Annotated in this window: 44 protein-coding genes (2 of these 44 cut by a window edge); 20 read left to right on the top strand and 24 right to left on the bottom strand. The window is 44.0% G+C overall.

Annotated elements, in window-relative coordinates; all coding sequences use genetic code 11:
* Positions 1 to 729: the start of an AMP-binding protein gene (locus QL898_RS02280; protein ID WP_290175649.1), read on the bottom strand. The gene continues 936 nt to the left of window position 1, outside the view; 729 of the gene's 1,665 nt are visible here — the first part of the coding sequence; its start codon is at positions 727 to 729; its stop codon lies beyond the left edge, outside the window.
* 402 nt (positions 730 to 1,131) lie between these two features.
* Here QL898_RS02280 and QL898_RS02275 point away from each other — a divergent pair, with 402 nt between their 5' ends.
* On the top strand, positions 1,132 to 3,267 hold the full coding sequence (locus QL898_RS02275; RefSeq protein ID WP_290175648.1) for an NADPH-dependent 2,4-dienoyl-CoA reductase: 2,136 nt from the start codon (positions 1,132 to 1,134) through the stop codon (positions 3,265 to 3,267).
* Positions 3,268 to 3,412: 145 nt separating this feature from the next.
* On the opposite strand, the gene QL898_RS02270 is transcribed toward QL898_RS02275, so the two are convergent.
* The 4 genes from QL898_RS02270 to QL898_RS02255 all read right to left on the bottom strand — a co-directional run bounded on the left by QL898_RS02270 (position 3,413) and on the right by QL898_RS02255 (position 6,614).
* Entirely contained in the window at positions 3,413 to 4,180 is a 768-nt protein-coding gene (locus tag QL898_RS02270; RefSeq protein ID WP_290175647.1) for a lysozyme inhibitor LprI family protein, read from the bottom strand.
* 108 nt (positions 4,181 to 4,288) lie between these two features.
* Entirely contained in the window at positions 4,289 to 4,705 is a 417-nt protein-coding gene (locus QL898_RS02265; protein ID WP_290175646.1) for a VOC family protein, read from the bottom strand.
* Between the two features lie 210 nt (positions 4,706 to 4,915).
* Positions 4,916 to 5,920 (bottom strand): lipoate--protein ligase, encoded by a 1,005-nt coding sequence (locus tag QL898_RS02260; protein ID WP_290175645.1) that lies wholly within the window; start codon positions 5,918 to 5,920, stop codon positions 4,916 to 4,918.
* Between the two features lie 280 nt (positions 5,921 to 6,200).
* The gene (locus QL898_RS02255) at positions 6,201 to 6,614 is read right to left on the bottom strand and encodes a hypothetical protein (protein WP_101205128.1); all 414 of its coding nucleotides are present in this window, start codon (positions 6,612 to 6,614) and stop codon (positions 6,201 to 6,203) included.
* Between the two features lie 605 nt (positions 6,615 to 7,219).
* Between QL898_RS02255 and QL898_RS02250 the strand changes: the two genes are divergently transcribed.
* Positions 7,220 to 8,143 (top strand): DMT family transporter, encoded by a 924-nt coding sequence (locus QL898_RS02250; RefSeq protein WP_290175644.1) that lies wholly within the window; start codon positions 7,220 to 7,222, stop codon positions 8,141 to 8,143.
* Between the two features lie 250 nt (positions 8,144 to 8,393).
* On the top strand, positions 8,394 to 9,497 hold the full coding sequence (locus QL898_RS02245) for an alkene reductase (protein ID WP_201568238.1): 1,104 nt from the start codon (positions 8,394 to 8,396) through the stop codon (positions 9,495 to 9,497).
* Between the two features lie 87 nt (positions 9,498 to 9,584).
* Here the strand turns inward: QL898_RS02245 and QL898_RS02240 are convergent, their stop codons facing one another.
* On the bottom strand, positions 9,585 to 10,550 hold the full coding sequence (locus tag QL898_RS02240; RefSeq protein ID WP_290175643.1) for a pirin family protein: 966 nt from the start codon (positions 10,548 to 10,550) through the stop codon (positions 9,585 to 9,587).
* 240 nt (positions 10,551 to 10,790) lie between these two features.
* Complete coding sequence (locus QL898_RS02235) at positions 10,791 to 12,122, bottom strand: NAD(P)/FAD-dependent oxidoreductase (protein ID WP_290175642.1); 1,332 nt, start codon at positions 12,120 to 12,122, stop codon at positions 10,791 to 10,793.
* Positions 12,123 to 12,469: 347 nt separating this feature from the next.
* On the opposite strand from QL898_RS02235, the gene QL898_RS02230 reads away from it, so the two are divergent.
* From QL898_RS02230 to pgsA, 9 genes are all read left to right on the top strand, one after another.
* Positions 12,470 to 13,348, top strand: coding sequence for a branched-chain amino acid ABC transporter permease (locus tag QL898_RS02230; RefSeq protein ID WP_057758078.1), 879 nt, complete (start codon positions 12,470 to 12,472; stop codon positions 13,346 to 13,348).
* Positions 13,349 to 13,424: 76 nt separating this feature from the next.
* Positions 13,425 to 14,522, top strand: coding sequence for a branched-chain amino acid ABC transporter permease (locus QL898_RS02225; RefSeq protein ID WP_201548966.1), 1,098 nt, complete (start codon positions 13,425 to 13,427; stop codon positions 14,520 to 14,522).
* Complete coding sequence (locus QL898_RS02220) at positions 14,519 to 15,286, top strand: ABC transporter ATP-binding protein (protein WP_010196014.1); 768 nt, start codon at positions 14,519 to 14,521, stop codon at positions 15,284 to 15,286. The genes QL898_RS02225 and QL898_RS02220 overlap by 4 nt, the downstream gene beginning before the upstream one ends.
* Positions 15,287 to 15,333: 47 nt before the next feature.
* A complete protein-coding gene (locus tag QL898_RS02215; RefSeq protein WP_037032897.1) occupies positions 15,334 to 16,128 on the top strand; it encodes an ABC transporter ATP-binding protein in 795 nt (264 codons plus the stop codon).
* Between the two features lie 5 nt (positions 16,129 to 16,133).
* Entirely contained in the window at positions 16,134 to 18,116 is a 1,983-nt protein-coding gene (locus tag QL898_RS02210; RefSeq protein ID WP_290175641.1) for a long-chain fatty acid--CoA ligase, read from the top strand.
* A gap of 121 nt (positions 18,117 to 18,237) precedes the next feature.
* Positions 18,238 to 19,476 carry an ABC transporter substrate-binding protein gene (locus QL898_RS02205; RefSeq protein ID WP_057758082.1) on the top strand — a complete coding sequence of 413 codons (1,239 nt, stop codon included), beginning with the start codon at positions 18,238 to 18,240 and terminating at the stop codon, positions 19,474 to 19,476.
* 408 nt (positions 19,477 to 19,884) lie between these two features.
* Entirely contained in the window at positions 19,885 to 21,846 is a 1,962-nt protein-coding gene (acs, locus tag QL898_RS02200) for an acetate--CoA ligase (protein ID WP_290175640.1), read from the top strand.
* A gap of 274 nt (positions 21,847 to 22,120) precedes the next feature.
* Positions 22,121 to 23,314, top strand: coding sequence for an NAD(P)-binding protein (locus QL898_RS02195; protein WP_290175639.1), 1,194 nt, complete (start codon positions 22,121 to 22,123; stop codon positions 23,312 to 23,314).
* A 595-nt stretch (positions 23,315 to 23,909) separates the two neighbouring features.
* Positions 23,910 to 24,593 carry a CDP-diacylglycerol--glycerol-3-phosphate 3-phosphatidyltransferase gene (pgsA, locus tag QL898_RS02190; RefSeq protein ID WP_057758088.1) on the top strand — a complete coding sequence of 228 codons (684 nt, stop codon included), beginning with the start codon at positions 23,910 to 23,912 and terminating at the stop codon, positions 24,591 to 24,593.
* 102 nt (positions 24,594 to 24,695) lie between these two features.
* Here the strand turns inward: pgsA and QL898_RS02185 are convergent, their stop codons facing one another.
* Positions 24,696 to 25,190 carry a pyridoxamine 5'-phosphate oxidase family protein gene (locus QL898_RS02185; RefSeq protein WP_057758090.1) on the bottom strand — a complete coding sequence of 165 codons (495 nt, stop codon included), beginning with the start codon at positions 25,188 to 25,190 and terminating at the stop codon, positions 24,696 to 24,698.
* A 484-nt stretch (positions 25,191 to 25,674) separates the two neighbouring features.
* Here QL898_RS02185 and purL point away from each other — a divergent pair, with 484 nt between their 5' ends.
* Positions 25,675 to 29,706: a phosphoribosylformylglycinamidine synthase gene (purL, locus tag QL898_RS02180; RefSeq protein ID WP_290175638.1), complete on the top strand. Its 4,032-nt coding sequence runs from the start codon at positions 25,675 to 25,677 to the stop codon at positions 29,704 to 29,706.
* Positions 29,707 to 29,961: 255 nt separating this feature from the next.
* Here purL and QL898_RS02175 read toward each other — a convergent pair whose 3' ends face one another.
* The 11 genes from QL898_RS02175 to QL898_RS02125 all read right to left on the bottom strand — a co-directional run bounded on the left by QL898_RS02175 (position 29,962) and on the right by QL898_RS02125 (position 45,242).
* Positions 29,962 to 33,063: a histidine kinase gene (locus QL898_RS02175; RefSeq protein ID WP_290175637.1), complete on the bottom strand. Its 3,102-nt coding sequence runs from the start codon at positions 33,061 to 33,063 to the stop codon at positions 29,962 to 29,964.
* A gap of 243 nt (positions 33,064 to 33,306) precedes the next feature.
* Positions 33,307 to 34,332, bottom strand: a complete 1,026-nt coding sequence (tdh, locus tag QL898_RS02170) for an L-threonine 3-dehydrogenase (protein WP_290175635.1) — start codon at positions 34,330 to 34,332, stop codon at positions 33,307 to 33,309.
* A 235-nt stretch (positions 34,333 to 34,567) separates the two neighbouring features.
* Positions 34,568 to 35,758 (bottom strand): glycine C-acetyltransferase, encoded by a 1,191-nt coding sequence (kbl, locus tag QL898_RS02165; protein ID WP_290175634.1) that lies wholly within the window; start codon positions 35,756 to 35,758, stop codon positions 34,568 to 34,570.
* Between the two features lie 395 nt (positions 35,759 to 36,153).
* Positions 36,154 to 36,345, bottom strand: coding sequence for a hypothetical protein (locus QL898_RS02160; protein ID WP_134292352.1), 192 nt, complete (start codon positions 36,343 to 36,345; stop codon positions 36,154 to 36,156).
* Positions 36,346 to 36,374: 29 nt separating this feature from the next.
* Complete coding sequence (locus QL898_RS02155) at positions 36,375 to 37,256, bottom strand: N-acetylmuramoyl-L-alanine amidase (RefSeq protein ID WP_290175633.1); 882 nt, start codon at positions 37,254 to 37,256, stop codon at positions 36,375 to 36,377.
* A gap of 28 nt (positions 37,257 to 37,284) precedes the next feature.
* Positions 37,285 to 38,637 (bottom strand): APC family permease, encoded by a 1,353-nt coding sequence (locus tag QL898_RS02150; RefSeq protein WP_290175632.1) that lies wholly within the window; start codon positions 38,635 to 38,637, stop codon positions 37,285 to 37,287.
* Positions 38,638 to 38,794: 157 nt separating this feature from the next.
* Complete coding sequence (locus QL898_RS02145; protein ID WP_290175705.1) at positions 38,795 to 39,466, bottom strand: MOSC domain-containing protein; 672 nt, start codon at positions 39,464 to 39,466, stop codon at positions 38,795 to 38,797.
* A 360-nt stretch (positions 39,467 to 39,826) separates the two neighbouring features.
* Entirely contained in the window at positions 39,827 to 40,240 is a 414-nt protein-coding gene (rsfS, locus tag QL898_RS02140) for a ribosome silencing factor (protein ID WP_102094660.1), read from the bottom strand.
* Between the two features lie 131 nt (positions 40,241 to 40,371).
* Positions 40,372 to 41,340: a nicotinate-nicotinamide nucleotide adenylyltransferase gene (locus QL898_RS02135; RefSeq protein ID WP_290175631.1), complete on the bottom strand. Its 969-nt coding sequence runs from the start codon at positions 41,338 to 41,340 to the stop codon at positions 40,372 to 40,374.
* Positions 41,341 to 41,708: 368 nt separating this feature from the next.
* A complete protein-coding gene (gene pta, locus QL898_RS02130) occupies positions 41,709 to 43,856 on the bottom strand; it encodes a phosphate acetyltransferase (RefSeq protein WP_290175630.1) in 2,148 nt (715 codons plus the stop codon).
* 153 nt (positions 43,857 to 44,009) lie between these two features.
* A complete protein-coding gene (locus QL898_RS02125; RefSeq protein ID WP_057758117.1) occupies positions 44,010 to 45,242 on the bottom strand; it encodes an acetate kinase in 1,233 nt (410 codons plus the stop codon).
* Positions 45,243 to 46,047: 805 nt separating this feature from the next.
* Here QL898_RS02125 and QL898_RS02120 point away from each other — a divergent pair.
* The 4 genes from QL898_RS02120 to QL898_RS02105 all read left to right on the top strand — a co-directional run bounded on the left by QL898_RS02120 (position 46,048) and on the right by QL898_RS02105 (position 50,210).
* Positions 46,048 to 46,362: a lipoprotein gene (locus tag QL898_RS02120; RefSeq protein WP_290175629.1), complete on the top strand. Its 315-nt coding sequence runs from the start codon at positions 46,048 to 46,050 to the stop codon at positions 46,360 to 46,362.
* Between the two features lie 182 nt (positions 46,363 to 46,544).
* A complete protein-coding gene (gene lysA, locus QL898_RS02115; RefSeq protein ID WP_290175628.1) occupies positions 46,545 to 47,921 on the top strand; it encodes a diaminopimelate decarboxylase in 1,377 nt (458 codons plus the stop codon).
* A gap of 329 nt (positions 47,922 to 48,250) precedes the next feature.
* Positions 48,251 to 49,138: a diaminopimelate epimerase gene (dapF, locus tag QL898_RS02110; RefSeq protein ID WP_057758121.1), complete on the top strand. Its 888-nt coding sequence runs from the start codon at positions 48,251 to 48,253 to the stop codon at positions 49,136 to 49,138.
* A gap of 46 nt (positions 49,139 to 49,184) precedes the next feature.
* Complete coding sequence (locus QL898_RS02105; RefSeq protein WP_290175627.1) at positions 49,185 to 50,210, top strand: tyrosine recombinase XerC; 1,026 nt, start codon at positions 49,185 to 49,187, stop codon at positions 50,208 to 50,210.
* A gap of 33 nt (positions 50,211 to 50,243) precedes the next feature.
* Here QL898_RS02105 and QL898_RS02100 read toward each other — a convergent pair whose 3' ends face one another.
* Entirely contained in the window at positions 50,244 to 51,113 is an 870-nt protein-coding gene (locus tag QL898_RS02100; RefSeq protein ID WP_290175626.1) for a nitrilase-related carbon-nitrogen hydrolase, read from the bottom strand.
* 287 nt (positions 51,114 to 51,400) lie between these two features.
* Between QL898_RS02100 and rpoN the strand changes: the two genes are divergently transcribed.
* Together rpoN and raiA are read left to right on the top strand one after the other, a co-directional pair.
* Entirely contained in the window at positions 51,401 to 53,059 is a 1,659-nt protein-coding gene (gene rpoN / locus QL898_RS02095) for an RNA polymerase factor sigma-54 (RefSeq protein ID WP_290175625.1), read from the top strand.
* A gap of 359 nt (positions 53,060 to 53,418) precedes the next feature.
* Positions 53,419 to 53,799, top strand: a complete 381-nt coding sequence (raiA, locus tag QL898_RS02090; protein WP_057758130.1) for a ribosome-associated translation inhibitor RaiA — start codon at positions 53,419 to 53,421, stop codon at positions 53,797 to 53,799.
* A gap of 220 nt (positions 53,800 to 54,019) precedes the next feature.
* On the opposite strand, the gene thiS is transcribed toward raiA, so the two are convergent.
* From thiS to QL898_RS02070, 4 genes are all read right to left on the bottom strand, one after another.
* Positions 54,020 to 54,220 (bottom strand): sulfur carrier protein ThiS, encoded by a 201-nt coding sequence (gene thiS / locus QL898_RS02085; RefSeq protein WP_057758131.1) that lies wholly within the window; start codon positions 54,218 to 54,220, stop codon positions 54,020 to 54,022.
* A 127-nt stretch (positions 54,221 to 54,347) separates the two neighbouring features.
* Complete coding sequence (locus QL898_RS02080) at positions 54,348 to 54,722, bottom strand: DUF423 domain-containing protein (protein WP_290175624.1); 375 nt, start codon at positions 54,720 to 54,722, stop codon at positions 54,348 to 54,350.
* Between the two features lie 24 nt (positions 54,723 to 54,746).
* Positions 54,747 to 55,610 carry an RNA polymerase sigma factor RpoH gene (gene rpoH / locus QL898_RS02075; RefSeq protein WP_201549441.1) on the bottom strand — a complete coding sequence of 288 codons (864 nt, stop codon included), beginning with the start codon at positions 55,608 to 55,610 and terminating at the stop codon, positions 54,747 to 54,749.
* A gap of 240 nt (positions 55,611 to 55,850) precedes the next feature.
* Complete coding sequence (locus QL898_RS02070) at positions 55,851 to 56,306, bottom strand: sulfurtransferase TusA family protein (protein ID WP_290175623.1); 456 nt, start codon at positions 56,304 to 56,306, stop codon at positions 55,851 to 55,853.
* Positions 56,307 to 56,811: 505 nt separating this feature from the next.
* Between QL898_RS02070 and QL898_RS02065 the strand changes: the two genes are divergently transcribed.
* On the top strand, positions 56,812 to 57,671 hold the 5' portion of the coding sequence (locus QL898_RS02065) for a M48 family metalloprotease (RefSeq protein ID WP_290175622.1). 745 nt of this gene lie beyond the right edge of the window; the window shows 860 of its 1,605 coding nt (coding positions 1-860); it begins with the start codon at positions 56,812 to 56,814; its stop codon lies off the right edge, out of view.

Raw genomic sequence — 57,671 nt, 5'->3', positions numbered from 1 at the left:
CGGAAAGCACCAGCCGTTGCAGTGAAACAGTGGCAGCGTCCATAGATACATCGGGTGTTTGGGCATGTCCCAATCTAAAATATTAGAGACAGCATTGAGAGTTGCGCCGCGATGGTGATAGACCACGCCTTTGGGTTTGCCTGTCGTCCCAGAGGTATAGTTCAGCGCAATAGCATCCCACTCATCTGTCGGCATCTCCCAGTTATCCAAACTATCTGAACTGGTTACTAATGCTTCATAGCTCATGTGCCCAAAGTGCTCGACATCGACAGCTTTATCCGTTGAATGAATAACGATTAAATCTGGAAAAGTCTCATTGATGATTTCAGCATGCTCAGCAAATTCGCTGTCTAGAATTAAAACCTTTGCTTCGGAATGCTGCAAACAAAAGGTAAGTGCATTGATATCAAGACGGGTGTTCAAAGTACAAAGGACACCGCCTGACATCGGCACACCAAAGGCGCATTCGACCATCGCTGGCGTGTTTGGCAGCATCACGGCTACGGTATCGTTTTTATCGATACCTAATTTTCGCAAGCCGTCAGCCAGTTTGCGACAGCGGGTATAGGTCTGTTGCCATGTCTGAGTGAGGTTATTGTGTTCTAGGTCGTCATAAATGATGGCAGTCTTATTAGGATAAACTTGCGCGCTGCGAATGATAAAATCGATAGGGGTAAGTGGTTGATGATTGGCGGCGTTTTTGCCAAGACCTGTATGGAAATCTGTCATGATGATAGTCCTTTATCGTATTTCTATAATGCGTCAGTACATTAACGTCAGTATATTATTTAGTACAGTAATCTAGCATAGAAATTATAGGTATAAGTCGATATTTATCGATTTATATCTTAGTCTAATCTCTAAGTGACATTAAGCTAACGGTATATAGTCTACCTCAAAAGTTGACTGGGTTTTGTGATGTTTGCTTAACCATATGCCACAGTACAGCCTGATACACCGTCCCGCTCGTTATAGCAATTAATATAGTGCTCACTCATCAGTCGCTTGTCTGCATAGCTGACAATAATCGCGGTGTGTTACGATATCGAAGATGCTAAACCCTTAGCCCGATTAATTCTAAAAAGCCGTTTTTAAGAAGTAGCCTCATAAACTATTCATAAGGAAAATGATATGTCTGCCAGCCATAGTGCCAATACGATCCAAACCGCTAGCACCAATGAACACTATCCGCATTTATTTGAGCCACTAGATTTGGGCTTTACTACGCTAAAAAACCGTATGGTGATGGGCTCAATGCATACTGGGCTTGAAGACCGTTTCTATAATTACGGCAAGCTGGCGGCGTATTTTGCAGAACGTGCCAAGGGCGGCGTGGCAATGATGATTACTGGCGGTATCTCGCCCAATCGCGAAGGTTGGTTGTTGCCTGCTGGCGGAACGATGAATACTAAAGCTGATGTTATCAATCACCAGCGCGTTACCCGTGCTGTGCATAAGCACGACAGCAAAATCATCATGCAGATATTGCACAGTGGCCGCTATGGCTATCATCCATTTGCCGTATCCTCTAGCCCCATTAAGTCACCAATTTCACCGTTTAAACCACGCAAGATGAGCATCAAAAACATCGAGCAAACGGTAAAAGACTATGCTCGCTCAGCCAAACTTGCCAAGCAAGCAGGCTATGATGGCGTCGAAATCATGGGCTCTGAAGGTTATCTACTCAACCAGTTTTTATCAAGCCATGTGAATAAGCGTAAAGACATCTATGGTGGTGATATTCATGGACGTATGAAGTTCGCTGTCGACGTGGTCAAAGCGGTACGCGCGGCGACTGGCGAAGACTTTATTATTTTATTCCGCTTATCAGTGATTGATTTAGTCAAAGACGGTAACGTCATGGATGAAGTCATCACCGTGGCTAAGGCGCTAGAAGAAGCGGGCGTGACCATCATGAACACTGGTATCGGCTGGCATGAAGCGCGTGTTCCGACTATCGTGACTAGCGTGCCACGAGCCGCTTTCGTTGATTTCACCGCTGAAATCAAAAAGCATATCAGCATCCCGATGATGGCGGCCAACCGTATTAATATGCCAGAAACAGCAGAAGAAATCGTTGCGACTGGTCAAGCTGATATGATTCAGATGGCGCGTCCATTCTTGGCTGATGCGCATTGGGTCAATAAAGCCAAAAATGGACAGACAGATCGCATTAACACCTGTATTGCTTGTAACCAAGCCTGCCTTGACCATACGTTCGAAAACAAACGCTCGACTTGTTTGGTCAATCCGCAAGCTTGTTACGAGACTGAATTGGTCTATAAGAAAACCAAAAAACCGAAAAAAGTCGCTGTCATCGGTGGCGGGGTCGCTGGTATGTCAGCGGCTCATGTGGCGGCCTTACGTGGTCATGACGTGACTCTGTTTGAAGCTAAAGACGTGCTTGGCGGACAGTTTAACTATGCCAAAGTCATCCCTGGTAAAGAAGAGTTCTTTGAGACGATTCGCTACTATATTAATGAGCTTGAGCATTTGGGTGTTGAGATTAAACTGAACACCAAAGTCGATAAAGACATGCTTGAAAAAGCTAAGTTCCATCATGTCATCGTGGCAACGGGTGTCGTACCGAGAAGTCTAGAAGGTAAGCTCGAAGGGGCTGAGCTGCCACAAGTCATGAGCTATGCTGAGTTGCTGTCTGGCGAAAAAGCAGTGGGCAATACAGTCGCGGTCATCGGTGCTGGTGGTATCGGCTTTGATGTAAGTGAATATCTGACAGCCAATCATGGTAAGTCACTGGATGAAATCGGCCCTGAAGGACTTAAAGATCCAAGCTATCGCCCTGAGCCGCAGTCTATCAGCGAGTGGCGCGAAGAGTGGGGCGTGACCAACGATACTGACTATCAAAGTGATGGCGGTTTGGTGAAGCCGAAGGCTATTAAGCCCATTCGCCAAGTCTACCTCATGCAGCGTAGCAAAGGCCGTCTGGGTAGTGGTCTGAATAAGACCTCAGGCTGGGTACATCGCGCGCATATCAAATCGCACGGCGTCATTCAAGTCGCTGGCGTGCAGTATGACAAAATCACCAACGAAGGTATCTGGGTGACCAACGCGCAAGGTCAAAGCCAGCTACTCCGTGTCGATAGCGTCGTCGTCTGTGCTGGTCAAGAGTCCGTGGTCGAGCTAATGCCAAATGTTGGCGATGCGCCAGACGCGCAATATCACCTAATCGGCGGTGCTAAGCTAGCAGCTGAACTAGATGCCAAACGTGCGATTCGTGATGGTGCTGAAGTCGCTGCTCAGATCTAAGCTCTTTAGCATGAATGTTAAATAATGGACGGCGAGGGTATATCTCTTGCCGTCCTTTTTTATTTAGAGTGAAAATTTGACTTATTAAATTAGATCTTCAGTTCAGCTTATGTTTATTCTAAAAGAATCGAGAGGTTTTGTTCACTTACTCTCGTTCTAATATAATCCTGTCAAAATACCCTCGCATACCACAGTGCAGTCTTCTATATTGATCATCCATATCTCTTAATAGTAATTGAGTCTGGCCTTTATAAGTTGCTGGGTATAAACGCAGCTCAGCAGTTTTATTTGGCTGATCATCGTTGATGACCCAATGATTCTGTGACCATATGGCTTTACTCTCTCCTAAATCACAAGTATGAGCATTGGTAAAAATCAAAACGCCCTCGATAATAGAAAGATAAGGTTTATTAGCGACACTATGAATCGATACCGTGTTTTTTGCCTCTCCCGTATCTTCCCAGCGTTGAGTACCTGAATTATATATTAAGATTTGAGTGGTTTGAGAAAACTTACCAAATGCATTTTTACTCGGTAAATCGGAAGGACTTAACTCATCTGAAAAATTCCGAGCCACACCGTAATTGGTTTGCTCTTCGATATACTCTTTATACTCACGTATCAGACACTCTTCACTTTTACAGGTATTACGCTGAAAATTTAGCCATGTGCGTTGATTAGCAATGAACCTATCTTTAAAAGCTTTGCTGTCTTCATAGTCAGGAGCAGCGTCAAGATTGCTTTTATATTTTTTTGCCATTGTTTCATCAAGCTTAGAAAGCCCAGAGCTTTCGCAAACTGTTTTTTCTACCCACGTAACAGCCTTATTGCAATCAAAACTTGCTGAATTTGCATAAGTGGAAAGGAGGCAAGTGCCTAAAATACCGATTGTAGTGATGCATAACTTTTTCATATTGTCCTCATTTTTTAGAGCTTAATTGTATGTTAAGAAAGCTATAACTGTGATGTACGTGTCATCATCACTTTCTGCAAAAAAATCAGCCTCGTTAGCCTCACTCACCTACCAACTGCCAATATTTTCCATCGAAATCCAAGGCTCAGTAGGCTCTAGGTCTTCGCCATTTTGTAGCAGCTCAATTGAGATATTATTAGGGTCTTTAACAAAAGCCATATGGCCATCTCTAGGCGGTCTTAATATCTCGATCCCTGCCTGTATAAAGGTGTCGCACTGTGCGTATATGTTGTCGACTCTAAAGGCAAAGTGCCCAAAATTATCGCCATTGGTATACTCTCTTTCATCCCAGTTGTGCGTCACCTCAATCTCTGGCGCACCCTCATGCGTTGCTAAAAAATATAAGCTGAATCTGCCTGATTCGGAGTCTCTCTTTCTTAGCAGTTGTAAGCCCATAAGGTCACAATAGAAAAACAACGTTTCTTCTAGTTTGTTGGTTCTAATCATTGCATGTAAGTACTTCATTAAAATACCTTAATATTGATTATTCATAAAAAATCGAGTAATGGCAGGGTGCTTGTTATGCATCATTAATATACAAAGTCTCAAAGGGCGTATGTATGATATCCATACCGTTAATTACATAAAGCGCATTTGTGTCAGTAACTTTTTATCAAGCAGTGCAAGCAGCACACCCTGCAATACTTGCTAGATTAAATCTGACGTCGCAAAATCTTAACCTTCCATCTCCGCAACCAACCACTCCTCAAAATCATTCACCTGCATTGCCAACTCAGGTTGCGTTTTTGCTAGCTCAGCAAGCGCATCTTGAATCTCTTTCTTGTTATATCTAATACCAGTTAATGTCTCTTTAAGTAGGTCGATAAGCTCAACATTTAGCGCGTCAGAGAAAATAACAACTTCGGTAATCATCGCTTGCTTCACATCCATATGTACATCCATCATGCCCCAATCAAAGCGAGTCTCGATATGATGAGTGAACTCAGGCGTTTTACCAAAGCGCCAATCCCAATCTGCCATTTGTTGATAGTAAGCGTTTAGCGTGGGCTGCTTAGCAAGGCTGGCTTCATCTAATTGCTCAACCTGTGCAGTCTCTCCATGATATTCACAGAACGCTTCGATAATCGCATCAGATAAGGTCTCGTGATTGATAGTCTCATTAAAATCTACCAAGTTTGCCACGCGAGCACGCACAGATTTGATACCTTTTGCTTTCAGCTTTAGCGGATGCGGGTTCAGATAGTCGCCAAGCTTTTGCATGTTGGCATTGACCAGCAATGTGCCATGATGAAAGCTGCGATCGGCTGCATGTCTAAATGCGCTGCCCGATATTTTGTGGTCGCCGACCTGCATATCGTTACGACCAGACAGCGTGGCGTCTATGCCGAGTTTCTTAAGCGCATTGATGATGACGGTGAAGTTTGCTTCTTGATCGTAAGCATCACTGGGCGATAAAAAAGTAAAATTGGTATTACCCAAATCGTGAAACACAGCGCCGCCGCCGCTCTGACGCCGCGCTAAAAATACATCGTCTGCTTCCATTTTATCGGTTTTGCACTCTACCCATGGATTTTGTGAGCGTCCAATAACTACGGTTTCAGAGTTACGCCATAAAAATAGGGTATGCGAGTCGGGATTGAGCGTATTAAATATCCAATCTTCGGTGGCAAGGTTGAACCAAGGATTGGTCACAGCAGATTTTAGGATGCGCAGTTTCATGTATTTGACTCGTTAATAAACTGGGTTGGTGAGCAGATTTTATAAATAGGTAGCCCCATTCTTACCGATGTAGGTTTGTAATTCAATGGCTGTCGAATAGAGGGAGCGATCTTATCAGTGGCTTTGACAGTGGTGAAGACGTTGAGCATATAGAGAAAACGGTGAAAAAATTTCATAGAGGATGGTGCTAAGGTTGATGCTTCAGTTTTTAGCGGGCGGCAATAAAAGCCAAGCAAAACGCTCAGCTTTATTGCACTATAAATTGCCAGAGTATTTTGTTCTATTTAGCACAAATCTCCCACTGCGATTTTGTACTAAGATAACACTGCATAACCGCTTTACCAGACTGCGCATAGGCATCACTGACGATACGCTGATTGGTTGGCAGACGATATCTGATGATCGCTGGCTCGTCATTGACAGTGGTCGTCCATCCAGTCACTTCATTACGGTCATTATAGTTTGCACTGGTAGAGGTTGCCATTTTGCCAAACCCTGGCAGGTTATAGGAGACCTGTCTAAAACTATAACTCATCGCTGCACCCTCAGCGCCCTCATACTGACAGTTTAGCTTTTTTTGCAGTTTATCTTGTTTATAAACATAGCAAGTGGTCTCATCTGAGAACTGACCAACCCCGCAAAAACCTGCCGTTGCAACTGACATCATACCGATAAATAACGCTATCCTTTTCATAATCATTCCTCAATAATTTATAAATCCTACTAATGATGTTTGCCATCTATTTTTTGTATTGCCAAATACTAACCAATACCTTGTAGATAGTAGAAAATTAGTAAACAAATATCAATTGATATATTTTAAGAAAATCTTGAACTGATGTATTAAAGCTACTTTTAACATCAGTATTATTAAGAGTAGCTGACGTAGAATAGTATAATAAGAAGGGCTTACTATGACTGTGAATCTGTTTTTATAGGTATTGACCTGATTGTTTACTTAAGGATGACTTTGGAGTTCTTTAGTATGTGAATAGAAAGGCGATGGAATAGGCTAAAGTATAAGAAATATAGGATAAGCGCTGCTTGCTATATAGTGCTTACTAAGAGGGGTTTGTCCAGATTTATAGATTATAGAAAAGGTGAAAACCTTGAAACTGTGCTAAAAAAATTAATAAATGGATAAAAGCTCACTATAAATTTTATAAAAAATTACCCATCAAACAATTAAAAAGTTATCATCATGAGTTTTTAATCGCATGATAATTTTTACAACGCATCAGACGCTTATGACCGACACGAGTTGGTAAACGCAGTCTAAGCGCTTAATAGGATTACCCAATGACCAACCGTGACCTCATCATCTTTGTGACGCTCTCTTTTATGTGGTCACTCTCTTTCGTTTTTTATCGTATTGGCGTGCCTGAGTTTGGCTCATTGGCATTCGCCAGCTTGCGTGTGATATTCGCCGGATTGGTCATGTTGGTCTTTGTCTTGCTCAATAAGAAAAACAGAGTAGGCCTCAAGGAGCATTGGAAAATGCTAGCGCTCGTTGGCTTGTTTTCAGCAGCGCTGCCTTTTGTGTTGTTCTCGTTTTCCGCGCAATCAGTGAACGCAGGCGTGCTAGCCGTGCTAAATGCTTCTGTACCGATGATGAGTGGCTTTATCGCTAGAGTCTTCTTTAAAGATAGGTTATCAAAAAAACAAGCACTCGGTTTGGTCATCGGAGTGATTGGGGTAATCATACTGATGAGCGAAAGTTTATTTAGCGGCGGTGAGCCAGGAAAAGGGTTGGTTGAAGGGCTCCTACCAATGGGCTACGCGCTACTGGCCTGTGTAGGTTATGCGCTTGGGGCCAACATCACCAAAAACTATCTGTACGAAGTATCGCCAGTCGCTATCACCGCAGGATCGCTCATTATCGGTAGTATCATTATGCTGCCTGTGGCTTTTAATGAGTTCCCTTATGGTAAAGATATCAGCATAAAGGCGTGGGTATCCGTGATCTGTATCGGCGTATTTTCGACGGCCATTGCGCTTATTTTTATGAATCAGCTGATTAAAAATATTGGCCCGACGCGCGCCACTAGTATTACTTTAGTCATTCCAATTTTCGCCATTATTTTAGGGTATCTACTACTTGGTGAAGCCCTAAATATCCAAGCCATCATCGGTTCAGTAGTGATATTGTTTGGCACATATTTGTCACTAGAGCTGTCTGTCAAAAAAATGCTACAACAAAAGAATCCCACGCGGTCGGCGTGAGTTTAAGCTACGGTAAACTGTCTTCGTAGCCTTGAATTATAAAGATTCGAATATCTAAATATTGGTGTTTCTGTTTGTAAATATTGCTTGGAATAATCGCATTTGCCCCCTATAAAGAACTCGGCTTATGAGTAGCGTACTTCGCAAATTATAGAACTATAGCTAAGTGCTACCTACTAATATAAGTGCTATTTATTACCAATAATAGTAAACCTGATAGTAAGGTTTAAAACAATAAACAGGGCTTTTTATGGCACATGATAATTTATTTGAAACCGTCAAGATGGGTACCCAAACCCTAAAAAACCGCATCATTATGGCACCGTTGACGCGTCTGCGTTCGGTTGAGCCAAGTGATGTACCAACAGCACTGGCAAGCGAATATTATTCACAGCGTGCAGGTTCTGGCTTGGTAATCACTGAGGCGACACAAGTTTCTTTCCAAGCGAAAGGCTATGCTGGCGCGCCAGGCGTTCATACCAAGGACCAAATCACTGCGTGGAAAACCATCGTGGACAATGTCCATGCTAAAGGTGGCAAAATCGTCGTACAGCTATGGCATACAGGCTTAGTTTCTCACGAGAGTGTACAGCCAGATGGTAAAGCGCCTATCTCTGCTTCTAACGTTGATGTTGGTGTACGTACCTCACTACGTGACAGCGATAACCAAGCCATTCGTGTAGATGCAACGCCGCCACGTCCAGCCACGCTTGAAGAAATAAAACAAGTTATCGCTGACTTTGGTCAAGCCACTAAGAACGCTAAAGAAGCAGGTTTTGATGGAGTAGAGATTCATGGTGCCCACGGTTACCTATTGCATCAGTTTTGGGTTGAGCAAACCAACCAACGTGATGATGAATACGGCGGTAGCCGCGAAAACCGTGCGCGCTTGACGCTTGACGTTATCGATGCATGCGTAGATGCTTGGGATGCAGATCATGTTGGTATTCGTATTTCACCACTTGGTACGTTCAACAACGTAGAAGCTGGATATAACGAAGACGAAAATATCTGGATGATTGAGCAGATTAACAAACGCGGTATCATGTATCTGCATCTGTCAGAGCCAGATTGGGCAGGTGGCACGCCGTATAGCGAAGACTTCCGTAAGCGTGTGCGTGCTGCTTTTGATCAAATGATTATCGCAGCTGGTGGCTATACTGCCGAAAAAGCAGAGCAAAATGTAAAAGCAGGTTATATCGATGCAGTCGCCTTTGGTCGTGACTATATCGCCAACCCTGATTTGGCTGAGCGCATTCAAAAAGGCGCCCCGCTTAATGAGCAGCATCCAGAGTCTTTCTATGGTGGCGGTGCTGAAGGTTATACCGACTATCCATTTTTAGACCAAGCGTAATAGTTAGATTTTTAACTAAATAACGCAACATAAAAAGGCCGCTTAACTATCGATAGTTGAGCGGCTTTTTTTACGCTTAGACTTTAATTATTTACCGAAAATGCCTATTTGATAATCACGAAAGGTTTGACGTAGTTCCTCTTGAGTATTCATGACAAAGGGACCGTGACCTGCGACTGGTTCACCGATTGGCTCGCCGCTTAGCAGTAGCAATTTGATAGGTGTGTCTTCATCGGTAGTTGCAGGGTAGGTCAATTCGATAGTATCAGTCGTAGGTAAGGATAAATGTTCAGATTGAGTGCCTACATGATTTCGAGTAGGCGCTGAAAACTCTATTAGGCTACCTGCACTGACGGCTGTATCGTTGACCAATACTTGACCTTCTTGTACCAGCAGTAGGGTGTTATGCGTTTTCGGTACTTGTAGCGAGGTTGTACCTGCTTTATGTAGCTCGATATCCCACATATTGACTGGCGTAAAGGTCGTTGCTGCTCCCGCTATCCCATGCCAGTCACCGGCAATAATGGCGGCTTGGCCAATGACAGTTTGCTCGTCGCTATTGTCTATCAGATCAACGATAGGCATATCAGCACGTTTGATAGATTGATATTTGGGGTCGGTCAGTTTGTGGGCGCTTGGTAAGTTAACCCATAACTGCACCATACTAAAAACACCGCCACGTTGCCCAAAGGCTTCAGAGTGGAACTCTTCGTGCAGAATACCGCGACCCGCAGTCATCCACTGTACATCACCTTCTAAAATATCGCCGCGCCCACCGGTCGAGTCTGCATGGCTAATCTCACCTGAATAAGCGATGGTTACAGTCTCAAAACCTTTGTGTGGATGCAGTCCGATGCCATGCGGTTGCAGCTTATAATTAGGATTGGGCGAAAAGGTCGTGGGCTGACCGTAGTCAAATAATAAAAAAGGATCGGTATGGCTATAGTTAAAATCAGGATGATTATCGAGATGATTGATTAGGGTTTTTACAAAAAAGCCGTCACCTACCCAATGCGGTTTTTTATCACCATGAATATGCTTGATTGAACGCATGGATTACCTCATAAGTCTAAGTGGCATTGCTATCAATAGGATGAATGCCTTACGTTAATTCTACTATGAAAATAGACTTATGTTGTGTTTATTCTCATTGCTCTCTAAGATTACTGTTAAAACCCCTCAACTATCATCAAACATACTGTCAGTAATTATATGTATACTGATCGATTATCCAAATGCTGACAGTCATTAAAGCTACTATTATCGCTATAGATAGGGAGGCTATTGAAGTTATTAGACGACTTCACCACTGACAAAACCACTGGCCCAAGCCCATTGAAAATTATAACCGCCAAGCCAGCCAGTCACATCGAGTACCTCACCGATAAAGTACAAGTTATCTTGCAAGTTGCTTTGCATCGTTTTGGAAGATACCTCGTCGGTTGTGACGCCGCCGCGTGTGACCTCAGCCGTTCGATAGCCTTCCGTACCAGAGGGCTTGAGCTGCCAGCCATTGAGCGTAGCACCAAGTTCTGTAAGTCGCTCGTCTTTGATATTAGCAAGTTCTGTATCTTTGATGTCTTCCCACAGATGCGTCTGTAATGCTGCCAATAGCTTCTTGGGTAATGCGTTATCTGTATTTTCTGCCAATACGGTACGAATCAGTTGGCGTGGGTGTGATTTTTTACGAGTCAGTAAAAGCTCAGTGACGTCACTCTCAGGCAACAGATTGATACTGATGGTTTCGCCAGTCTGCCAATAGTTGGATAGCTGTAGCATGGCAGGGCCAGAGAGACCGCGATGGGTAAATAGGACGGGCAATTTAAAAGAGATACGCTCGTTACTGGCAATAACTGGCAGACTGATACCAGCCAAAGCGCGGATGAGATCGCCTGTTTTGTCAGTGAAAGTAAACGGCACAAGACTGGCGTCAGTAGGCACAAGCGTATGCCCGAACTGCTGTGCCAACTCATAGCCGATACCACTTGCTCCCATGGTCGGGATAGACAGACCACCAGTAGCGACAACTAAAGACTCACAGCTATAGCGTATCTGCGTAGATTGAGTGCCGCTCGCGATGTCTTTTTTACCAAGCTTTTTGCTCGTCGTTAGATAAAAGCGTTCGCCGTTATCATGAGCAGCAGTTTTGACATGATCAATCTGAGCATTAAGCTTTACTTGTACGCCTACAGCCGCACATTCATCTAGCAGCATAGACAAGATATCTTGTGCTGAGTCGTCACAGAACAGCTGACCATGTTCGCGCTCATGGTAGGCAATCTTATGCGACTCTACCATGCCGATAAACTCCCAACTCGGGTAACGACTTAGCGCTGATTTGCAGAAGTGGGGATTGGCACCGATAAAATGCTCAGGCTCCACAAAGTAATTGGTAAAGTTGCAGCGACCACCACCCGACATCAAAATCTTTTTGCCAGCTTTATTGGCATGATCTAACACCAATACGCGGCGACCGCGGCGACCAGCAGTCAGTGCGCAATACAATCCTGAAGCACCAGCACCGATGATAATGACGTCATAGTGGTTATCAGTAGATTTTTTGGCTGACGATGGATTACCCGCTGATGAATTGCTTGGCTTTGCTTGTTTTGACATTTGACTCATGATGATGACTTATAGAATAGGTTTGGATAGACGATATAAAGTAGCTAATTATACCATGCCAATAATGGCGGTGTTTTTAGGTGAGTAATATAAATAGCTTTTGTCGCTTGCTATAAATCGTTGAATAACTTTGATTTTTCTATAGACAACAATTCGTAGTTGGTATAATGTGAATACATGAATATGATTTGCTACTACTGCTGCCATGTTGATTACTTACTAAAACGCTGGTCGTTTTGATATGAAGAAAATGAATTTCTTTACAAGTAGTTGATGAAAAAGTCAGTCGATTGAACCGCTTATTCAAACATTGTCACGGACGATAATGTTAAGACAAAAGGGACTTTATGGATATCCTACAACTGCTCATTAGCGGGATTGCTAATGGTTGTATATATGGGCTGTTAGCGCTGGGTTTTGTACTCATTTACAAAGCCTCAGAAGCGGTCAATTTCGCCCAAGGCGACATGCTTATGCTCGGTGCCTTTTTAGGCATATCTTTCATCAATGCCGATCAGGCAAACCTTCCCTTCTTATTAGGCATCACCTTTGCTGCTGTCATCATGGGTGCATTTGGCTACTTACTTGATCGCTTTATCCTACGTGGTATTTTTGGTCAACCGCAATTTGCGATGGTCATCCTTACCATCTCGCTTGGTTTCTTGATGCGTTTTGTCGCTGGTGTCATCTGGGGACATAGCCCCGTCTCACTACAGACACCATTTTCAGGCAAGATGTTGGCATTAGGCTCACTGAGTATCGCTTATGTCGACATTATTATCATCATATCTACTATCGCATTAACCTCCATTTTGTACTTCTTTTTTGCCCACACGCGGCTTGGTATTGCGATGCAAGCCAGTAGTCAAAACCAAATGGCAGCCTACTATATGGGTATTCCTGTCAAGCGGGTCAACGGTATCGTTTGGGCATTGTCAGGGGTGGTTGCCGCACTTGCTGGAATACTATTTGCGGCCAAAGGTGCCATTGAACCTTCTGTCGGATTACTGTTCGGTATCAAGGCCTTCGCCGCTGCGGTAATCGGTGGCTTAGGCTCCTTGCCTGGTGCACTGGCAGGCGGATTGCTAGTAGGGGTGATAGAGCCCTTTGCTGGTCGTTATCTACCGCTAGGTCTTAGTCAAATTGCGCCTTATGTGGTTATGCTAATCGTACTAATCGTACGTCCGGGCGGTATTTTTTCTCAGGTCAAACAGAAAAAAGTATAGAAGCTTTGATCCAAGGCAGCTTTGATTCAAGGATGACAAAGCGGCCTCCAAATCTTTTCAAGGATGAGTACTGCCCATGAAAGCTCAGTTTAAACACAGCTATGATCAAGATATCAATATCTTTGATGACAAAAGCCAACTTATAAAGTATGGCGTGCTTCTTTTGCTACTACTGATGGCGCCTTGGTTATTGAGCAACTATTATATCAGTGAGCTAAGCGCCATATTGATTTGGTCAATCTCTGGACTCGGTCTGATGCTCTTGACCGGGCACACCGGACAGGTCAGCTTAGGTCATGCCGCCTTTATGGCGATAGGGGCATTTAGCCATATGGCACTGATGGCTCGAGGGTGGAATTTTTTCCCTGCTTTGATTGCCTGCGCACTCATCACTGGGGTTATCGGTGCGATCATCGCCAGACCTATCCTACGAACCAGCGGTATCTATTTAGCCATCGCAACCTTAGCGCTTAGTATTATCGTTGAGGACATCGCTATCGTAGCTGAGCCTATTACGGGTGGAATCTCTGGCACCTTTGCCTCTCCTATCAATCTGTTTGGCTACACCATCGATCGCTACATCACGCCCAAAGCCTTTTATTACTTATGCCTCGCACTCGTGGTGTTGGTTACCTTAGGGTATATCAACTTACTCAGAAGCGGCACTGGACGATCGTTCTTAGCCATCAGAGACAGTGAAGTATCCGCCCGCGCGCTTGGCGTCAATGTACCGCAAGCCAAAACGCTAGCTTTTAGCATATCTTGCGCGATTACCGCTGTTGGCGGCGCTATGTATGGGCATTTTGTACAAGCAGTCAATTATGAGAGCTTCACCGTTATCATCTCTATCACCATCCTTCTGCAGATTGTCATCGGTGGTTTGGGCTCCATACATGGTGCGTTTTTTGGTGCTGTCGTCGTTGTCTTATTACCACAAGTGATTGCTATCTTAGGCGATATGGTTGGTCAAGGTGCGGGCTCTAGTATCACCAGTATTCCTGGTATTGATACGGCGCTGTTTGCCTTAGTCATTGTCATTATGATTATCTATGAGCCACGCGGTATATACGGCATTTGGATAAAGATACGGACTTGGTTTCAAATGTTTCCGTTATATCGAAAAGGACTGTTTCGCCGTTCTAAAACTTATCTTAAGACGGAGCGTATGCGATGAGCTTATTAAAAGTTGACTCCTTATCTATCGCGTTCGGCGGTGTAAAAGCTGTTGATAATATTAGTTTTGAGGTAAACGAGGGGGAGGTATTCACTATCGTAGGGCCTAATGGCGCTGGCAAATCAACGATTTTTAACTTAATCAGTCGCTTGTACGAGCCGCTTAGTGGTCGTATTACCTTTGATGGTACTGATATTACCAAGCTACCTGCGCACGATATCGCAAAATTGGGTATCGCCCGTACGTTTCAAAATATCGAGTTATTTGATCACTCAAGCGTGCTTCAAAACCTGCTTATCGGTCGCCATTCGCAGCGCAATACGTCATGGATACAGGACTTATTGTTTTTGCCAAAAGTGCGCCGTAGCGAGCGCGAGCATCGTTTGCAAGTTGAAAAAATTATAGATTTTTTAGAGTTAGCCCCTTATCGAGATAAGCTCATTGCAGGTCTGCCTTACGGCATTAGAAAGGTGGTCGAGATTGCGCGCGCACTAGCCGCTAATCCAAAGCTTATTTTGCTCGATGAGCCGGCCTCTGGTCTTAGTGTAGAGGAGACGTCCGAGATGGCATGGTGGATCGAGGATATGCAAAAAGACTTAGGCTTGACTATCTTGATGGTAGAGCATGACATGAGTCTTGTGAATCGGGTGTCAGATCGCGTATTGGCCGTCGCTGAAGGTAAGTTTTTGGCTCAGGGCACGGCAGCTGAGGTGCAAGCCAATCCACAGGTTATTGAAGCCTATCTTGGACAGGAGAGTGTGTAATGTCAGCTATTAAAAAATCACTATCCTCTGCCGCGCCGGCTACCGAAATGAATTTGGTCGACTCTGAAGTAAAGAACAACGTGCTTGAAGTGCGAAATCTAGAATCCGCTTATGGTCCAGTGATGGCATTGAGAGGCGTGAGTCTAGAGGTGCCGGAAGGTAAAGTTGTCACGATTTTGGGCGCGAATGGGGCAGGCAAGACGACGCTAATGAAGACCATCTCGGGTGTCATCAATCCTCGCAAAGGCGCAGTATGGTTCCACGGTGAGCGTATCGACGGCACTGAGCCTGATCGCTTGGTCAAAAAAGGATTGTCGCACGTACCCGAAGGACGCGAGGTATTTCCTTTTTTGAATGTCGCCGAAAACTTAGCGATGGGCGCTTATACTCGGCGTGACAAATCTGAGATACAGCGCGATGTCGAGATGATATATGAGTATTTTCCTATTCTAAAAGATCGCCGTACACAAGCTGCAGGCACGATGTCTGGTGGTCAGCAGCAGATGTTAGCTATTGGTCGAGGGCTGATGTCACGACCTTCTCTTATGCTGCTCGATGAGCCGTCTCTTGGGCTGTCTCCATTACTAGTACAAGAGATATTTGCCATTATTCGACGATTAAATAAAGAGCAAGGTGTGACGATCTTACTGGTTGAACAAAATGCCAGAGTTGCCTTGGCAGCAGCGGATTACGGTTACGTGTTAGAAACAGGGCGTATTGTCATGGCAGGCTCAGCGGACAAATTGATGCACTCTGATGATATTAAAGAGTTCTATTTGGGACAAACCAAAGATAACACTGCGGAAGCCACTCGGTGGAAACGCAAAAAGACTTGGCGATAATAATCATGACGACCTCCATTGATATTGATGTTAATGTTAATACTGAAAACAATACTTCACTTTCTCCTGCAGATGCGGCAGACATGAAAGAAACATCTGCTGCGCCAGTAACGTCTTACGATAATTCTAAAAATTATGATTACGATACGGGTCGAAAGATACACAATGCACCTTTCGATCATGCACCTCAAATCCTAGAAGGGTGCGATACGTTGAGCAAACTTTGGCGACAGGTTTGCTTGAGCCGAGGCGACAGGATTGCTCATCGCGAAAAGAGCTTTGGTATTTGGCAGAGTTATAGTTGGCTAGACTATTATCATCATAGCTGCGATATCGGTATGGCAATCGTCGAGCTTGGCCTGAGTAAAGGCGATACCGTTTCTATCTTAAGTGAAGACAATAAAGAATGGCTTTATTTTGATATGGGTGTCTGCGGCGTAGGCGGGATACCTAATGGTGTCTATACGACAGACAGTCCCGAGCAGCTTGCTTATATATTAAATGACAGCCACTCAAAGTTTCTGATTGTAGAAAACGATGAGCAATTGCATAAGTTTTTAGAGGTTCGTGAACAGACACCTTATGTCAAAAAAGTCATTGTCCTTGACCGCAAAGGCTTGCGTAGCCTAGAGGATGATCAGGTTGTTTTCCTCGATGAGCTATATACGATTGGACGAAGTGTTGATAACGCAAGAGAGCGTTTTAGCAATTATATCGATCAAGGTACACCTAATGACATACGTACTTTAATCTATACCTCTGGCACGACAGGTAACCCAAAAGGCGCTATCTTAACGCATGCCAATGTCCTCTTTGAGCTAAAAACAAGCATAGATATTCTTCCTATATTGCCTACTGATGAGCAGCTGTGTTTTCTGCCTCTATGCCATGTGCTTGAGCGTCTAACGTCAGTGGATTTGCCTATCCATCGAGGCTGTATCGTCAACTTTGCTGAGAGCACAGAGACGGTATTTGAGAATATGAAAGAGGTATCGCCTGATACTTTTACCGCTGTGCCCAGACTATGGGAAAAAATGTACGCCTCTATCAGTAATATGCGTAGCGACGCCAGTGCACTCAATGGCTGGGCTTTTGATCAAGCTATCAAAGCAGGTCATGACTATGCTGATATCGTGATGGCAGGCAAGACTCCTACGACAGGTCAGCGACTGCGTTACGAGTTTTGGAACAGACTGGTGCTATACAAAATCCGTGATCTGATAGGTATGAGCAATATTCGCCGTGCCACCACTGGTGCCGCGCCCATATCGCTAGATATTATCCGCTGGTTTCATGCGATAGGGGTGCCTATCTATGAAGGCTACGGCATGACCGAAAGTGCGGGCGTGATATCGGTCAATACGCCTGAAGCGCAGATGGCTGGCAGCGTAGGTAAGGCACTACCAGACTCTGAAGTCCGTATCGCCGATAATGGGGAGATACTCGTAAGAGGGGCGAACGTGTTTGCAGGCTACTGGAATAAGCCAGAAAAAACGGCTGAGGACTTACGTAATGGCTGGCTACATACGGGTGATGTCGGTGAGATTAGAGACGGTTATATATTCATCACGGGTCGTATCAAGGACATTATTATCACTGCAGGCGGCAAAAACGTCACACCAGCTGCAATTGAAAGCAAACTTAAATTCTCACCTTATATCTCAGATGCGGTCGTCATTGGCGATAAGCGGAAATATTTGACTTGTCTGATCATGATAGATCAAGAAAACGTTGAAAAATATGCGCAAGACAATCAAGTGATGTTTTCTGATTTTCGCTCGTTGTGTCACGCGCCAGAAGTTATCGCCTTGATAGATGACGTCGTACAGTCTGCTAACGAGACCTTAGCTCAGGTAGAAACCATAAAGCAATTCAGGCTTATTGATGTGCTGCTCAGTCCTGAAGATGACGAATTGACCGCGACGATGAAATTGAAAAGAAATTTGGTTGAGAAAAAGCATCACGCTCTCATCGACTCTATGTACTGATCTAGCCCGTTAATGCAGTTTAGTTTAGCACCGTTCAGCTTTTTTGAAGTCGTCTCAACCTCGAAAGTATTAATCTCAAGAGCATCAAACTAACAGCGACGGAGTCGCAAGGAGAAAGGCAATGAAATGGACATTCAAGACCACGCTACTAGCACTCACAGTCGGTACGATGGGTCTAGTGGGGTGTAGTGATCCAGAAACGACCGCAGCGACAGGCACTGATACTGAAGCTGCTACATCTACTTCTACAAGTGACATGCCAGTACAAGGCGTGACCGATACTGAAATTATCTTAGGCGGTGCAAATGATTTATCAGGTCCGTTCGCTGGATTTGGTAATCCTGCAGTCGCCGCCGCCAATATGTATTTCGATGAGGTGAATGCGGCAGGTGGGGTCAATGGTCGAAAGATTCGTTACATCGTCGAGGACCATTCTTATCAAGTACCAAAGGCCGTACAGTCTGCGAACAAATTGGTCAGCCGCGATAAAGTGTTTGCGATGTTGATGTCGCTTGGTACACCGCACAACTTAGCGAGCTTCCCTATTATGGATCGTGCCAATGTTCCTAGTATCATGCCGCTCACTTTTGCTCGGGCTATGCAAGAGGAAGGGGATTTCAATCGTCGCTATACCGCTGGTAGTACCTATTATGATTCAATAAAGCTAGGTATGGAGTACCTTATTGCCGAAAACAAAGTTAGCAATTTATGTGTCATGTATATTCCGTCAGACTACGGTGAAGAGACCAATGAGGCGGCTAAGGATATCAGCGATAACAATCCTAACGTCACGTTAGTTCAGTCCAGCTCACATCGTCCTGATGAAACCGACTTTGCTGGGGCAATGGCCAAGTTAAAAGACGCTAAATGTGAGCTTATCGCCTTATCTCTAACCATTCGCGGCGCTATCACCGCGGTCGGTACAGCAAACGCTATGGGCTGGAGTGATGTGAAATTTATCGCTCCTGTGACTGGTTTCCATCCTGCAGTTGCGGCGGCACCAGGCGGCGCAAGTGAAGGCCTATACTCTGTATCGTACTATAATGATTTGGCATTAAGAGCCAATGAGCCTGAGACTAAAGCTTGGGTTGAGAAGTTTGAAAAAGCCACAGGGGAGGAAGTATCAGCAGGTGCTATTCTTGGTTATCTAGCTGCCAAAGTGACCGTTGATGGTCTAACCGCAGCAGGTCCTGACTTAAATGCCGATACTTTCAACAAGGGTCTTGAGACTGTCAGTTTTGTCGATGGCGTCACAGGATCTACAGTTGCCATCACGCCTGAGAGCCATGTCGCGATTAATGATATCTACTTGTCACAAGTACAAAATGGTCAATGGAAAACAGTAACGCAGCTTAAATAATACATCCTAGATGTTTAGTGGATTTTCGATAGTAGCAAGCCATACATAAGTATGGCTTGTGTCGGTTATAAGCTTTAGGTTTGGTAATAATCTCATTTTATATGTTAACTATTTTATGATTATTTATAAGTCCAAAACCCTTCTCAATACAAAGTAAGCTACAGACAATAGAAATTGACTAGAGGGATGAGTCAGTTCCCTTATAGCAACTAGATTATTTGTGCCTAAACATACAGATGTACAGTGAAATTGTTATGTTTGGCTTTTGATGTCTTGCAACCGTCACGCTTATTTGTCAAACTAACGATGAGTGTCACACATTATGGAAGATGACTCTTATCGCTTACATGGGGCGCGTCATAGACGTTTGTCCGTGTAGGTCATAATAATTAAAAGGGACCCAACACTATGACTCAGAAATCATTTCCTATCTCAGCCGAGTTTATGGCTGCTGCCAATACCACACCTGATAAGTACCTTACAGACTACCAGCAATCTATCGAATCAGCCGAAGCAATTGATGCTTTTTGGGCGAAGCGTGCTGAGCTAATCGATTGGATAAAAAAACCGACCAAGGTCAGTAACGTCAATTATGACTTAGATGATTTTCGCATCAAGTGGTTTGAAGATGGTGAGCTGAACATTTCAGTCAACTGTCTTGATCGTCACCTCGAAGAAAACCCATATAAGCCTGCTATCATCTGGGAGGGTGATCACCCTTCACTGCACAAAATCATTTCTTTTAAAGAATTGCATGAAGCTGTCTGCCGTTTGGGTAACTCATTGCGCAAGCTTGGCGTTGTAAAAGGTGATCGCGTCACCTTGTATATGCCGATGATACCGGAAGCCATGGTAGCGATGCTGGCATGTGCGCGTATCGGTGCGGTGCATTCAGTGGTGTTTGGTGGTTTTTCTGCCGAGAGTCTGGGCAATCGCTTGATAGATAGTCGCTCAAAAGTTGTTATTACCGCTGATGAGGGGTTACGCGGCGGTAAGCACACACCGCTCAAAGCCAATGTCGATCACGCACTCGATATGGATGGCACTGAGAGTGTCGAAAAAGTCATCGTCGTTCATCGTACAGGTAACTCTATACCGATGAGTGGCCGCCGTGATGTGTGGTATCACAATTTGGTCGATGGTCAATCAGAGATTTGCGAGCCTGAAGTCATGAATGCCGAAGACCCGCTATTCTTATTATATACCTCTGGCTCTACTGGTAAGCCAAAAGGTGTCGTGCATACTACAGGCGGCTATATCACCTATGCTATCTCAACGTTCCGTGATGTTTTCGATATTAAAGAAGATGACGTCTACTGGTGTACGGCAGATGTGGGCTGGATTACCGGTCACACGTATTCAACCTATGCACCACTGGCCAATGGCACGACAACGGTAATGTTCGAAGGTGTGCCAGAACATCCAACATGGGCACGTATTGGTCATATTATCGATAAGCATGACGTGACTATCCTATATACCGCCCCAACAGCCATTCGTGCGATGATGAAAGAGGGCGATGCCTTTGTTCGAGAGTCGGATCGTTCTAGTTTGCGTCTGCTAGGGTCGGTCGGTGAGCCGATCAATCCAGAAGCGTGGGACTGGTACTACAATGTCGTTGGTGATGGTAAATGTCCTATCGTCGATACATGGTGGCAGACCGAGACTGGTGGCATCTTAATGGCGCCAATACCAGGCACGGTCGATCTCAAACCAGGCGCGGCAATGACACCACTATACGGCGTCAAACCAGAAATCGTTGATAGCGATGGTGCTATTTTAGAAGGTCCTGCAGAAGGTAACTTGGTGATCAGTAGCGGTTGGCCAGGGCAAATGCGTACTATCTACAATGACCATCCACGTTTCTTAAAGACTTACTTTAGCGATTATCCAGGTCATTATTTCACAGGTGATGGCGCTCAGCGTGACGAAGATGGGCATTACTGGATTACTGGTCGTGTCGACGATGTACTCAACGTAGCAGGGCATCGCTTGGGCACAGCAGAGATTGAGAGCGCCGTGGTTGCGCATCCTGCAACTGCTGAAGCTGCGATTGTCGGTATGCCGCATGAGATACGCGGTACAGGTATCTGTGCATTTATCATTCTAAAGTCAGGTGAAGAAAAGACCGACGATCTAAAAGCAGAACTAAAACGTCATGTGCGTGCCGAGATTGGACCAATTGCGACTTTAGATGCCATCTATATGGTTGATGCACTACCAAAAACGCGCTCGGGAAAAATCATGCGCCGTATCTTGCGTAACCTTGCAGCAGGGCAATATGTGGGACTGGGCGACCTATCTACGCTTGCCGATAGCTCAGTAATTAATGACTTGGTCGAAGAAGTCAAAGCGGGCCGTGGAGAGTAGTTCAGTCTGCTAACAAACCTGCAGTATTAAGGATAGTGATTCAATACTAGCCATTAATATATATTCATATATCAAAGTTAAATAAGAGCCATGTTATCGAGAATAGCATGGCTTTTTTACGTAGACGATATTGATATTGGCGCATTTTGAAGGTTCAATAATACTAACAAGATAACATCGCTACCATTTCAATTGACGAGTCACTCGGTACTTACTAGGTTAGATACTTAATATAGTAGCGACTCATAAATACTTTATAAGGTCTACTGTCATCATGACTGATCATGCTTCATGCTCAACTGTTCTATCTGACCCAAAAATCGCCATCATCGGTGGTGGCCTAACGGGATTGCTCTCAGCAACACTATTAGAGCGCGCGTCAAACCAATCAAGCTCGTCATCTAACACCCCACAAATCACTATCTTTGAAAAATCACGTAGTGTGGGCCGTTTAGCGACCCGCTATCGCCGCGATAGTGAGACTGATAAAAACTGGCAATGGTCGTTCGGTGCACAGTTTTTTACTGCGAAAACTGCCGACTTTCAACAGTTTATCGCGCCTTGGTTAGATACAGGGTTGCTACAGCCGTGGTGTGCCGAAGTGGTTGAGTTAACGCCATCAAGTGAAAATGGGCAACCGCCTAATATCCAAAGCAAAGAACAATGGGACGCGGTGCATGCACGCTATATCAGCACACCGAAAATGACCAGTTGGGGCCGTGAATTGGCCGCTGCGCTTAATCACACGACCATAGTATTTAAGACTCGTGTCGCACCGCTTGCTCAGTATTTGCAGTCTCAAAACCAGAAGCAGTCTCAGAACCAAACTTATAATCAAAACAGCAAGCAAACTGAGCTATTTGATGAAACTGGAGCCAGTCTGGGCTGGTTTGATTGGGTTATTTGCACAGCGCCAAATGGTCAGGCGTTAGAGTTGATGGCAGATAGTAAGTTTAGTCAGCAAGACAAAATTACTAAACCGCAAATGCAAGCCTGCTATACGCTGATGCTTGGTTGGGATGATGTACAAAAGCTACCTGAAACATTAAAGGGCCAACTAACACCGCAATGGGATGTCGCTTATTTAAATAGCACTATTCTCGATAGGATATTTATTGAGCATCAAAAGCCTGCTCATGGTGAACTACTACCAAGTGTCACCATTCATGCACGTAATGACTGGTCAGAATCCCACGTCGATGATGATATTGAGTTGGTAAAAGAACAATTATTACAGGCGGCAAAACAAGCATTGAACTGGAATGAGGACAGCGCACCTAGCCAAATAGACTGCCATCGTTGGCGCTATGCAGCTACTATCGTAAATAAGGATACTGAAGAGCTAGGCATCTTAATCGATGCAACCAAGCAATGGATCGTCAGTGGTGACTGGTGTGCAAAAGGTAATATTGAGAGCTGCTATCGAATGGCGCAGCAAACTGTTAAAGCAATCATGCAAACGCAGTAAGCGCAATATCCATGCTCATTATTTTGCATCGTTTAACGATATTTGGACAGTCGAAAACTCAACATTTAGCAAAATGTAAGCAAAAAAAGGCCCACAGAGGAGGTACTGTGGGCTGAGGAAAACGGGTCATGTATTAGCTACACAGGCCGTGGTCAAGAGTTGTTGTAATTATTGGTGCTCTCTACTGTTATTTATAAGGGTAATAATTATCAATACAATAGGTGGAGATATTTACTTAGCTATTAATATTTACTGATTTAAGTGTACAAGTGTTCTGGTACAGTCGCTATGATAGCGCAATTGAGTGCTGTCTGGCGGTTTTGGTTACAGTATATTACGTTGTAAAAATCCAAAAGACGCCAAGACTGGTATGAAGCATTGATATTTAGAGTAAGTAGCGGAGCTTTATGGTGAAATCATTCATAAAGGCTTCCAATAATTTCAATACCTTATGTCGATAGAAGGTCATCTAGTCAGCCTTGATACCTTTCTTGATATCTTTGATAACTCAATCGCTGCAGAGATGGCATGACGCCTTGTCCGAAAAATGCTAAGCTATCTGCCATTATTATGTTCATATTAAACTGGGTTTGCCATGACTGACAGCACGCATTTGCATACGCAGGAAGAACCGCCAAGTTCGCAAAATACCAAGAGTATTTTTAACTTGCCTAACAACCTTACGATTGCGCGTATCTTGATGATTCCGCTATTTGTCGCGATTGCCTATTGGCCGCCAGCTATGGGTATTGGTATGCCTGCGATTTCAGACAATGTCATTGCACGCGTTGGGATGAGCGAGTTTAGCGATAGTTTGTTGCGCCATTTATTATTGACTGGCGTCTTTATTATTGCCGCAATTACCGATTGGCTTGATGGATATTTTGCTCGTAAACTTAATGTCATGTCAGCCTTTGGTCGCTTTTTGGACCCTGTTGCTGATAAATTGATGGTAGCTGTAGCGCTCATTGTCCTTGTACAGTGGCATCCCAATATCATTATGGCGATAGCGGCTATCGTCATTATCTCGCGTGAAATCGCAGTATCAGCGTTACGTGAGTGGATGGCAGAGTTGGGTAAAAGCACTAGCGTCGCGGTATCTTATGTGGGCAAACTAAAGACCACGTTTCAGATGGTAGCGATTACCGTACTACTGCTTAATTGGCAGTCGCTTGAAACCATCGGTTATGTATTAATGGTCGCCGCTGTGATACTTACCTTATGGTCGATGATGATCTATCTAAAAGCTGCTTGGCCTTATTTAAAGCAAAGCGGATAATTCCATAAGACAAAAATAGTTAGCATAAAATTTAAACAATAAAAAACACCAGTCGCATTAGCCACTGGCGTTTTTGTTTTTGCTACTTATAAATCAGACAACTTATAGCGTCACTGAGTTGTTTTCACCCAAGTTAGTCGCTTTTTTGCCATCCATTACCGCAGCAGTGGTCATTTTAAACATGTTGACGACTGAGCTACCGCTTAACCAGTACTCGGCACCATGTGGGACGACTTTGATTAACTGGACATTTGGATCTTCTTTACCTTGCTCATAAAATGCATTGTAAATTGGCGACCATAGCTCATCTAGTTTCTCTTGGTCTTCGACCAATTCTGCTTTACCGTTAATTGAGACATAATCTTTTGAATCTTGACTGACATAGGCCAAGTTTACTTGTGGGTCTTTTTCAATATCTTTGATGGTCTCAGTGGTTTTATCACCAATAAACCAAATCTCTTTTGCGCCAATGCTCGTCTCGCTAGTGGTCATTGGGCAGGCATGTAAATGGCCTTCATGAGTACGAGTGGTCATCATGGCAAATTTCACTTCTTTTACCAGTTCTTGTACTTTATCGATATGGTCTTGTCTACTCATAATAAATTTCCTTTTTTATAGTGTTTTAATTGAGCTTATATAGCATTGTTTTAATTAGCCGAATTGAACAGTTGATTATTTATAGTAATTTTTCTTTAGGCTAGATATGTTTAACTCTTAAATATATATGTAAAGGTTAAACGTCATCGTCGCCTTGACAACTGAGACTAGAATACCGAGTTGTCACCCTATATTTATATAGGTTCCCAGTAATGCGATGTGAGTGTTTGTAAGGAATATGAAGGTTAGGTAAAAATTGTGACAGCGTAGGTTTGAGCGTTCTATTTTTCGATGGATAATTCAAAAACGACCTAAAAAGATACTTTTTTGAATTATCGATTTGCAAATAGTAAGTCGCGATAGAATGCAACTTATCGGCAATTTATCTTGGTTTAGACCTGCTTATTACAGGTCTTCTTGTTATAATACCCAGACCATTTACTTAGCATGGCAGAGATGCCTTGATCTTACGGATTATGCCTTTATGATGACCATCGCCGGACAACCGTTTCTTACCGATTTTCAGACGCAGCAACTCATCAGTCAGTTTCAGCAAAAAACCGAGCTAAATGTCAGTCAAATAAGTACACAGCAAGTGTATGTGCTATCACGAGAGCTATCTGGTGATGAACATAAAAAAGCGCTAGATTTACTGGCGGTTGACCAGTCAGCAACGCTAGATGCGCCGCAAGACAACCAATTACAAGTCATCGTTGGGCCACGTTTTGGTACGATATCGCCATGGGCAAGTAAAGCGACAGATATCTTTAATAACTGTGAAATCGAGATCAATCGTGTTGAGCGTGTCGTCGTTTATACGTTAACCCTCGATGAAAAAATAGACGGTGACGCAGGCGAAAAACTACCAGTAGACGCTGAGCAGTTATTGTTTGACCGTATGACTCAGAGCTTGGTTTATGATTTGAGCGATGTCAGCAAATTGTTTGACGATCAAGCGCCAGCCTCATTGAACCATGTTGATGTGATCGGACAAGGTCAGGCAGCGCTAGAGTCGGCCAATACCGAGTTCGGCTTTGCGTTATCAAGTGAAGATATTGATTATCTGATGAATGCCTATGTCAATGAGTTGAAACGCAACCCAACTGACGTTGAGCTGATGATGTTTGCACAAGCAAACTCAGAGCATTGCCGTCATAAGATCTTTAATGCCCAATGGACAGTCGATGGTGAAGTGCAGCCAAAGTCACTGTTCCAAATGATTAAAAACACGTACCAGTCGAACCCACAAGGTATCTTATCAGCCTATAAAGACAACGCCGCGGTCATGGCAGGGTCTGACGGCATGCGTTTTTATCCTATTCCAACCGACGCGATGGATGCCAATTCAATCCATCCTTACGACTTTCATCAAGAAAACATCGATATCTTAATGAAAGTTGAGACGCACAATCATCCGACAGCGATTGCCCCGTATTCGGGTGCGGCAACAGGTGCGGGCGGTGAGATTCGTGACGAAGGCGCGACTGGTCGCGGTGGTAAGCCAAAAGCGGGTCTAACAGGATTCCACGTGTCACATTTGCATATCCCAGAGCTTAGCGAAAAGTGGGAGCAGTCAGGTCAGTTGAGCACGCAGGATTATGGTACGCCAGATCGTATGGCAACCAGCCTTGAGATCATGACCGAAGCGCCATTAGGCTCAGCCAATTTCTCAAACGAGTTTGGTCGTCCAAACCTATGCGGTTACTTCCGTAGTTTTCAGCTAGACACTTCTGCGGCAAAAGACGGTAGCGAGATGCGTGGCTATCATAAGCCAATCATGCTGGCAGGTGGTTACGGCAATATCAAACGCAATCTGATTGAAAAAAATGCAATCAAAAAAGGCGATTTGCTAATTGTTCTTGGTGGCCCTGCGATGCAAATCGGTCTGGGCGGCGGTGCCGCATCGTCAGTCGATAGTGGTGACCTTGATGAAGGCTTAGACTTTGCCTCAGTTCAGCGCGATAACGCTGAGATGGAGCGTCGTTGCCAAGAAGTCCTTGATCGCTGCTGGGCCTTAGCTGGTAATGAAGAGTCGGGCGATGATGTCGATGTAAGCAATAACAGTAAAGACGGCAACCCAATCGTTTCACTACATGATGTAGGGGCAGGTGGTCTGTCTAATGCTATGCCAGAACTGGTCAATGACCATGAAATGGGCGCGCATCTGAACTTGCGTAAGATTCCATCGTTAGAAGCTGGCATGTCACCAATGGCTATCTGGTCAAACGAAGCGCAAGAGCGTTATGTGCTAGCGATTCGCCCAGAGAGCAAAGATCAGTTCGATGCGATCTGTGCCCGTGAGCGCTGCCCATATGCCATCTTGGGCGAGGCGACGGATATCCGTCAGCTAATCGTTGATGATGAGCTGTTGGATGAGCAACCAGTCGATATGCCGATGCAAGTACTGCTCGGCGGTACACCGAAAATGCAGCGCAGCTTTGAGCGTACTGAGGGCACGTTACCAGCATTAGAGCTTGGCGATGTCAACTTAGCCGAATCAATCACCGATGTATTGCGTCACCCAACTGTCGCTAGCAAATCATTCTTGATTAGCATTGGTGACCGTTCTATCACGGGTATGGTCGTGCGTGATCAGTATGTGGGTCGCTATCAAGTGCCTGTATCAGATTGTGCGGTGACGGCTTCTGGCTTGGTGGCGCTAGATGGTCAGCCAATGACTGGCGAAGCCATGAGTGTCGGTGAGCGTACGCCTGTTGCGCTTATCAGTCCAAAAGCCTCTGCGCGTCTAGCGGTCGGTGAAGCGATTACTAACATCGCTGGTGCGCGTATCGCTCAATTGTCTGATATCACGATGTCAGCGAACTGGATGGCCGCGTGTGGTGATGACGTAGAAGATGCTGCATTGTTCGACGCGGTACATGCCGTCGGTGAAGAGCTATGCCCAGCACTCGGTATCGCTATCCCAGTCGGTAAAGACTCGCTATCGATGCGTGCTAACTGGACTGACAATGCCAACGAGAATAGTGAAAATAAAGACAAGTCAGTTGTGTCACCAATGAGTTTGGTCGTGACGGCGTTTGCGCCTGTCGTTGATGTCGCAAAAACGCTAACCCCTGAGCTAATCAATGGCGATAGCGCGTTCTACCGTATTGACTTGTCAAAAGGTAAATTGCGTTTAGGCGGTTCAATCCTTGCGCAAACACTTAGCCAATTGGGTAACGATTGCCCAGATTTAGCGCAACCAAGCGACTTGATCGACTTCTTTAACTTTATCCAAGCGGGTAATGAGCAAGGTGTCATCAGTGCCTATCACGATATCGGTGATGGCGGTCTATTAGCGACCATCGCAGAAATGCAGTTCACCAGCCGTCAGGGTATCAAGCTGTCATTAAATGATGACAACTTACTCGGTCAGCTGTTCAGCGAAGAGTTGGGCGCGGTCATCCAAGTATTGCCAGAAAACGTCGCGGCTCTAATGCAATTGGCAGAGCAAAACAACGTCAGCGATATGCTAAGCCTCGTCGGTCAAAGCTCTGAAGAAGACAGCTTACTAATCCAAACGCCAACGCTCATGGGTGATGACACCTTACGCTTTAGCCGTGCTGAATTACAGCAAGCGTGGACGCAGGTCAGCTATCAAATCGCGCGTCGCCGTGATAATCCAGCCTGCGTACAGCAAGAGTATGACTTGATTAGCGACGCGAGCCATAAAGGTCTTATCGCTGCACCAAACTTTGATCTGAATCAAAAGGTTGAAGCGCCATATTTAGCGAGTCGTGACAATAAACCAAGAGTCGCTATCCTGCGTGAGCAAGGCGTCAACGGTCAGACGGAAATGGCAGCAGGCTTTACCCAAGCTGGCTTTGAAGCGGTCGATGTCCACATGAGTGACCTACTCAGTGGTCGTATCAACCTACGTGACTTCGACGGTTTGGTCGCTTGTGGTGGCTTTAGTTATGGTGATGTACTCGGCGCAGGCTCTGGCTGGGCGAACTCTATCTTGTTCCATGACGAGCTACGCATGCAGTTTGTGCGCTTCTTTGCCCGTCCTGATACCTTTAGCTTGGGTGTCTGTAATGGTTGCCAGATGATGGCTCAGTTAAAAAACCTCATCCCAGGTGCAGAAAACTTTCCACGTTTCGTCGCTAACAAATCAGCTCGATTTGAAGCGCGTACTGTCAATGTCAAAATCGAGCGTACCAAGTCGATCCTGTTCAAAGGTATGCAAGACAGTATCTTGCCAATCGCGGTGGCGCATGGTGAAGGCTATGCCACACTAGACAATACCGAAATCGACGGTATGGCAAACCACGGTCAGCTAGCGATGCGTTATGTCGATAGCCAAGGTCATCCAACCGAAACCTATCCGCTCAATCCAAACGGCTCGCTCGGCGGTGTCACGGGTCTGTGTAGCACTGATGGTCGTGTGACGATTATGATGCCGCATCCTGAGCGTAACCTAAAAGCGTATAACCATAGCTGGAAACCAGAAGAGTGGGATGAAGACGGCGCGTGGATGCGTATGTTCCGTAACGCCCGCGCTTGGTTTAGATAGGCTAAGTTGGTTTAGAGTATTGTTGCAAATATAAAAAAAGGTGAGCGTAATGCTCACCTTTTTTGTGTCTAGAATTTGGGTTTTTAAAATAGGGAGCTAATCCTGCTTTTCGCTACTATCTTGGTCGTCCACTGGGGCGGTGGCTAAGGCGAGAGGTGCTCCAACATTCGAGCGACCACCTCTAGCCAAGCCCCCGCAACCCAGTGATCAACCAAGTATATCCGCTACAATCAGGGCTAAACCGCTCCTCTAATTTTAGATTGAATTAGGGTTATAGTCCTGAAAAAAATCTTTCCATAACTCGTTTTTAGACTCACTAGTAAAATTTCTAATTACTTCTATTAATTCTCTATACTTTCTCTTTAAATCTTCGATAGATATATGACTATGTTCGTTATTCTTATAAATATACTCTGTAATCTTATCTAAGTCATGTAGCTGTATTGCACCTGATTCAATGAAAAATGGAAAGATTATTCCTTTTTCTACATCATCAGTATCAAAACTATATAAGGAGTAGTCAGTTCTCGTCTCTGTAACAAGTTGCTTAAATTTTCTAAAAATATGATAGTCATCGTAAGTATCGCTAATAAGAATGACCTGCTCATTAAGTAAAATACTCGTAGGTTCAAGAATCTCACTTAGGAAATTAAGACTATAAGCAGAAACTTTATAAGGATCTTCAAAAATTAGTTCTTTATTATCCAATACTGTTATTCTTTGACATTCAAAGTTTCCTAAACTAAAAAACTCTCTAGACTCATCATATATAGAGTGTCCTTTTTTAACGAAAAATAGGGCTACTTTAGATTTATAGCTATACTCATCGTTTATATTTATCTTTTCTATTTCATAAATAATATAGTTGTTTTTTGAAAAGTAGTTTAGAGCAGCCTTTGAGTATAAATCATTAAATTCAGGGTATACATTAATCTCAGATAAGTTAAATGAACTCTTTAATGCATTGGAAACTGAATCACTATTTACATTATCCACAGATAAGAAAATCGGTATATCTAGAACTTCAGAGAGATGATAATTATCGTTGAACTTGATTTCTTCTATATGATTACTATTAAAACCTTTATTTCTAATGAGGTCTTTTAGAGTTTCGAAGCCAAGTTTCTTATTATATTTAAACCCGTGAATAAGTTCCGGATAGTTGTTAGAGCTAACGTTATTAGACTGAATTACTTCTTTTATATCATTTATTACGCTCATAATAGAAGAGTCTCGCCATGCACTCCTGTTTATCGAAACAAACTGCTTGGAGTCCCCATATACATCTAAATAGAGTATTGTCTCATGACTTAAATTCAAAAACTGATGGTTATCTCGAGTAGGATGTATTTCTTGACCTCTAAAAAGATGATAAGAGCTATAATGGCCTTCATCTGTATTTTTACAGATAGTATCATCTATCTTGACTTGGATAGCTAAACTGTAACTTTTAAAATTCAGCCAAGATATTTTTTCATCTAACCATAGGGTAATTGATGAATTATATAAAGGGTCGTTATCTATACGGTCTTTTATTTTCTCATCCAAGTAAATCTTAGGATATTCTCGAATAAATAAATCATTAAGAATATATGATAGTCCGAGTTCCTGAGGTGGGCATTCCAACCTTCTTTCATCCATACCAATAATTGATGATAGAGGGGTGTTAGTTAAAAAATAAGTTTCCGTAGTTGTTCCATATTGACTAGAAAAATTATCCTCTATTTTTTCAATGAAGCAATAACCATCATCCCTACCTAAAGGAGAGTTCAGTTTAACTTCCAATGCATCGTGAGTAATAATACTTTTAGTGACGAATTTTAGTGTTTGATATTCATGAGGTAGCTTTTTATGCAGTAAAAATGCACTATGAAGCCCAATACCAAACGTACCAGACGGTTGCATCCATAAAGGCATTTCTCTAATATTCTTAAGCTTGCGTATATTTTTGCTCGAACCTCCCATATATTGCATATGGTTTAAATCTTCTAAGCTTATTCCAGTACCTTTATCAACAATGCTTAACTTCCATATATTTTCGAATTCGTGTGTGGTTTTTATTAAATCGATATTCAAATGAATGGGATAGTCTTTAAGTATTGCAATAACATCAGCATGATATGGATTCCCATTCTCAAGTGCCGTTCGTTTGATAGGATTCTGTTTGATATCGTTCCATACTCTAATAAACGTAGCGTCTAACGCATTTTGTAGAAGCTCTCTAATTACGTCACCCATACCATGATACAAGTTGTTGCCTTGTAATAACTCGATAACTTTCTTTTCATCCAATGAGAATTTCATCGGTTTATCGTTAAGTAAAATCTTTTTGTCAGTCATTTCGACATCAAGTTTATTGATAGTTGGGAGTAAGCCAAACTCACGACTAGGAACGATGTTTTTCCACTGTGACATTTGATTTTGAATCTCTTCACGAATCCAGTCAAACCAATTGCGACATTCAATATATGCCATTTCCGTACTACAAATAGCTGTTATGCTAACCGTTTCATTATCTAGCTGAAACTCACGAATGGCTTGATGCTTATGCTTATGCGTTTCACTAAACGATGGCATATTGCCGACTTGTCTTGCCATGACTGGACAAAAGCGGTTGTCATCGATATCAAATAAGTCGCCTAAACGTAGCAAGCAAGCGACAAAACGAGGGTGGCAATTTTCTGTACCCATGCCCGTTTGTCGAAAAGGTAATGTTTTCATCACGTAATCATCAAAACCAAGCCCGTGCGCCCAGCATATTTGACCAAGATAACGATAGATACGTTTCGGGAGGAGTTCAGTGCGAGGAGAGCTAATACCAAGTTTCTCAAAAGGATCTAAAACCACTGAATTTGAGTTTTTGGCATGACCACGGCGATACCATTCAGCGATCATTTGACGATATTTTTCTACGCCTGTATGTGGGTCTGAGTGATTAACCAGTGCTTTATTCCAACCATTTTCATGCCACACTTTTGCAAATTCATGTAAGTCTTGCGTATTATCATTAGCTAGGCTTTCGACATACTCTTTAAAGTCATCTTCTTCAAAGACTTTTTGAACTTCATCTGCATTGAACAGCATACCGATATCATGCCAGTAAGCCGCTTCCAGAATTAACCATGTATCTGTCGCTGTCAGTTTTTCAATATTGCTACCTAACAGACGCTCGATATTGACGAGGATTTGCTGAGAGTGCGATTCGTTATGACTACTAAAGTGTGGGTAATAACTACCCACATTCTCAAGCGACTTACCGACGAGCTTTTCATCAAACTCCCATTGCGACATCAATATTTTGGTATTGCTGTCTTCATCAGTCTTCTTTCTTAGGTGTTTGATTAAGCCTGCGCTCATGGTAAGTCCCTTTTATTATCTTTTACGTAAGACGTTTTAGTTTTGCATCATTTATCAACATAGGTTGATTTTACCGTAAACGCATGATTAGCGGATAAAAATATTTTCACCTAACTATTCATCCTTTATCTCTCTCATCACTCTTTCATACCCAAAAAAAAAAGGCACTGAAATCAGCGCCGTTTTATAAGTCGTGATAATGTAAACCCTAACCACGACTCCTGAAATGCTGAATCACTAAGATCAATCCCAGCTTAAAATCACTTTACCGCATTGCCCACTTTCCATGATATCAAAGCCTTCTTGGAAGTCATCGATGTGCATGCGATGGGTAATGATTGGCGTCAAATCAATACCGCTAATCAGCATCTGCTCCATCTGATACCACGTCTCCCACATCTCGCGCCCATAAATACCCTTTAGGGTTAACGCCTTAAAGATAATCTTGCTCCAATCCACCGTGGTGGTGTTAGGCAAAATGCCCAAGAGCGCAATTTTAGAGCCGTTATACATGTTACTAATCATCGAATCAAAGGCCTGAGGCGAGCCTGACATCTCAAGCCCAATATCAAAGCCGTGCATTTTCAAGGTATCGATAGCGCCTTCGATGGTTTCACCTTTGGCTGGGTTGATGGTCATCGTCGCGCCCATTTTTTTGGCAAGCTCTAGACGGTAATCACTAATATCACTGACCACAATATTACGTGCCCCAGCGAAACGGCAAATCGCTGTTGCCATCGAACCAATCAGACCTGCACCCGTGATTAGAACATCTTCACCAAGGACAGGGAATGACAATGCGGTATGCGTGGCATTACCAAATGGATCCATAATGGCTGCCATCTCATCGCTGATACGCTCATCGAGTTTGATAACATTGTCGGCAGGTATCACCAAATATTCGGCAAACGCGCCATCGCGGTCGACGCCCACACCGATGGTGTTTTCGCACACATGCAGCTTACCACGGCGGCAGTTACGGCAATGCCCGCAAGCGATGTGTCCTTCGCCAGTGACTCGGTCACCTACTTCAAGATGCTTGACGCCATCGCCCATTTCACTAATGACACCGACGTATTCATGTCCGATAATCATCGGCGTTTTTATGGTCTTTTGTGACCACTCATCCCACTTATAAATGTGCAAATCTGTGCCACAGATGGCGGTTTTTTTAATTTTTATTTTAACGTCATTGATGCCGACGGTCGGTTCTGGCACGTCTTGCATCCAGATGCCTTTTTTATCATGGGCTTTAACCAGTGCTTTCATACTTGTCTCTTATTTAACGGTGTTGCATTTCATGGTTGAATCTGGGGTGTGTTCTCATTTTAAAAATGGTGATAAAAATGAGATAAATTGCCGTCAAACGAGGAAAATAGTGCAGATAATATCGAGATATTGACCAACTATTTGACGATGTTTGGCAAAATTTAGCTGTTTTTAGCCCATTTAGAGAACACTCGTTTGAATTGAGGACACGCCCTAGATAAATACCGAACGACGCTTAATCAATCACTTTCATTTGCTTGGCGACTTTGATAAAGGCGGCGATACACTGGTCGAGCTGCTCGCGAGTATGAGCAGCAGAAAGCTGCACACGAATGCGAGCTTCATTTTTGGGTACGACAGGATAGAAGAAACCGATCACATAAATGCCTTCTTCAAGCAGTGCGTCTGCCATTTGTTGCGAGACATTGGCGTCATAGAGCATCACCGCACAAATGGCCGATTCGGTAGGCTTAATATCGAAGCCTGCATCTTGCATTTGCTTCACAAAATAGGCGGTATTTTCATGCAATTGGTCTTGTAAGGTATTGTCTTGCGCTAGCATCTCAAACGCTTTTACTCCAGCGGCAGCCACCATAGGAGGAATAGAGTTTGAAAACAGATACGGGCGTGAGCGTTGACGCAGCATCTCAATCATTTCTTTTTTACCCGTGGTAAAGCCGCCAATAGCACCGCCAAACGCCTTGCCTAACGTACCAGTGATTAGCTCAATATCGCCACGTAGATCAAACAATTCAGTCACGCCGCCACCAGTGCGACCGACCACGCCTGCTGAATGTGATTCATCAATCATGACCATGGCATCATATTTTTGTGCCAACGCATAAATCTCATCCATAGGCGCTACGTTACCATCCATCGAAAAGACACCATCGGTCACAATCAAACGAAAACGCTGTGCTTGCGCGGCTTGCAATTGAGTCTCTAAATCTTGCATATCCGCATTGGCGTAGCGATAACGCGCCGCTTTACACAGGCGCACGCCGTCGATGATTGAGGCATGATTTAACGAATCAGAAATAATGGCATCTTCACTGGTTAGCAGCGGCTCAAAGGCACCGCCATTGGCATCGAAACAGGCCGCATAAAGAATGGTATCTTCGGTGTTAAAAAACTTAGAAATCGCTGCTTCTAATTGCTTATGCAAATCTTGCGTACCACAGATAAACCGCACCGATGACATGCCATAACCTGAGTTTTCAATAGCCCCGATAGCTGCCTTTTTAATCTCAGGATGGTCAGACAATCCAAGGTAATTATTGGCACAGAAGTTAAGCATCTCACGGCCATCGGCAATCTTGATGAGCGCATCTTGCGGGGAGGTGATCACGCGCTCGTTTTTATACAGTCCTGCCGCGCGTATATCGCTGATTTCTTGTTGTAGGTGTTTTTGAAAGGCTTGATACATAAATATTCCTTTTTTAGTATTATTGGTGTTCGTTTGATAATAAAAATATTGAGACTGGTCATAGAACTAAGCTATCAAAGCCAAGCTATCAAATCTGCGCAGCATCTTAGCCATCATTAAAATCAACGATAAAACCAAAGATGCGGGAAGCCAATGAGATGGTGCGAGCAGTGATACTATCTATAACCTTGTGAGCGGTGATTTTATCATTAGCCTATCGCAATAAATAGCCTAAATAGTCGGTAGATAGGCCTTCTTTTATAAAGTGATATAGTGCTGTTTAGTTGTAGTGTTGATCTCATAGCGGTTTAACTATGTCTACTCAAGCATAAGACATCAACTTGCGCATTTATATATTCTTGATTGGTAAGGGTTGGTAAGTACCGTCTATCCAGTTAGTCATCTTTGGGACGCTTCTGAGCCTCAGCGATCAACTCATGAATCTTGGCACTTTCCTTTAGCACACAAGCATCATAGGCAGAGAGCGGCTCAGGTTCTTGTTCCTCTTTCTTTTCCTGCTCTTGCTTGGCTTTTTCTTCTAGATACTGTTGCAGATCGTCTTGCTCATCTTTTTGAGAATTATTCATGACTTATGTCTCCTGATAGTCTGTATTCTTTAATAAAAATCATCCCGACCAGCATACTTTTTATTTAGTGCCTGCAATATCGCATAGGTCTCGCTATCCATATTCCCCGTTGGCTGCTGCGCTCTGAAGTGTAGCTGAAACGCATAGACGACATCGCGACTGGCCTTGTCCCACGTATCAGTGTCGTTGATTTGATAGCCATACTTGCGAAACGCTTGCTTAATTTCAGGTATCGTTGCCGACGCAAATCCATTTTGATTCATAAAGAACTGCTTATCAAACTCATCATACCAAGCGCCAATACCGTAATCGAAATATAGCCGTTCCCACGGGAATTTGGCACCAGGGTCTATCTTGCGCGAGGGTGCCATATCGGAGTGACCAATGATATTCTTCGGTGAGATGTCATAGCGCGTGGCGATATCTTGCACCAGTTGTGCGACTTTTTTAATCTGCAGCTCATCAAATGCGACATAGTGCTCATAAGGATGATAGTCGAGCGTGCCATTTTTTAACGCGTCTCGATATTCAGGCTTGATACCGCTATTGACGATCTCGATACCGATAGAGGTATCGTTTAATATCGTCCGTCCTGCAAAGCCGCCATCACCTGCATGCCATGCGCGCTCGCTCTCTGGCACTAAGTTATAGATTTTATTGTCATCATTGTCTAATACTAGATAGTGCGCGCTCACATTGCCCGTGGTCAGTGTCTTTATCGAGCGCTCGTTGTCTGAGACCGTATAGTGCAGGACGATGGTTTTGATGCGTTCGCTTTTGCCAGTCGCTTGGTAGCTATCGCTATCGATGACATAACGCGGCGCTGTCGTTGATACGCAGCCCACGAGCGATAGCGTAAGGCACGATATTAGTACTGAAGCCAATGCAATCGAGGAAATGTTTTTTGCCATGAATTGCTCTGTGTGGGAATAGTTGCGGTTAATTAACGTTAGGATTGACTGCGATTTTTTTATAACCAATTGCCCCAAGCAGAATAAAAAATCCCAGCAAGACATAAGCATTGAATGACAATGCGGCGGGCGAAAACGGTAAGAGCAACAGTGATATAAAGACCACACTGATTAATACAGAGAGGTAATTTAGTAAACCTGCTTGTTTCTTTTTTCGCTCATTGATGAGGTCAGCGGTCGTGACATAAGCAAAGCCAACGGTGATGCCTAAGGATGCCATTGTCACGATATCGAGTAGATAGTTTCTACCTAGCCAAGGAGAGAGTAGGCACACCAAGCATATCAATATAACGGTTTTTTGCTTACTGAATTGGTTGTGTTTATCTGTAAATACGCTAGGCAATAATGACGTGTCGCCCATAGACTCTAAAAGCTTGACAGATGATAATATAAAGCCATTGATACCGCTCATTATCGAGCCAATCATAGCGATCGACAGCAGCCAGATGCCGATACTGCCAATCCGATTGTCTATGCCTTCACCTGTCGCCCAGTGGCTGTCTTTGATCGCTTGATAGTCAAAGCTCATGTTTAGCGCGGTAAAGTAGTTGATTAAAAAGTAAAACAATACACCGGCGATGAGTGAAATTAGGATAATACTTTTGGTCTTGGTTTTTGAATCGCTAATCGCTTTTGAAATCTGCGGTGTGGTTTCAAAACCAACATACGCCCACGGCATAACGGCCAAGATAGGTAACCATGCCAGACTGGTGATGGAGCTGCTAGACATATCAGTTGGCAAAAATGCTTGGTTCGTTGGTGTCATCCAAAGCGAGGCAAAAAACAGCGCGGTGACTGATAGAATCATAAAGAGGGCGATATAGAGTTGGATTTTTGCACCGACTCGTACGCCTTTTAGATTGATATAACTGAACAAAACAATAGCCGCGCTGCATAGAAACACCTCACTGGCGTAGACTTCCCAACCAGCAATCGTATACAGATAACCTAATTGTAAGCCACTAGGTAACAGATAGCGCAGTAGCAAAGCGACGGCTGATATATTGAGCGCGATAATAGAGATATAGCCTATCGTGACGCCCCAACCATAGATATAGGCATGATTGCGATTGATGTATTTTTCAATCCAATAGATGCCGCCTGACTCGTTCTCTGGCGTTTGGGTCAGCAAATTAATATAGGCACGCGCAACCATATAGATGGCTAAAGTACCGATAATAATAGCGACGGAAGAGCCTAATAGCTGTGACTGTGGCAAAAACAAGTCGCCTGGCATGACATAAGCGCCCCAGCCGATAATCGCACCGACGCTAATCGCTATCGCTTGTAGGTAGCTGATACTTTCTGTCTTCTCACTCATGAAATGCTCCTTCACAATCAAATATAGAGAAGGAGAGAGTGTTTATTATGGAGCTGACATAGAACATGAAAAACCTTGTGACGCCATTACGCAGGGTAGTGGCTATCTTTTATAAATAGAAAAGTCATATTAAAGGTTTTTGTTGAGTGTTACCTTTTCAATCCTGTTGGATTTTTTTAGCCAGAACCTTTTTCCAACTGTCCTCTAAACAGTCAATCGCGAGCCACGGTTCAATCACATTAGCATCAAACTTTTCTTTTGAGTTTGCCAATTGCCACAGTGTCTCAAGTGTCGCAAATGGATAAGGGCGCTCAACCAAATACACAGGTAAATCAGCGTCTATAACGCCATCGCGTACAACTTGGAAATACCAGCCAGAGATACCTTGCTTGCTGACCCATGCTGCGATATTTGGTACTTTGGTAAATTGGCCAATCTGGTCGTTGATTTTGTAGCAGGGGCGGCGCGGTTGGACGATACGTAACTGAACGCTAGCATCATCATTACTAATGTCTTGACCGTTTTCAAAATGCCCACCATATTGAAAAACATCACCAATACAAACGGTAGATTCGGTCATTTCAGGCAGACCATCGACAGCTTCAGTCGTAAGGTTTTCTCCTAGCGTACCGACGCGAACCTTTAAACCGAATTCTGCATTAATTTTTGCATACGTCGCAGGCGCTAGCTGATGCACGGCTTTGAGTGGGCCACCATGATGCTTACGGTCAGCCTGTTCATCAGTGGTTAAGCCCATAAAGTTGACGGCGACAGGAGATTTGATAGGTGCTTTATCAATGGCGCTCATTTCTTCACGGGCGAATGGCATAGATTTGCCAGCGCGGACACAAGTGAGGGTAGCGATATGTAGGGGCAAGTCTTGGTTAAAGTCTGTTAGGGTTTGCTCAGGCGATTTTGTTAAGGTTTGCTCAGGTGATGACGTGATCGATTCTGCGCTCATATGGTTTCCTAATAGGTAGAATGAATAGGCTAAGGCGGCTTAATTTTGGCGGTTTAACTTTAGTGGCTAATAAATATTGATATGAAATGAGCTTATCTGTACTCAATGATGTATTTGATTATACTGGTTCATCACCATAAAATTTACATAAAAAAAGACCAGAATAAGTATTCTGGCCTTTTTGGTGGAGCGTTTCTTAATTTTGAACGAATATCGTTACTGACAAGCTTATTTGTTTTTGTTACGACGACCCGCAGTTTTCTTTTCGCGCGGCGTAGCAACCAGCTCAGCCAACTGCTCAGGTGATGACCATAGGCCTTCTAGGTCATAAAACTCACGTGCTTGCGGCGTCATCATGTGGACGACAACCGCGCCCAAATCAATCAACGTCCAGTCAGAGTCGATGCCGCCTTCACGGCCAAGTGGCATAAAACCAGCTTGCTTAGCTTCAGCGCCGACGCTATCAGCCATCGCACGTACATGACGCTTTGAGGTACCATCAGCGATGATGATGCGCTCTGTTACGTCAGTCAAGTCTTCTACATTCATTACAGTGATGTTCTTTGCTTTCATATCATCTAGAGCGCTTTGTACTAGGGTCAAGCATTCTGTTAGGCGTTCTGCAGTCATGGTGTTGGTCATAAATTTTAATCTCTTGAATCGTAAATATATAAAATAAAGGGGTAAAACGTCAATTTGTCTTATCCGACTGATCATATGTTGTCAGTCACGCATAGAGACAGGATAGGCAAAATGACATAGATAAGGCGATTTTAACGGAATTGAGCAGCAGAATATAGCTGATGGGCGATAATATAGTGATAAACGGCAGGATTGAGCCATTTAGCTAATGGATTAGATTCAGTATTGCTCATAATATCATTTATTGGTGCGATAGATGCGATTTGCCGTTGAGCGACTGGCATTTTATTTGTTTGATCGTCTAGTTTCTGTAGTTGTTCACGTATTTGTGTGCTTGATACCGCAATAATAGGTCTCGAATCTATATAAATGCGTCCTTGATTGGCGTTTTTCAAGTCAGTGCTTTTTAAGTCAGGGCTAGTCGGATCAGTGTTATTTGGATTAGTACTGTTTGAGTTCGAGCTATCTGTTGAGTGCTGAGTAGATGGAATTAACAGCTCGATAGGTGAGTCTGTTATATGGGGCTGCAATGACAATGGTAATAGCGTTTTTAAGAAATTAACATCTTGTACGGACGCTATTTTCTTTTTAGAAGATATAAGACTGTCAGAAAACTTTTCGCTAATGCCATCATTCACATTAATACTGCTCTGACGATTAAACACCCATAAATTGACATGGTCAGTGAGATGCAATCCATCTTTCCATTTATCCAAACTGCGCGCGCTGTCCATACCCATGATAAATATCAAACAATCATTAGGGTATTGCTGTCTGAGTGTGCGTACACTATCAATCGTGTAGACGGGCGGCGCTTGCCATAGCTCCAGCTCATTGATTTGTATCGGCGTGTCTTTCGTTGCGAGCTGCAACATGGCCAAACGATGAGCGGGATCTGTGCTCTGCGTTTTAAACGGCGAGCGCGCATTGGGTAATAAAAATACATGTAAGGGGCGGTTTTGCTGCTTTGCGAGTGGCAGTAAGTCCTGATAGACGTGTAGAGCCACTTCTAGGTGACCATGATGTACCGGATCAAATGAGCCGCCAAGATAGGCACGGATGGCAGGGGCAGTTGTTTTTTCTTGAGAATTATTGCTCATATTTGGCATAAATAAATGCAAATAAAAGAATGAGGGGTATGCTCTCTTTGGTACATCTCATTCTTTTATCCGCTAACCTTTTTATATTAACTGAATCATAGCGCTATTGTAGAGGGCGGGCGAGTATCTGTCATCACTATCTATCACCACCTATAGTCAGTGAAAATTAATACCGCTACATTATGCACTGTTAAATCAATTTTTTTGCTTGCTGTGCCTGCGCAGACAGAGGCTGCAAAAATTGATATTAGCAGTACCATATCGTTTTTGAGATACTTTGACTATACCACCACAGCACCAATAAAAAACCGACCATCATGACGATAGTCGGCGATATAAAGGACTTTAATTAGCAAGTCTTACAGCGATTAAATCAAATCGCTATACGCTTGGATAGCGGTTAGCGCGATGGTATAGACAATATCATCGACCAGCGCACCACGCGATAAGTCATTGACGGGTTTATTCAAACCTTGCAGCATAGGGCCGACACTGACCACGTTGGCACTACGCTGTACTGCTTTATACGTGGTGTTACCCGTATTGAGGTCAGGGAAAATAAAGACGTTGGCTTGACCTGCGACAGGAGAGTCAGGCGCTTTTTGTTTACCCACACTCATGACCGAAGCGGCATCATACTGTAGTGGGCCGTCGACTTTGAGGTTCGGCGCACGCTCACGGACGATTTGGGTGGCACGAGCGACTTTTTCGACATCCGCGCCTGCGCCTGATGAGCCCGTAGAATAGCTGATCATCGCGACTTTTGGATCGATACCAAAGGCAGCAGCAGACTGTGCCGATTGGATGGCGATTTCTGCCAACTCTTCAGCGTTCGGATCAGGATTGATCGCACAGTCACCATAGACAACCACTTGCTCAGGCAACAACATAAAGAACACGGACGATACGAGCGAGTACTGCGGCGCGGTTTTGATTAATTGAAACGCTGGGCGTACGGTATTGGCAGTAGTATGAATCGCACCTGAGACCAGACCATCGACCTCATCTAGCTGCAGCATGATGGTGCCAAGATATACCGTATCTTTTAGATATTCAGCGGCGACGTCTGCAGTGGTTTTGCCTTTGCGGCGCTCCACGACAGCAGCGATATATTTGCTCATATCAAGGGTGTCGGGGTCGATGATTTCCAGACCTTCTGGCAACGTCAAATCGCGATTTTTGGCGACTTGCTCGACATCGCTACGCTTGGCCAGCAGTACGCAGTTGGCAATACCGCGGCTTTGACAGATACAGGCCGCTTCGACGGTACGTGGCTCAGAACCTTCTGGCAATACGATACGTTTTTTGGCGTGCTGTGATTTTTTGACCAACTGATGGCGAAACGCAGAGGGGGACAAGCGCGGTTCATGATTGCGGCTAAAATATTCTTTAATCCAGCTCAAATCCAAATGAGCAGCGACATAACGCGCTACTTCTTCCGCACGCTCAGTGTCATCGCTTGGAATCTCAGAACTCATATGCATCAAGCTCTGTACCGTTTGATAGCTGTCGCTCTCGACACTCATGACAGGGATGCCGGTTTTGAGCGCTGATTGCCAAAGCTCAGTGACCGTTTTGCTTGGGGTGATACCACCTGTCAACACTAGACCTGCCAACGGAATTCCATTGATACAGGCCAATCCAGCAGCCAATAGCAAGTCATCACGGTCGCCAGGCACGACCATTAACGTACCACGCTTAAAGACTTCATTGACGCGCGCCACTGAACGAGCGGTTAGGCTGATACGATTGATACGACGTGTCTTTGCTTCGCCAACATTTAACCAAGTTGCATCAAGCTCTGTTGCGATATCCCATGTACGTGGCACAGATAGGGAGTCACTAAAAGGTACCACCCCGATAAGGCGGAATACTTCGGTATTGAACGAAGGCGATAGGCGCTGCACTTCTTGCAAAAAGGTTGGATCTAAGCTGACGACCGCCTCACCTGGAGCGACTGGTTGATTTTCAAAGGTGTTAGGCACGTCTTGTACCCGCATCAAAATTACGCCTAATGTACGCGCATCCATGACACCGCCGAACTCGCGAGCATGCACATCCAGCTTGTCTGCTAAATAGGCAGGCTTGCTGATATCAGCCGTACTGACAAATATAATCTTGGCATCTAAAGCATGGGCAAGCGCACGGTTGATTTGTGAGGCGTAAGAGGTCTCAGTGGTCGGCACCAGACCTTCACAGATGATGACGTCATGGCCATCATCGATGGTGTGATAATTGGCAATCACTTCTTCCATCAAATCATCAAGATTGCCATCGCCTAGCATACGCTCGACGTGTTGACGGCTGATAGAGTCAGGCGGATTTAGGCCAAATGCGTGCATGGTCAATGCGCTTGAGCTGTCTAAACTGTGTTGTTTGTCTAGCGTATCATCTTGCAAAAACGGCTTCATAAAGCCCGCTTTGATACCGTTATAATCAAAGGCACGGATTAGTCCTAGCGCGGCTGATGTTACACCGATACCGCGACTAATGGGAACAAGTAAAATGGTTTGCATAATGTGTCCTACAATTTATTTTATTTTAGACGTCGAGTCATTTTGAGCAGCATGAGAAATGCAGTATAAAAATGCCAAGCGCTTTATCTTATTCGTTCTCAGCTTTTTATAAGCGTTTCGCAAGATAAGCACTAGGCATTATAATCAATAGGCTTATACTAAGTTCAATGCTTGACGAGTCTCTTGAGCGATGCGGTATTCTTCATCTGTTGGTATAACCCACAGCTCGACACTGCTACCTTCTGCTTGGAAGCTGCCTTCTTGGCCACCGTACAATCCAGCGTTCTTTTCAGCGTCCATCTTGATACCGAAATGACGCATGACGGCTAAAATACTTGCGCGCGTGGTGACAGAGTTTTCGCCGATACCACCAGTGAATACAATACCGGTGAATTCAGGCAGTGCACAGCTTAAGCTGGCAAGGTATTTACCAGCGCGGTAGCAGAACATCTCGATGGCGAGCTGTGCATCTTTATGGCCTTCGCTCGCAGCTTGCTCAATAGTACGCAAATCGTTTGATAGGCCAGAAATACCAAGCAGACCGCTTTCACTATTTAGCATCTTATCCGTTTCTTCTAGACTAATACCGAGCTGACGTTTCAGATGCATATGTAAGCTTGGGTCGACATCGCCGCTACGTGTGCCCATCATCAGTCCCTCAAGCGGGGTCAGACCCATGCTGGTATCGAGACTTTTGCCATCGTATACGGCAGTTGCTGAGCAACCATTGCCTAGATGCGCGGTAATCCAGCCATGAGGGCCTTTTGCTTCAGTGATTTGGCTAGCACGTTCTGAGACATAAGCATGAGACGTACCATGGAAGCCATAACGACGGATTTTGTGTTCTTCGTATAGATATTTTGGCAACGCATAGCGGAAGGCGACCGGTGGCATAGTTTGGTGAAAGGCGGTATCAAATACCACAACTTGTGGAATGTCAGGATAAATAGCTTGCACCGCTTCAATACCCAAAGCATTTGCAGGATTATGTAGTGGAGCTAGTATCTTTAGACGTTTTACTTCCTCTAACGCATGCTGATCAACGCGAACGGCTTGAGAGTACTCACGGCCGCCATGTACCACACGGTGCCCGACTGCGATGAAATGATATTGCTCTAGTAGCTCTAGAATTTTTTGTAAGGCGAGTTTGTGACTACCACCAGGAATAGAGATTTCTAACTTATCGCCATTTAGCGTGGTGTGTTTGATACGGGCTGTATCGAGACCTAAGTTTTCGGCAAGACCGGTGATACGAGTAGAGTTGTCATCGCTAATCAACGCGTATTTGATAGAAGACGAACCGCAGTTGAGGACTAAAGTGGGGCTGGTTAGGGTTGATGTTTCGCTATTCTTATCATCAAAAGTGGTACTTAGGTTGGCGCTCATACTCTATCCTTAGATTGGTTTTTATAAAGGGCAAATCAATTATATCGTTCGTTCGATACAAAAAAGACGTCTATTGCCACGTCCTGTTTTATTATCATCAAATGCTACATCGCTGATATCTAAACTGCTGTAGTAAAGGTCACTGAGACATGATGTCATTATTATATGGAATTGATGAAGTTGATAACCGTCGAGTAAATAAAAATCAGCTATGTATATGCCGATAATATCAAGCAAGCATATTGGCGATTTTGTTTATACTTGGGCTACTGTTTCTGACAGTGCTATGCATCCATGCTCATGAGGTAATGCGTATGCATCTCAGGCTAGCATCCTATTGCCGCCGCAAACTGGGAATATAATGTAACACATTTTTGTTTCTACACCACGACAGGGGCAAGGTTTAAAATGTGTGATTAATAAATGGCTAAATATGAAACAAATCAATTATATTCAGTGAGTTATAGAACTATAAATGGATAACTTATACGGGTGGCATAACAGCGCTATTGCTCACGAAATTGTAAGAAATATTGTCGAGACACCCATATGTCATATATTCATATCTAAGCTCGCAGACGATATTACTATAAAAATTCGACTAATGTTCTAGAAAATATCCAACATCACGCAAATTTATTCACCAATCATATTCAGTATCCGTACAGCTTTATGTAATAATGCTATGATGAAAATAGTCATAACGGCAGTGCTTTCGCTGTCGGTTTGGCTGTCCATTTGTTTTTTATTTATCACGATTTACTATCGCCATTATGCCGTCGTAAGCTCACAGGTTATCTATTATATGTCTACTATACACAGCCCCTCAGCAGCCAAGCATGCTAGCTCGTTCGCTCGTACCAGTCGTCAGGCTGTCGCCACTTTATTTATTGGCAGTGCGGTTATGGTAGGATTGTCAGGCTGCGGGCAAAAAGGCGATCTATATTTGGCAGACTCTAGTAGTCAAACGGTAGAAGGCAGTGCGTCTGTACTGGATAGTACTAGTCACCCACAAGATGCAGCCTTTGCGGGTATCGACGATGATAACTATCAAAAAAACCGCTACCTAGAAGAGCAAATGGTGTTGCCTGAGCCTAGTACTGATCCCAACGACTATTAACTGCCAAGCTATTAATTACTAGGCTATTAATCGCTAAGCTGAACCAATAGATAGTGGTCAGATGCCTTTTAATTAGCTGTCTAACTAACTGTAGATTTTCTGGCTACTGGATTGGCTAAATAGCTTTGCTACCTAAATTTAATTTTCACCCTTGATAATCTGATTATATTAGAGATGTTTATATGAGTCATTCTGAACTACCTGCTGACTTGACCGATTCTGCTACTGGCGTATCCGTTACTATCCAAACTGAGCAAGGGCTATATGTTGACCCGAAAGCGTTGAGTGCTCACTTGCCAGCGCTAAGTTATCGCGACGATGCGCTGTATATGGAGCAGGTCAGTATTGATGAGTTAGCAAAACAATATGGCACACCTTGCTACGTGTATTCAAAGCAAGCAATATTGGACGTTTATCAAGCTTATACCGATAGCTTTGCCAGTCTGAATCATCAGGTATGCTATGCCGTAAAAGCAAACTCTAACCTTGCCGTGCTTGGTGTCTTGGCACAGGCAGGCGCTGGGTTTGATATTGTCTCTCGCGGTGAGCTGATGCGTGTGTTAGCGGCAGGTGGCGCAGCATCACGTGTGGTATTTTCAGGCGTTGGCAAAACGTACAGTGATATCGAATATGCGCTGACTCAAGGTATTGGCTGTTTTAATGTTGAGTCTATCAGCGAGCTGACTTTAATCAATGAAGTGGCAAAATCACTCGATAAGCCTGCGCCAATCTCGTTACGCGTCAACCCTAACGTCGATGCCAAAACCCATCCATATATATCAACAGGTCTTAAAGACAACAAGTTCGGTATCACTCACGAAGACGCATTAGCGGTCTATCAGCAAGCGGCCGACTTATCACATATCGACATCGTTGGTATTGATTGTCATATCGGCTCGCAGTTGACTGAAGTAGAGCCATTTGTTGCAGCATTAGATAAAGTTATTGAGCTGATACATAGCCTGCGTGACGCAGGTATTGAGTTGCAACATATCGATTTGGGCGGTGGTTTAGGTGTGCGCTATATCGATGAGACGCCTGTCTCTATCGATGAGTTTGCCCAAGCGTTGTTACCAAAGCTTAGCGAGCTTGGTTTGACTGTATTCTTTGAGCCAGGTCGTAGTATCGTTGCCAATGCTGGCGTGCTTTTGACCCAAGTTGACGTACTCAAGCCGACTGAGCATAAAAATTTTGCTATCGTTGATGCCGCTATGAATGACTTGATTCGTCCTGCTTTATATCAAGCTGAGATGGCCGTGATTCCAAGTGTGTTACCTAATGCCGGTATCGATACGGATGGTACGCAGCCGTGGGATATCGTTGGCGCGATTTGTGAGACGGGTGATTTCTTGGCAAAAGACCGCCTATTATCACTGGCAACAGGTGATGTGTTGGCCATCACTGGCGCAGGGGCTTACGGTTTTACCATGAGTAGTAACTATAACTCACGCCCACGTGCTAGCGAAGTCATGGTGTCTGGTGATAATCATCAGCTAATCCGTAAGCGCGAAACGATTGAAGCGTTATATGCAGATGAAGCGTTGTGGCAGGCGCAGTAAGGCGATTAAAGACGAGCCAAAACTATCGCCGTATTTGATGGTTGGAGAGAACCCATTGTGATAATGACAATGGGTTTTTTTATGACTGGATTTTGAGGAAAGTGTTTTTTAATTAAAGCTGATTCTTAATTGAAGGCATGCCTTTAGTTGAAGGCAACACCATTCACAAAAATTAGAGTAGCAAGGAAAACGAGTGCAAGTACTACTCACTGTAGACTAAACAAGTTTGACACCGCTAATCGTATTTTTTGGGATTGGTATTATTATGATTGTATCTGACAGCGTGCTAAGATAAGGCATACATAAAAATAGGATAGGACATCAAAGATATGCTAATAGAGTTTACTAAAATGCATGGGTTGGGTAATGATTTCATGGTCATTGATTTAGTGACCCAGCGTCTAGATTTGACCAAGGATTTGGTGCAGTTATTGGGCGATCGTCACCTAGGCATTGGCTTTGATCAATTGCTCGTGGTTGAGCCACCCATGCGCCCTGATGTCGATTTCAGTTATCGTATCTTTAATACTGATGGCACCGAAGTCGAACAATGTGGCAATGGCGCGCGTTGTTTCGCGCGTTTTGTGCAGGCACGTAAACTGTCATTTAAGCAGCGTCTACGCGTTGAGACGGCTAGCGGCATTATTTCTCTGACTACTGATCGTTATGGTTGGGTAGATGTCGATATGGGCAAGCCTAAATTTGAGCCAGATGAGATTCCGTTTAGCCCAAGAGCCACGACCAAAATCCAAAACACCTATCATCTTGATGTAAATGGTACGCCTGTACAGCTGTACGTTGCCAATATGGGCAACCCGCATGCTGTCATAAAAGTCGATGACGTACTCGATGCAGAGGTCGAGACTTTAGGCAAAGCAATTGAATCGCATCCTGCGTTCCCAGACCGCGTCAATGTGGGCTTTATGCAGGTGATGAATCAGCGCCACATTCGTCTACGTGTGTACGAGCGCGGTGTAGGCGAGACGCAAGCTTGTGGTACGGGCGCGTGTGCAGCAGTAGCCGTTGGTATACGTGAAGGCTGGCTCGATGAAGGTGAGGAAGTTCGCGCACAGTTATATGGTGGCAGCATGATTATCAAGTGGCAGCCAGGTTATTCAGTTACGATGACGGGTCCGACCGCTTTCGTCTATGAAGGTGTATTTAGTCCAGATGGCCTGATGGCACAAGCGGGTCTTAAACCTAATGCTGAAGGCTGATAACTGTTGTTAGGCCAATCGTATAAATACCAAGGATGGTTCTAATATGGTTATGTCTACCAATAAAGACACTCAGGCGGCTAGCTCAGCACCTTGGCTATCTACTGAGCTGGCCGCCAATATAGAGTCAGACGCTGCCTTACGAGAGCTACTCGCACCTGTGCATCGTTGGCTCAATACATTGTCTGTGCGCAACCATTCGCCGCATACTCTGACCGCTTATTTTGCTGGTTTAAATCAACTGGCGTTATTTTTGCGTGGTAAGCGTCTAACGTGGACACGCTGTGATAAACGGCAACTGGCCCAGCACATCAGTCAACGTCTTGATGAAGATAAGTTGGCGCTTGCCAGTGTCCAGCAAGAGTTGTCTGCGATTCGGCATTTTTATGGTTGGATGATTGAAGAAGAGTTAGCACGTATCAACCCAACCACTGGCTATCAGCTTAAGCGTAGTCCTAGACCGCTGCCTTCTATCGCTGATGTCGATTTGCTAACTCAGCTACTCGATCAAGAGATTCCTGATACACCAGAGCAAGCGCGCTTATGGTTACGTGACAAAGCTATGTTTGAACTGCTCTATAGTAGTGGCTTGCGTGTTGGCGAATTGGTTGCACTCGATATGGCAGATGTAGATTTGTCTGATTTACGGGTACGAGTCACGGGTAAGGGGAATAAAACACGCCTAGTACCACTAGGAATAAAGGCTGCAGAAGCAATTAATCGCTACCTGCCGCATCGTAACCTATGGGTAGAACAGATGGATAGCGCATTGTTCATCAGTGAAAAGCTCGGCACCAGATTATCAACACGGGCAGTGCAACAGCGTTTAAAAGTTGCTGCCACCCGCGCAGGTATCGCACAGAATATGTATCCACATCTATTGCGGCATTGTTTTGCATCACATATGCTGTCAGGCAGTGGCGACTTGCGCGCCGTACAAGAGATGCTCGGGCATAGTGATATTAGCACCACGCAAATTTATACCCACGTTGATTTTGCAAAATTAACGCAGGTTTATGATCGCGCCCATCCACGAGCAACTCATACTCAAAATGATAAGAATCCTAACTAGTATTTGAGTACGAAATCTACTGTAATTAATAATCTACGCCAAACGATGACAGTCAAAGATAGGCAGTTTCTGACGGCCTTGCTCTTGCGCTTGCTTATCTAATGACGCCATGACGATGGCATATTGTTTATCCAGTTCGCTATCGTCATAGCTTGCGATAACACTACTATCAAACGCTGTAATGGCTGCATGTCCCCATGTCTGACGCGTACTACCATCTTTGTAGAGATGATCACCACCTTGCGCTGCGCCGATGACCATACATTGACTATCTAGAGCACGTGCTCGTAACAGCAGCGACCAGTGTGCTTGTCCAGTCAAGTAAGTAAAGGCAGAAGGTGCACTCAATAGTTCAGCACCAGCTTGTCGCAGGCGCTGCGCCAATGCTGGGAAGCGCAAATCAAAACATACCATCATGCCGAGCTGATAGACTGTATTGCCTACTGCTAATGGCGCAATTGCAGTCTGTGTACCCGGCTCAAAGGTCGCCGCTTCGTTATAGCTGCCATGCTTATCGGCCACCGTTGCGGTAAACAGATGAATCTTGTCGTAGCGTGCGACACGGGTGCCATCTGGTGCAAACAGTTGGCTCACTTGACGCAATCTACCATTAGGAACGACAGTGCCATCAGGGCGATAATGGCAGGGTAATGAGCCTGCTAGTACATGTATACCAGCGGTGCGGGCGTAATCTGCTATCGTCGCTGATAAGTCATCAAAACGCTCGGCAGTAGCAGATTGCTGTCCCATGCTGCAGCAGTTCTCAGGCAATACAACAAGCTCAGCCCCTTGGCCTTGTGCATCTGTAATAGCGGCTTTGATATCTGCCAAATTGTCCTCAACATTCTGCTGACTGTTCATTTGAATAGCAGCGACGTTAAGTTGATGGTTACTTGAATTCATGACAATATTCCTATTTGGTGTGAGCTGTATTGGTCATTTACCGTAATTTATTTATTATAATATTTTCGCGGTAATGAGCAGACTGCTCGTATTTATGGGTTGCTCATCCTTGCCAAGATGATAGTTTACTAGCGATAGCAAACCAAACATATCCGGACAAAACATAAATTATCATAGCAAAATTGTGACAAAAAATGCTATCGTCATGTCCTGATAAGATTTATGTCGTTACCTTTACTGACAGAATAAACACAATATCACTAAGATCGGAGTGCAATAAGCCGCCCATGAGTATGTCGTTCGGATTGGCGACCACGCTGAGCAACTCACAAAAGCTAACCCCGCAAATGCAGCAAGCCATAAAATTGCTGCAGCTCTCTAGTCTTGAGCTCGCACAAGAGGTTCAGGCAAAATTAGATAGTAATCCATTACTTGAACGTATCGAAAACGATGACGAATACGACAGTGGTGACGATGAAGTAGAGGAGTGGAGCGAGCCGTTGACGCTTGATAGCTGGAATCAAAGTAGCAGTGACTCATTCGACTCAGTACCTACTAGCGGTACAGAGTACAGTGGCGATAGTAGTGATAGCTTCAGTGATAGTTTGGATAAGCTTCAACAGCCTAATATCGATGATAGTGCAATAGATGTAGATAGCTACAGCAGTTCAGATGCCGATAGCTTTGATATAGGTAGCTTTGACACGGGTAACTATACCTCTACCGCAACAGGCTCTGGCAATAGTAGGGGTGATGAAGATTTCGATAGTTATCAAGGCGGTACATCGTCTACCATTCAAGATCATGTGCGCTGGCAGCTGAACTTTAAGCGTCTATCAGAGGCTGATACGCTGATTGCAGAGTATTTGATAGACTCTATGGATGATATGGGCTTTATTCGAATTGATATAGATGAGCTGCTGCAGAGCTTTGATACGATGGCAAGTTTCTATCAATGGGATGAGCGCGTTGAGAAAGAAGAAGTCTTGACGGTATTACGTATCATCCAATCCTGTGATCCCGTTGGCGTAGGGGCGCGTCATTTAAGTGAGTGCTTATCGATTCAGCTATCTAAACTAGATGCCCACACCGAATACCTACAAGAAGCCCAAGCGCTATTATCAGCGAGCGAACATTTGGTCAGTAATAACATTAAAGCACTGACAGAACGCACAGGGCTTGCACCAGAATATATTACACCTGCGCTTACGCTACTACGTACCTTAAACGCTTCACCAGGGCTATTGTTTCAGTCTAGCCAGCCTGACTATGCCCAGCCGCCTGAAAGCTACGATATTCCAGATGTGTTGGTCACACCTGTTAGAAACAATAAGGCGACAAGTAACTCTGAAGTAGAAGAGGATGGCTGGTATGTACGCCTCAATCCAGACACCTTACCAAAACTACGCGTAAACCAAGAATATGCCAACCTAGTCAAGCGCGGCGATGACAGCCCTGACAATCAATATCTACGCGAAAACCTCACCGATGCTCGATTGTTTATTCGTAGTATCGAAGAGCGCAATCAAAACCTACTCAAAGTAGCGACCAGTATTATACGCTATCAACAAGAGTTCCTGCAGCATGGTGCAACCGCCATGCAACCCTTGATACTAAAGGCAATTGCTGAAGAAGTTGACTTGCATGAGTCTACGGTCTCACGCCTTACCACCAGTAAAACCATCTTGACACCGCAAGGGTTGTTTTCTTTGAAACACTTCTTCTCCTCTCACGTAAGTAGTGCTGATGGAGATATTTCATCGACCGCTATCAGTGCCATGATTAAAAAGCTCATCGCTGACGAAGACCCCAAAAAGCCATTATCAGACAGTCGTATCAAAGATGAGCTGTTAGCAGATGGTATCGATATAGCCAGAAGAACCGTCGCCAAATATCGTGAAGCAATGAATATTGGCTCGTCTACTCAGCGCAAACAGAAATATTAATTATCTAAGATCATCTTTCTACAAGGTTAATGGCTACCTGTCTGTATAGTGTAAACCAGATATAAAAAATAAAATTTTTTGATTATATAGAAACCAAGTAGAAATAATAGGTATTGTTACACTTAATTACAATTTAACGGCTTGCTACTGAGCGATTTTCATGACAAATTAGAGTCATACCAACAACGAACACCAAACGCCGATTTATAGTATTTATTTACAACTAATAAAGGAGACGATAAAAGGATACGTCGACACATTACTAGAGGCATTGGGATAGTTAGTGGTAAGGCAGGATGACAAGAGCAAGAATGCTACCTCATCTGTTGATTGTAAGTTACAAATAAAAGGACAACAATATGAATGTTTCTATCAGTGGTCATCATATCAGCGTTACAGAAGCTATGGACACAGCAGTACGCGAGAAGCTTGAAAAAGTAGAGCGTCACTTTGATCAGATACAAAGTATTCAAGTGATTTTATCGTTAGACAATAGCGGTGCTAGCGACGGCGGTAAAAAGAGCCATAAAGCTGAAGCAATTATGCGTGTCTCGGGTCAAGAAATGTTTGTCCAAGCGTATGAAGATGATATGTATAAAGCCATTAACGAGATGGCAGACAAGCTAGATAGACAAGTACGTAAATATAAAACCCGTCAAGAGCGCAAAAAGACTCAGGGTGCAGGACGCGATAGTCGCTATCAGGATCTAACCCCTGCAGAAGCAGTACCAGCAGCATAGTTCGAGTCTAAACTTTGAACACTATCGTTACAAGCTAGTGAAAGTAGACTAAGAGAATAAAAAATTTATAAGTAGCTACTGCATTAGTTTGTAATTGACATAAAAAAAGACCTCTAACGTGTAATACGTTGAGGTCTTTTTTATCATTAGTAAACTTAGTTAGTAAACTTAGAATGAAAATGAACTAGCTGTCAGCTCAAGCTTATCTGTCTAAATACTATTAACCACCGCCGACGGCTTGTACTACTTCTATATTCATACCTTCTACAATACGTAGTTGAGCAAGCTCGCTTTTTGGCATCAACTCGCCGTCTACTTCTACAGCGTAACGACCCTGACTAAGACCAAGCTCATTGATAACCAGTTGTACAGTCTGATGAGTGGTTTGCAAACTTTTACCATTGACACTAATGGTGCTCATATTAAATACTCCCTACTAAATTAAAATTCCTGTTTATCTGCTATTCACTACGTATCTTGTATTTTATTACTGATAATTCATTGCAGCTAATGCAAAGAGCTAAAAATCATAATAACTATTAAATAGCTCAGCTAGCTGAGTCCTTCAATCTAAAGGCGGAAACGGCCAACCATAGCCAACCTGCAATCATAAGAACGCCGCCAATAGGCGTAATCGCACCGAACCAGCGCGGTGCACCAAGCGTCATGGCATACAAACTACCAGCAAAAATGATAATACCAATTTGTAATAACCAAGCGGTCGTCTGAGTAATATATTTCAAACGAATCAGTATACCCACAAGCAGTAGTCCAAGCGCATGTACGAACAAATATAGCGTTGCCGTATGCCACCACTCGAGTTGTTGGATGCTGACATGACCTTCTAGACCATGCGCACCAAACGCGCCTAAGGCTACGGCGATAGCCATATTAATTGCTGCAATACCGATCCAATTTAACATTGAACAGCTCGTATCATTTTAGGGCTACTGGATATCATCTGGCAAAATCACACTATCAATGGTCATTGCATCACGAATCTTGTCCATGGCATTTTTCTCAATCTGACGGACTCGCTCAGCTGAGATAGAATAAACCGCTGCTAACTCATGCAAGGTGGATTTTTGCTCAGATAACCAACGCTGCTCGACGATATCACGCGAACGATCATCTAAGGTACCCATCGCAGCGATGAGTGCTGATGAGTTGTTTTCTTCCCAGTCTTCTTCTTCCAATTGCTCAGCTGGATCGATACCGTCTTCCAAAAATAGCTGAGGAGCGTAACGACCATCATCATCGTCGCTTGACTGCGCCTCAAATGAAGCATCATAAGAGGTTAGACGTGATTCCATTTCTAACACTTGCTTGCGTGTGACATTCAAGTCATTAGCGATAGCATCTGCTTCCTCTAGTGTCAGCTGATTGTTAGTCTTCTTAAGGCTGCGTAAATTAAAGAATAATTTACGATGAGCCTTGGTAGTCGCAACCTTGACGATACGCCAGTTGCGAATCACGAACTCATGAATTTCAGCTTTGATCCAATGTACGGCAAACGATACCAAACGTACGCCTTTATTTGGGTCAAAACGTTTAACTGCTTTCATCAATCCTAAGTTACCTTCTTGGATTAAATCTGCTTGCGGCAATCCGTAACCCGAGTAGCTACGCGCAATATGAATCACAAAACGTAGATGCGACATCACCAGTAGACGAGCGGCTTCGACATCACCTTCATCATAATAGCGATGCGCCAACTCTTGCTCTTGTACTGGCGTTAAGATTGGGATTTGATGGACAGTATTGATATACGCACCCAAGTTGACCCCTGGCGCTGACAGGTGAGTTGGCATAGCTGGTACTAAGTCGCGCGTACTGGTATTACCTAATGTACTCGCGTCATAAGGTGGTCGCTGAGCAGCGGCTTTTAATGCAGCATCGCGTGCATCGTTTTTTATAGGAGCTGAGCCATCTTTTTTATTTGTATTTACAGCATCAGTAGAAGTATTAGCCATATTCTTGACCTTGGTTAAATAGTTAAGCAAATAGTCAGATAAAAATCTTTATGATTTAATTGTAAAGGATAGCAGCGCTTAGTTGCTATCAGTTTTGGTAATGATGAAGTGATATATTGTAGTGAAACGCTGTAATGATGTGCCATCAACTGACGAATGGTCAGTAACTTTATTGACCACTAGCTTTAAATAATCTGTCGATTGTGATTGCTGACTTTGTCGACAAAACGCTGTGATATCAGCTTGCGAGTTGGGGTCGGTTGCAACCACATACAGTGATTCGCCAACTGTTACGTCACGTAATGCGACTTTGGTTTTTAACAATGGCATCGGACATGCAAGACCACGTCCATCAACAAAACCTTTTATATCTAGTTCAGATTGCGCTGTAGCTACATTATCTGAGCTATGACTTTCAGCCGGTAGCAATTCTAGTAGTTTCGCAATATCGTTCTGCTGTGCATCAGTCAAATTCGCTGATAATTGCATAAAGTGCGATACACGTTTGATGACTAATTCACTAGCAGCGGGCATAACCTAAACCTTGTAGATGTCTATATTTTAATTTGTTTTATCAGCGATAGGCTTTGTTATTGAGTACGAACATAATCCATCAATCATAAATTATGAGGTCGTCATCACAGTCACCTAAACCTACTATCATTGTTGCTTATTATACCAAATAGACAATGTATAGTTGCAGTTGAATATAATCAACGCTGCGTTCGGTTCACTAGAATCATATAACCAAGAGTTGCGCGATTAGCAATTGCCCGATGAATAGTTATACGATTGAGACTTACTGCATAAATAGTAGCCTAATTAATAATTACACAGCCATGTTGCGCAATCGTGACGGGTGGCTAAGTTATTGGTAGTTAAGTGCATTGTAGAATTGACCTTGGATAAACAAGCTCGTATAGTCGAAAAGACGTCGTTAATTATCTTATAGGATATGCACTTGTACCACGCTCATAGAACGAAGCGACCCGACAGCAACAACTCTTTAGTAGCCACAAATTCTGTAGGCTTGCCAATTATGTTATCTAAGCGAAAAGGTAAACGTCATTTTATGAATGTCGCTTTGCCAAATAGTATCAAGGTAGGACTATCAATGATGCTACTAGCCATGGCTAGTGGTGCGCATAGTCGTGAGAGTCAAACGCTGCCATTGGCTGATAGCTCGTGGCAAGTCACAGATCCGCAAACACTAGAGCTACCAAACCTGCGCGGACAAGGCTTAAGCTTTGCTGAGCAATATCAAAACAAAATGCTTGGCGAGTGGTCATTACAGAATATCAATGGCAGTGTCAGAATGGAACATGATCCTTGGGTACAAGAAACGATAAAAGACATGACATGGCGTCTCAATGCCCAAGCTCGTCAGCAAGCACCACTTGGCGTTGTTATCATTGATAACCCCAGTATCAATGCTTTTGCAGCACCTGGTGGCGTAATCGGTATCAATACTGGGACGATACTGTCAGCTAGTAGCATGGATGAGCTGGCAAGCGTCGTCGCGCATGAAGTTGCGCATATCAGTCAACGGCACTACGAAAGCGGCGCTGACGAACGTAAAAAAGCCTTGCTGATGCAGCTAGGCGGTATGCTAGCCGCGATTGCTGCCTCAGCTGTCGATGGTGATGCCGCTGCGGCTGTGATGATGGGCAGTCAAACGGCTTCTATGAATAGCAGCATGGCGTTTAGCCGCAGTAACGAGCGTGAGGCTGACCGAGTAGGGATGCAGATTATGACCCAAGCGGGTTATGATCCTCGGGCGATGCCACGGTTCTTTGCCACGATGAATCAACAGAGTCAGTTAAATCAAGTTGAGAATCAATTCTTACCGAGCTTTGTACGCTCACATCCTCTGAGTAATGAGCGGTTGAGCGAATCACA

Origin of the sequence: Psychrobacter sp. APC 3279 (assembly GCF_030407795.1) — a bacterium.
Taxonomy (GTDB): Bacteria; Pseudomonadota; Gammaproteobacteria; order Pseudomonadales; family Moraxellaceae; genus Psychrobacter.
This window is presented reverse-complemented; position numbering and strand designations above follow the sequence as displayed.

Excerpts from the sequence above, each read along its gene's own strand:
- QL898_RS02175 (WP_290175637.1), bottom strand. The coding sequence starts at position 33,063 with ATGAGCGCAGGCTTAATCAAACACCTAAGAAAGAAGACTGATGAAGAC.
- QL898_RS02210 (WP_290175641.1), top strand. The coding sequence starts at position 16,134 with ATGACGACCTCCATTGATATTGATGTTAATGTTAATACTGAAAACAAT.
- QL898_RS02225 (WP_201548966.1), top strand. The coding sequence starts at position 13,425 with ATGAAAGCTCAGTTTAAACACAGCTATGATCAAGATATCAATATCTTT.
- QL898_RS02135 (WP_290175631.1), bottom strand. The coding sequence starts at position 41,340 with ATGAGCAATAATTCTCAAGAAAAAACAACTGCCCCTGCCATCCGTGCC.
- QL898_RS02250 (WP_290175644.1), top strand. The coding sequence starts at position 7,220 with ATGACCAACCGTGACCTCATCATCTTTGTGACGCTCTCTTTTATGTGG.
- thiS (WP_057758131.1), bottom strand. The coding sequence starts at position 54,220 with ATGAGCACCATTAGTGTCAATGGTAAAAGTTTGCAAACCACTCATCAG.
- QL898_RS02260 (WP_290175645.1), bottom strand. The coding sequence starts at position 5,920 with ATGAAACTGCGCATCCTAAAATCTGCTGTGACCAATCCTTGGTTCAAC.
- QL898_RS02195 (WP_290175639.1), top strand. The coding sequence starts at position 22,121 with ATGACTGATCATGCTTCATGCTCAACTGTTCTATCTGACCCAAAAATC.
- QL898_RS02270 (WP_290175647.1), bottom strand. The coding sequence starts at position 4,180 with ATGAAAAAGTTATGCATCACTACAATCGGTATTTTAGGCACTTGCCTC.
- QL898_RS02235 (WP_290175642.1), bottom strand. The coding sequence starts at position 12,122 with ATGAGTCAAATGTCAAAACAAGCAAAGCCAAGCAATTCATCAGCGGGT.
- pgsA (WP_057758088.1), top strand. The coding sequence starts at position 23,910 with ATGACTGACAGCACGCATTTGCATACGCAGGAAGAACCGCCAAGTTCG.
- QL898_RS02215 (WP_037032897.1), top strand. The coding sequence starts at position 15,334 with ATGAATTTGGTCGACTCTGAAGTAAAGAACAACGTGCTTGAAGTGCGA.
- QL898_RS02255 (WP_101205128.1), bottom strand. The coding sequence starts at position 6,614 with ATGAAAAGGATAGCGTTATTTATCGGTATGATGTCAGTTGCAACGGCA.
- QL898_RS02120 (WP_290175629.1), top strand. The coding sequence starts at position 46,048 with ATGTCTACTATACACAGCCCCTCAGCAGCCAAGCATGCTAGCTCGTTC.
- QL898_RS02230 (WP_057758078.1), top strand. The coding sequence starts at position 12,470 with ATGGATATCCTACAACTGCTCATTAGCGGGATTGCTAATGGTTGTATA.
- QL898_RS02275 (WP_290175648.1), top strand. The coding sequence starts at position 1,132 with ATGTCTGCCAGCCATAGTGCCAATACGATCCAAACCGCTAGCACCAAT.
- QL898_RS02185 (WP_057758090.1), bottom strand. The coding sequence starts at position 25,190 with ATGAGTAGACAAGACCATATCGATAAAGTACAAGAACTGGTAAAAGAA.
- QL898_RS02105 (WP_290175627.1), top strand. The coding sequence starts at position 49,185 with ATGGTTATGTCTACCAATAAAGACACTCAGGCGGCTAGCTCAGCACCT.
- rpoH (WP_201549441.1), bottom strand. The coding sequence starts at position 55,610 with ATGCCAACTCACCTGTCAGCGCCAGGGGTCAACTTGGGTGCGTATATC.
- QL898_RS02080 (WP_290175624.1), bottom strand. The coding sequence starts at position 54,722 with ATGTTAAATTGGATCGGTATTGCAGCAATTAATATGGCTATCGCCGTA.
- dapF (WP_057758121.1), top strand. The coding sequence starts at position 48,251 with ATGCTAATAGAGTTTACTAAAATGCATGGGTTGGGTAATGATTTCATG.
- kbl (WP_290175634.1), bottom strand. The coding sequence starts at position 35,758 with ATGTATCAAGCCTTTCAAAAACACCTACAACAAGAAATCAGCGATATA.
- QL898_RS02265 (WP_290175646.1), bottom strand. The coding sequence starts at position 4,705 with ATGAAGTACTTACATGCAATGATTAGAACCAACAAACTAGAAGAAACG.
- QL898_RS02160 (WP_134292352.1), bottom strand. The coding sequence starts at position 36,345 with ATGAATAATTCTCAAAAAGATGAGCAAGACGATCTGCAACAGTATCTA.
- QL898_RS02070 (WP_290175623.1), bottom strand. The coding sequence starts at position 56,306 with ATGCCCGCTGCTAGTGAATTAGTCATCAAACGTGTATCGCACTTTATG.
- QL898_RS02155 (WP_290175633.1), bottom strand. The coding sequence starts at position 37,256 with ATGGCAAAAAACATTTCCTCGATTGCATTGGCTTCAGTACTAATATCG.
- QL898_RS02145 (WP_290175705.1), bottom strand. The coding sequence starts at position 39,466 with ATGCCATTCGCCCGTGAAGAAATGAGCGCCATTGATAAAGCACCTATC.
- lysA (WP_290175628.1), top strand. The coding sequence starts at position 46,545 with ATGAGTCATTCTGAACTACCTGCTGACTTGACCGATTCTGCTACTGGC.
- raiA (WP_057758130.1), top strand. The coding sequence starts at position 53,419 with ATGAATGTTTCTATCAGTGGTCATCATATCAGCGTTACAGAAGCTATG.
- rpoN (WP_290175625.1), top strand. The coding sequence starts at position 51,401 with ATGAGTATGTCGTTCGGATTGGCGACCACGCTGAGCAACTCACAAAAG.
- QL898_RS02125 (WP_057758117.1), bottom strand. The coding sequence starts at position 45,242 with ATGAGCGCCAACCTAAGTACCACTTTTGATGATAAGAATAGCGAAACA.
- QL898_RS02100 (WP_290175626.1), bottom strand. The coding sequence starts at position 51,113 with ATGAATTCAAGTAACCATCAACTTAACGTCGCTGCTATTCAAATGAAC.
- rsfS (WP_102094660.1), bottom strand. The coding sequence starts at position 40,240 with ATGACCAACACCATGACTGCAGAACGCCTAACAGAATGCTTGACCCTA.
- acs (WP_290175640.1), top strand. The coding sequence starts at position 19,885 with ATGACTCAGAAATCATTTCCTATCTCAGCCGAGTTTATGGCTGCTGCC.
- QL898_RS02205 (WP_057758082.1), top strand. The coding sequence starts at position 18,238 with ATGAAATGGACATTCAAGACCACGCTACTAGCACTCACAGTCGGTACG.
- QL898_RS02150 (WP_290175632.1), bottom strand. The coding sequence starts at position 38,637 with ATGAGTGAGAAGACAGAAAGTATCAGCTACCTACAAGCGATAGCGATT.
- QL898_RS02220 (WP_010196014.1), top strand. The coding sequence starts at position 14,519 with ATGAGCTTATTAAAAGTTGACTCCTTATCTATCGCGTTCGGCGGTGTA.
- tdh (WP_290175635.1), bottom strand. The coding sequence starts at position 34,332 with ATGAAAGCACTGGTTAAAGCCCATGATAAAAAAGGCATCTGGATGCAA.
- QL898_RS02245 (WP_201568238.1), top strand. The coding sequence starts at position 8,394 with ATGGCACATGATAATTTATTTGAAACCGTCAAGATGGGTACCCAAACC.
- pta (WP_290175630.1), bottom strand. The coding sequence starts at position 43,856 with ATGCAAACCATTTTACTTGTTCCCATTAGTCGCGGTATCGGTGTAACA.
- QL898_RS02240 (WP_290175643.1), bottom strand. The coding sequence starts at position 10,550 with ATGCGTTCAATCAAGCATATTCATGGTGATAAAAAACCGCATTGGGTA.
- purL (WP_290175638.1), top strand. The coding sequence starts at position 25,675 with ATGATGACCATCGCCGGACAACCGTTTCTTACCGATTTTCAGACGCAG.